This is a genomic window from Paenibacillus sp. J2R1T-4, from assembly GCF_059692235.1.
Map to the genome: position 1 here is coordinate 575,320 of NZ_JCAUBA010000001.1, position 57,671 is coordinate 632,990.

56 protein-coding genes (1 of these 56 running past the window's edge) are annotated in these 57,671 nt (G+C 47.7%); 7 read left to right on the forward strand and 49 right to left on the reverse strand.

From position 1 onward, the window contains the following. The 6 genes from AC58QD_RS02830 to AC58QD_RS02855 form a co-directional block, all read right to left on the reverse strand. Window positions 1-206, reverse strand: partial view of a cyclic-phosphate processing receiver domain-containing protein gene (locus AC58QD_RS02830; protein ID WP_497329769.1) — the 5' portion only. It extends 166 nt beyond the left edge of the window; only the first 206 of its 372 coding nucleotides appear in the window; the start codon lies at window positions 204-206; its stop codon lies off the left edge, out of view. 33 nt (window positions 207-239) lie between these two features. Next, window positions 240-1,088: a deoxyribonuclease IV gene (locus AC58QD_RS02835; RefSeq protein ID WP_497329771.1), complete on the reverse strand. Its 849-nt coding sequence runs from the start codon at window positions 1,086-1,088 to the stop codon at window positions 240-242. 10 nt (window positions 1,089-1,098) lie between these two features. Continuing rightward, window positions 1,099-1,908 (reverse strand): Fpg/Nei family DNA glycosylase, encoded by an 810-nt coding sequence (locus AC58QD_RS02840; RefSeq protein ID WP_497329773.1) that lies wholly within the window; start codon window positions 1,906-1,908, stop codon window positions 1,099-1,101. Between the two features lie 78 nt (window positions 1,909-1,986). After that, the gene (locus AC58QD_RS02845; protein ID WP_497329775.1) at window positions 1,987-2,784 is read right to left on the reverse strand and encodes a TIGR01457 family HAD-type hydrolase; all 798 of its coding nucleotides are present in this window, start codon (window positions 2,782-2,784) and stop codon (window positions 1,987-1,989) included. A gap of 52 nt (window positions 2,785-2,836) precedes the next feature. Next, window positions 2,837-4,315, reverse strand: a complete 1,479-nt coding sequence (locus AC58QD_RS02850) for a ribonuclease H-like domain-containing protein (RefSeq protein ID WP_497329777.1) — start codon at window positions 4,313-4,315, stop codon at window positions 2,837-2,839. Between the two features lie 8 nt (window positions 4,316-4,323). Next, on the reverse strand, window positions 4,324-6,606 hold the full coding sequence (locus AC58QD_RS02855) for a DEAD/DEAH box helicase (protein ID WP_497329779.1): 2,283 nt from the start codon (window positions 6,604-6,606) through the stop codon (window positions 4,324-4,326). 304 nt (window positions 6,607-6,910) lie between these two features. On the opposite strand from AC58QD_RS02855, the gene AC58QD_RS02860 reads away from it, so the two are divergent. Continuing rightward, complete coding sequence (locus AC58QD_RS02860; protein ID WP_497329781.1) at window positions 6,911-7,507, forward strand: NADPH-dependent FMN reductase; 597 nt, start codon at window positions 6,911-6,913, stop codon at window positions 7,505-7,507. 179 nt (window positions 7,508-7,686) lie between these two features. Here AC58QD_RS02860 and AC58QD_RS02865 read toward each other — a convergent pair whose 3' ends face one another. After that, the gene (locus AC58QD_RS02865) at window positions 7,687-7,890 is read right to left on the reverse strand and encodes a hypothetical protein (RefSeq protein ID WP_497329783.1); all 204 of its coding nucleotides are present in this window, start codon (window positions 7,888-7,890) and stop codon (window positions 7,687-7,689) included. A gap of 227 nt (window positions 7,891-8,117) precedes the next feature. Between AC58QD_RS02865 and sufU the strand changes: the two genes are divergently transcribed. Continuing rightward, on the forward strand, window positions 8,118-8,558 hold the full coding sequence (gene sufU / locus AC58QD_RS02870) for a Fe-S cluster assembly sulfur transfer protein SufU (RefSeq protein WP_497329785.1): 441 nt from the start codon (window positions 8,118-8,120) through the stop codon (window positions 8,556-8,558). A gap of 85 nt (window positions 8,559-8,643) precedes the next feature. Here the strand turns inward: sufU and AC58QD_RS02875 are convergent, their stop codons facing one another. From AC58QD_RS02875 to AC58QD_RS02895, 5 genes are all read right to left on the reverse strand, one after another. Continuing rightward, on the reverse strand, window positions 8,644-9,606 hold the full coding sequence (locus AC58QD_RS02875; protein WP_497329787.1) for a metal-dependent hydrolase: 963 nt from the start codon (window positions 9,604-9,606) through the stop codon (window positions 8,644-8,646). 25 nt (window positions 9,607-9,631) lie between these two features. Next, a complete protein-coding gene (locus AC58QD_RS02880; RefSeq protein ID WP_497329789.1) occupies window positions 9,632-10,453 on the reverse strand; it encodes a lysophospholipid acyltransferase family protein in 822 nt (273 codons plus the stop codon). Window positions 10,454-10,607: 154 nt separating this feature from the next. After that, window positions 10,608-11,408, reverse strand: coding sequence for a GNAT family N-acetyltransferase (locus tag AC58QD_RS02885; RefSeq protein ID WP_497329791.1), 801 nt, complete (start codon window positions 11,406-11,408; stop codon window positions 10,608-10,610). Window positions 11,409-11,591: 183 nt separating this feature from the next. After that, window positions 11,592-12,287: an LrgB family protein gene (locus AC58QD_RS02890; protein ID WP_497329793.1), complete on the reverse strand. Its 696-nt coding sequence runs from the start codon at window positions 12,285-12,287 to the stop codon at window positions 11,592-11,594. Beyond that, window positions 12,262-12,636, reverse strand: coding sequence for a CidA/LrgA family protein (locus AC58QD_RS02895; protein WP_497329795.1), 375 nt, complete (start codon window positions 12,634-12,636; stop codon window positions 12,262-12,264). The genes AC58QD_RS02890 and AC58QD_RS02895 overlap by 26 nt, the downstream gene beginning before the upstream one ends. 167 nt (window positions 12,637-12,803) lie before the next feature. On the opposite strand from AC58QD_RS02895, the gene AC58QD_RS02900 reads away from it, so the two are divergent. Beyond that, window positions 12,804-13,118, forward strand: a complete 315-nt coding sequence (locus AC58QD_RS02900; protein ID WP_497329797.1) for a heavy metal-binding domain-containing protein — start codon at window positions 12,804-12,806, stop codon at window positions 13,116-13,118. A 99-nt stretch (window positions 13,119-13,217) separates the two neighbouring features. Here the strand turns inward: AC58QD_RS02900 and murC are convergent, their stop codons facing one another. The 4 genes from murC to metH form a co-directional block, all read right to left on the reverse strand. Continuing rightward, on the reverse strand, window positions 13,218-14,528 hold the full coding sequence (murC, locus tag AC58QD_RS02905) for a UDP-N-acetylmuramate--L-alanine ligase (RefSeq protein WP_497329799.1): 1,311 nt from the start codon (window positions 14,526-14,528) through the stop codon (window positions 13,218-13,220). Between the two features lie 111 nt (window positions 14,529-14,639). Continuing rightward, a complete protein-coding gene (locus tag AC58QD_RS02910; RefSeq protein ID WP_497329801.1) occupies window positions 14,640-15,572 on the reverse strand; it encodes a DNA-3-methyladenine glycosylase 2 in 933 nt (310 codons plus the stop codon). A gap of 30 nt (window positions 15,573-15,602) precedes the next feature. Next, window positions 15,603-16,538, reverse strand: coding sequence for a ribonuclease Z (gene rnz, locus AC58QD_RS02915; protein ID WP_497329803.1), 936 nt, complete (start codon window positions 16,536-16,538; stop codon window positions 15,603-15,605). 41 nt (window positions 16,539-16,579) lie between these two features. Then, window positions 16,580-20,026 carry a methionine synthase gene (gene metH, locus AC58QD_RS02920; protein WP_497329805.1) on the reverse strand — a complete coding sequence of 1,149 codons (3,447 nt, stop codon included), beginning with the start codon at window positions 20,024-20,026 and terminating at the stop codon, window positions 16,580-16,582. A gap of 253 nt (window positions 20,027-20,279) precedes the next feature. On the opposite strand from metH, the gene AC58QD_RS02925 reads away from it, so the two are divergent. After that, window positions 20,280-20,822 (forward strand): acireductone dioxygenase, encoded by a 543-nt coding sequence (locus AC58QD_RS02925; RefSeq protein ID WP_497329807.1) that lies wholly within the window; start codon window positions 20,280-20,282, stop codon window positions 20,820-20,822. A 69-nt stretch (window positions 20,823-20,891) separates the two neighbouring features. On the opposite strand, the gene AC58QD_RS02930 is transcribed toward AC58QD_RS02925, so the two are convergent. The 5 genes from AC58QD_RS02930 to AC58QD_RS02950 form a co-directional block, all read right to left on the reverse strand. Then, a complete protein-coding gene (locus AC58QD_RS02930) occupies window positions 20,892-21,680 on the reverse strand; it encodes an HAD family hydrolase (RefSeq protein WP_497329809.1) in 789 nt (262 codons plus the stop codon). 30 nt (window positions 21,681-21,710) lie between these two features. Next, a complete protein-coding gene (locus AC58QD_RS02935) occupies window positions 21,711-22,244 on the reverse strand; it encodes a hypothetical protein (RefSeq protein ID WP_497329811.1) in 534 nt (177 codons plus the stop codon). Window positions 22,245-22,265: 21 nt separating this feature from the next. Beyond that, window positions 22,266-22,472, reverse strand: coding sequence for a DUF896 domain-containing protein (locus AC58QD_RS02940; protein ID WP_497329813.1), 207 nt, complete (start codon window positions 22,470-22,472; stop codon window positions 22,266-22,268). A gap of 199 nt (window positions 22,473-22,671) precedes the next feature. Beyond that, window positions 22,672-22,974, reverse strand: a complete 303-nt coding sequence (locus AC58QD_RS02945) for a LysM peptidoglycan-binding domain-containing protein (RefSeq protein ID WP_497329815.1) — start codon at window positions 22,972-22,974, stop codon at window positions 22,672-22,674. A gap of 285 nt (window positions 22,975-23,259) precedes the next feature. Next, complete coding sequence (locus tag AC58QD_RS02950) at window positions 23,260-23,472, reverse strand: hypothetical protein (RefSeq protein ID WP_497329817.1); 213 nt, start codon at window positions 23,470-23,472, stop codon at window positions 23,260-23,262. Window positions 23,473-23,660: 188 nt separating this feature from the next. On the opposite strand from AC58QD_RS02950, the gene AC58QD_RS02955 reads away from it, so the two are divergent. Further along, window positions 23,661-24,356 (forward strand): SOS response-associated peptidase, encoded by a 696-nt coding sequence (locus tag AC58QD_RS02955; protein ID WP_497329819.1) that lies wholly within the window; start codon window positions 23,661-23,663, stop codon window positions 24,354-24,356. Between the two features lie 98 nt (window positions 24,357-24,454). Here the strand turns inward: AC58QD_RS02955 and AC58QD_RS02960 are convergent, their stop codons facing one another. From AC58QD_RS02960 to AC58QD_RS02980, 5 genes are all read right to left on the reverse strand, one after another. Beyond that, window positions 24,455-24,742 carry a stage VI sporulation protein F gene (locus AC58QD_RS02960; RefSeq protein WP_497329821.1) on the reverse strand — a complete coding sequence of 96 codons (288 nt, stop codon included), beginning with the start codon at window positions 24,740-24,742 and terminating at the stop codon, window positions 24,455-24,457. Between the two features lie 97 nt (window positions 24,743-24,839). Then, complete coding sequence (recG, locus tag AC58QD_RS02965) at window positions 24,840-26,888, reverse strand: ATP-dependent DNA helicase RecG (RefSeq protein WP_497330072.1); 2,049 nt, start codon at window positions 26,886-26,888, stop codon at window positions 24,840-24,842. Between the two features lie 20 nt (window positions 26,889-26,908). Beyond that, a complete protein-coding gene (locus AC58QD_RS02970) occupies window positions 26,909-27,769 on the reverse strand; it encodes a DegV family protein (protein WP_497329823.1) in 861 nt (286 codons plus the stop codon). Window positions 27,770-27,825: 56 nt separating this feature from the next. Further along, window positions 27,826-29,655 carry a DAK2 domain-containing protein gene (locus AC58QD_RS02975; protein ID WP_497329825.1) on the reverse strand — a complete coding sequence of 610 codons (1,830 nt, stop codon included), beginning with the start codon at window positions 29,653-29,655 and terminating at the stop codon, window positions 27,826-27,828. Window positions 29,656-29,670: 15 nt separating this feature from the next. Then, window positions 29,671-30,030, reverse strand: coding sequence for an Asp23/Gls24 family envelope stress response protein (locus AC58QD_RS02980; protein WP_497329827.1), 360 nt, complete (start codon window positions 30,028-30,030; stop codon window positions 29,671-29,673). Window positions 30,031-30,208: 178 nt separating this feature from the next. On the opposite strand from AC58QD_RS02980, the gene rpmB reads away from it, so the two are divergent. Beyond that, window positions 30,209-30,397 (forward strand): 50S ribosomal protein L28, encoded by a 189-nt coding sequence (gene rpmB / locus AC58QD_RS02985; RefSeq protein WP_477541947.1) that lies wholly within the window; start codon window positions 30,209-30,211, stop codon window positions 30,395-30,397. 156 nt (window positions 30,398-30,553) lie between these two features. On the opposite strand, the gene spoVM is transcribed toward rpmB, so the two are convergent. From spoVM to AC58QD_RS03080, 19 genes are all read right to left on the reverse strand, one after another. Then, complete coding sequence (spoVM, locus tag AC58QD_RS02990; protein ID WP_127584398.1) at window positions 30,554-30,634, reverse strand: stage V sporulation protein SpoVM; 81 nt, start codon at window positions 30,632-30,634, stop codon at window positions 30,554-30,556. A 213-nt stretch (window positions 30,635-30,847) separates the two neighbouring features. Then, on the reverse strand, window positions 30,848-31,123 hold the full coding sequence (locus AC58QD_RS02995; protein ID WP_497329829.1) for a hypothetical protein: 276 nt from the start codon (window positions 31,121-31,123) through the stop codon (window positions 30,848-30,850). Beyond that, complete coding sequence (gene rpe, locus AC58QD_RS03000; protein ID WP_497329831.1) at window positions 31,120-31,788, reverse strand: ribulose-phosphate 3-epimerase; 669 nt, start codon at window positions 31,786-31,788, stop codon at window positions 31,120-31,122. Before rpe ends, AC58QD_RS02995 begins: the two co-directional genes overlap by 4 nt. A 3-nt stretch (window positions 31,789-31,791) precedes the next feature. Next, a complete protein-coding gene (gene rsgA, locus AC58QD_RS03005; protein ID WP_497329833.1) occupies window positions 31,792-32,703 on the reverse strand; it encodes a ribosome small subunit-dependent GTPase A in 912 nt (303 codons plus the stop codon). After that, complete coding sequence (gene pknB, locus AC58QD_RS03010; RefSeq protein WP_497329835.1) at window positions 32,703-34,781, reverse strand: Stk1 family PASTA domain-containing Ser/Thr kinase; 2,079 nt, start codon at window positions 34,779-34,781, stop codon at window positions 32,703-32,705. Before pknB ends, rsgA begins: the two co-directional genes overlap by 1 nt. Continuing rightward, window positions 34,778-35,575, reverse strand: a complete 798-nt coding sequence (locus AC58QD_RS03015) for a Stp1/IreP family PP2C-type Ser/Thr phosphatase (protein WP_497330074.1) — start codon at window positions 35,573-35,575, stop codon at window positions 34,778-34,780. Before AC58QD_RS03015 ends, pknB begins: the two co-directional genes overlap by 4 nt. A 5-nt stretch (window positions 35,576-35,580) precedes the next feature. After that, window positions 35,581-36,687, reverse strand: a complete 1,107-nt coding sequence (gene rlmN / locus AC58QD_RS03020; protein ID WP_497329837.1) for a dual-specificity RNA methyltransferase RlmN — start codon at window positions 36,685-36,687, stop codon at window positions 35,581-35,583. A gap of 88 nt (window positions 36,688-36,775) precedes the next feature. Then, window positions 36,776-38,257 (reverse strand): 16S rRNA (cytosine(967)-C(5))-methyltransferase RsmB, encoded by a 1,482-nt coding sequence (rsmB, locus tag AC58QD_RS03025; RefSeq protein ID WP_497329839.1) that lies wholly within the window; start codon window positions 38,255-38,257, stop codon window positions 36,776-36,778. Continuing rightward, window positions 38,254-39,249: a methionyl-tRNA formyltransferase gene (fmt, locus tag AC58QD_RS03030; RefSeq protein WP_497329841.1), complete on the reverse strand. Its 996-nt coding sequence runs from the start codon at window positions 39,247-39,249 to the stop codon at window positions 38,254-38,256. Before fmt ends, rsmB begins: the two co-directional genes overlap by 4 nt. 5 nt (window positions 39,250-39,254) lie before the next feature. After that, the gene (gene def, locus AC58QD_RS03035; protein ID WP_497329843.1) at window positions 39,255-39,740 is read right to left on the reverse strand and encodes a peptide deformylase; all 486 of its coding nucleotides are present in this window, start codon (window positions 39,738-39,740) and stop codon (window positions 39,255-39,257) included. Between the two features lie 26 nt (window positions 39,741-39,766). Next, on the reverse strand, window positions 39,767-42,313 hold the full coding sequence (priA, locus tag AC58QD_RS03040) for a primosomal protein N' (RefSeq protein WP_497329845.1): 2,547 nt from the start codon (window positions 42,311-42,313) through the stop codon (window positions 39,767-39,769). Beyond that, on the reverse strand, window positions 42,313-43,542 hold the full coding sequence (gene coaBC, locus AC58QD_RS03045; protein WP_497329847.1) for a bifunctional phosphopantothenoylcysteine decarboxylase/phosphopantothenate--cysteine ligase CoaBC: 1,230 nt from the start codon (window positions 43,540-43,542) through the stop codon (window positions 42,313-42,315). Before coaBC ends, priA begins: the two co-directional genes overlap by 1 nt. Window positions 43,543-43,602: 60 nt before the next feature. After that, the gene (gene rpoZ / locus AC58QD_RS03050) at window positions 43,603-43,836 is read right to left on the reverse strand and encodes a DNA-directed RNA polymerase subunit omega (RefSeq protein WP_497329849.1); all 234 of its coding nucleotides are present in this window, start codon (window positions 43,834-43,836) and stop codon (window positions 43,603-43,605) included. Between the two features lie 2 nt (window positions 43,837-43,838). Next, window positions 43,839-44,483, reverse strand: a complete 645-nt coding sequence (gmk, locus tag AC58QD_RS03055) for a guanylate kinase (protein WP_497329851.1) — start codon at window positions 44,481-44,483, stop codon at window positions 43,839-43,841. Further along, the gene (remA, locus tag AC58QD_RS03060) at window positions 44,464-44,727 is read right to left on the reverse strand and encodes an extracellular matrix/biofilm regulator RemA (RefSeq protein ID WP_110840413.1); all 264 of its coding nucleotides are present in this window, start codon (window positions 44,725-44,727) and stop codon (window positions 44,464-44,466) included. The genes gmk and remA overlap by 20 nt, the downstream gene beginning before the upstream one ends. Before the next feature lie 138 nt (window positions 44,728-44,865). Next, a complete protein-coding gene (locus AC58QD_RS03065) occupies window positions 44,866-45,771 on the reverse strand; it encodes a YicC/YloC family endoribonuclease (protein ID WP_497329854.1) in 906 nt (301 codons plus the stop codon). 91 nt (window positions 45,772-45,862) lie between these two features. After that, a complete protein-coding gene (locus tag AC58QD_RS03070; RefSeq protein ID WP_497329856.1) occupies window positions 45,863-47,788 on the reverse strand; it encodes a bifunctional homocysteine S-methyltransferase/methylenetetrahydrofolate reductase in 1,926 nt (641 codons plus the stop codon). Between the two features lie 33 nt (window positions 47,789-47,821). Beyond that, window positions 47,822-48,658 carry a diaminopimelate epimerase gene (gene dapF / locus AC58QD_RS03075; protein ID WP_497329858.1) on the reverse strand — a complete coding sequence of 279 codons (837 nt, stop codon included), beginning with the start codon at window positions 48,656-48,658 and terminating at the stop codon, window positions 47,822-47,824. A gap of 211 nt (window positions 48,659-48,869) precedes the next feature. Further along, on the reverse strand, window positions 48,870-51,653 hold the full coding sequence (locus tag AC58QD_RS03080; RefSeq protein ID WP_497329860.1) for a calcium-translocating P-type ATPase, SERCA-type: 2,784 nt from the start codon (window positions 51,651-51,653) through the stop codon (window positions 48,870-48,872). Between the two features lie 183 nt (window positions 51,654-51,836). Between AC58QD_RS03080 and AC58QD_RS03085 the strand changes: the two genes are divergently transcribed. Further along, entirely contained in the window at window positions 51,837-53,630 is a 1,794-nt protein-coding gene (locus AC58QD_RS03085; protein ID WP_497329862.1) for an Rqc2 family fibronectin-binding protein, read from the forward strand. A gap of 78 nt (window positions 53,631-53,708) precedes the next feature. On the opposite strand, the gene AC58QD_RS03090 is transcribed toward AC58QD_RS03085, so the two are convergent. The 4 genes from AC58QD_RS03090 to AC58QD_RS03105 all read right to left on the reverse strand — a co-directional run bounded on the left by AC58QD_RS03090 (window position 53,709) and on the right by AC58QD_RS03105 (window position 57,533). Beyond that, window positions 53,709-54,710 carry a Gfo/Idh/MocA family protein gene (locus AC58QD_RS03090; RefSeq protein WP_497329864.1) on the reverse strand — a complete coding sequence of 334 codons (1,002 nt, stop codon included), beginning with the start codon at window positions 54,708-54,710 and terminating at the stop codon, window positions 53,709-53,711. 24 nt (window positions 54,711-54,734) lie between these two features. Further along, window positions 54,735-55,646: a UTP--glucose-1-phosphate uridylyltransferase GalU gene (galU, locus tag AC58QD_RS03095; RefSeq protein ID WP_497329866.1), complete on the reverse strand. Its 912-nt coding sequence runs from the start codon at window positions 55,644-55,646 to the stop codon at window positions 54,735-54,737. Between the two features lie 78 nt (window positions 55,647-55,724). After that, window positions 55,725-56,567, reverse strand: a complete 843-nt coding sequence (locus tag AC58QD_RS03100; protein WP_497329868.1) for a PHP domain-containing protein — start codon at window positions 56,565-56,567, stop codon at window positions 55,725-55,727. A 54-nt stretch (window positions 56,568-56,621) separates the two neighbouring features. Further along, complete coding sequence (locus tag AC58QD_RS03105) at window positions 56,622-57,533, reverse strand: selenium metabolism-associated LysR family transcriptional regulator (protein WP_497329870.1); 912 nt, start codon at window positions 57,531-57,533, stop codon at window positions 56,622-56,624. Between the last annotated feature and the right edge of the window lie 138 nt (window positions 57,534-57,671).

Here is a 57,671-nt window from a genome sequence, read left to right on the forward strand (position 1 = left end):
AGATTCATCGCAATAAACTTGGCCACATCCAGACCGTTAGGAGCATTCCATCCCAGCTCATAATCGAGAGTAAGAATTTGCACATCAAATTCCAGCAATAGGGCTTTGCATTCCTCAGCGCTTCTTGCCAGGACAAATCCAACCGGGCAAGGCCTGAGATCATCCAGATAAATATTTATCGATTGCTTCTTGATTGACGATTCCATCGTTCTCCCCCTATCCATGCGCCCATCGCTTCCTTATCTTTTTCCCGCTTCCCCTGTAGTCCACTCCCTCAATAATTGCAACTCACGTTCATGTGACAATGACGCTGAAGATGGAGTCTCGAGCACAATCGGCAAGTTCTGCACAACAGGTGATGACAAAAACTGCTTCAGTGCTGCCGCTCCGATCTCTCCTTGCCCTATATTCGCATGGCGATCACGATAAGATCGGGTTGGATAAACAGAGTCATTCAGATGAACCGCTCGGAGATGATTCCAATATTGTGTATCCTTCCCCTTCGCGACCACCTCTTTCCAATTATGACCGTCCCACATCCCGCTTGCAAACAAATGACATGTATCCAGACAAAATCCAATTTTGTGCGGGGATGAAGTAAGGCTGCGAATCTGAGTCAATTCATCCATCGTCATCCCCATTCTAGCATGCTCGCCTGCCTGGTTCTCGAGTAAAATGAGTGTGTTTCCATTCCACAGACGAAGCACTTCATTCAGCGTGTGGACGATCCGAATATAACCTTGTAACGGGTCCGGCCCTTTATGAACTCCAAAGTGAACCACTAATCCAACCGATCCGCATGCTTCTGTTATCTCAAGATCGTTAAGCAAGGAGCGAATAACAATCTCTTGTTTCTCGTCCCCTTCAGCGGCAAGATTGGTCGGGTAAGGAGTATGGGCAATGGAAAGAACATCATGCTGCCGACACCACACCATACACGCTTCTGCATCACGCCGGTCAAATGATTTTACAGTCAGACTTCTTGGATTTTTGGGGAAATACTGGAACGATTGACCCCCTATGCGCATAGCCGTCTTGGCTGCTTCCAAATAACCGCCGCGAATACTGACATGACTGCCAAAATACATTTTGCACCACCTAAGTCTGACATTGAGTACAGTAAAACACCTTGCGTGAAGACAGTTCTTCCTGTACTAGCGCCTGCCCACAGCGCGAGCAAGGCTCTCCACCTCGATCGTATACTCTGCAGTTATCGTTATACCCTCCCGTAAGCGTATCTCCCACGAACAGAGGATCTTCCATATAACCCCCGAGCTTCATCGCATCCCTTAATATGTATTGCATCCCGTGAAATAATCTAACCATCTCTTCTGAAGATAAATCACTTATTCGACGAAACGGCAAAATGCCAGCTTGAAAACAGAACTCGTCCGAGTAACAGTTTCCGATGCCGGCTAACACTTTTTGATCCACTAATGTAGGCTTTAGTATTCCTCTCTTACTCTTCAAAAGACAAACAAACTGTGCTTCCTCCATCCCAGGTGCTAATGGTTCAGGACCAAGGGACGAGAGTCGGTCGCGAAGCTCTGCTTCATGCAACAGGTGTAAATATCCGAGGCGCAGTCCGATAAAATAAAGGTGCTGGTCCCCAAAGGATAGTGCAACTTGAGCAGTCCTGTCCGGCTTCTGTGCCTCCGTGCCGAAGAACATCCAGCCTCCAAGCATCAGATGGAGAAGCAGCGTATCCCCGGAGTCAAGATGAAACAGCAAATGTTTGGCTCTCCTGCTAATCGATATTACGATGCGATCACGCACCAACTCCGTGAATTCGGCTGCGGAAACGTTAAGAGACTTCTCTCTCTGAACCGTTACCTCGTTTATTCTCCGACCAATAAGCTCTCTGCTCAGTAAATATTTGTAAGTCTCCATCTCAGGAAGTTCTGGCATAACAAGACATTACCTCCGATCTAATCCTCGTATGGGTCGTTACTTGTATGTCCGCTTCCATAGAGGTTTAAACGGTTCTCAGTCGATTCTCTGTTCGATGGTATGGATTAATTCCATCAAATGCGATGCGATTAGGTCTGGAACGATTCCATATTGTTGAATAAGTCCCTCGACGTTATCTGGAGTAGCCAGACCGGTTAGAACAAGCGCTGTTCGGAGTCCGGCAGCGTGACCAGCACCGATATCCGTAAGCAAATTATCCCCTACAACCCATACTTCATCAGCCTGAGGGAGTCTTTTAAGCGCATATTGAACAATTAAATGACTAGGCTTCCCGATGATTACAGGTTCAACCCCCGATGCCATCTGGATGGATGCTGATAGAGAACCCGCTCCAGGCAGTAAGGTATCGTCATACGGCAGCACTTGATCCGGGTTGGTTAACAAATATGCTGCTCCCGCGCGAATGTAAGCTGCGGCCTTGTTCAGCTTCTCATAGCTGAAGTTGCGATCGAGGCCTTGAACTACAAAATCAGGCTGCTCCGCTACAAGTTGGAGACCTGCTTCCATCAAAGCTATGCGCAAGCCTTCCTCGCCAACTGCAAATACGCGAGCTCCTTGTCCTCCGAGCTCCGCTACATATTGCGCCGCTGCTTGAGAAGAAGTAACGATTTCTTCCTCTTTAGCGTTAATTCCCATTTGCTGCAAATGATCCGCTACAGCCAAAGGGGTCCTGGTTGAGTTGTTCGTTACATATAAAAACGGAATGTTCGATTGCTTGAGGTGCTCAATAAATTCCTTGGCATAAGGAATTTCGCGACTCCCAGCGTACATCGTCCCATCCAGATCAATCAAAAATCCGCGTCGTTTCGTCAAAGTATATTCCCCTCTAGTTATTCCGTCTAATCATTCTCATAATCCATTGCTATCATAACAAAGATTCCATTGCATAGGAGGGTGACTTCCCTTTCACTCTCCGTTTTCTTCGAAAAGTGTTGTCTTCAGAACTAAACTTGGAGCTCACGGAAGACTGTATTGCAAGTGATCGATTAGCATTGGGGGAGTTTGTTTCGCTTCTGACTAACTTCTTCCTAAGCCGTGCAATCCGAAGTTGTATTTGCTCTAATTCTGCCCTGTGCTTCTGGTCATTCCGAGTGAGCGCCATGCGATTGCGAAGGCGATTCTGAGCATGCTCGGCCATTCGTAGCGCTTCGGTGATATTCTTCTCACGATGCTCATAATACATGGCAAGCTCCAGACAAGACTCAATAGAGGATAACCCGCTCCTGCCCTGCTGATGTAACGCCAAGTGACGCCAGATCGGCACAGCTAATTCGTAGCTATGGCGGCGTTTGTAGAATGCAGCACATAATGCTGCATGCTCCGAGTCCATAACCGCTGGTCTTCTTATGAGCATACCAATGGCTTCGTCAGCACGATGCTCTTCCCCTATTTTGTCCATCCATATTGCGAATCGGTAGAGCTCTTCATCGTCCAGCTCCTCCAGTGGGATAATCCCTTCTAACAGCTTAGAGAAATGTACCGATAATGCTGCCAGTGTAAGAACATCCTTCTCGTTATGCTCGAATACTCCAGACAACACAGTCGGGTTCCCTTCAGCCAAATACAGAAAATAGAGTTCTGGCGCCAATGAGCCAGGAACGTCGTCGATTCGGGAGAGGCCAAGCCGTGCTTTCTCTACCATACTTAATCGGCAAGACGGAAGAGAACGGCGCCATAAGCTGCGTGATGGATAAAGCAAGTCAAAGTGCTGAGGTTCATCCCCAGAAGGACGTAAGCGATTCATCACAAAACGATTCTTAATGATTGGCCAGTCGAAACTTTTGCCATTATAAGTGACCATCTGATTCCGGGTCTCCATCAGATTCTGCAAATACACAAGCATGGCGAGCTCCTCAGCAGGATTGCGGATAAATAACTGTTGAACAACAAATTCATTCGCTTCGTAATACCCGATCCCAATCATAAAAGCAACATTACCTGCACCGAGACCAAGCCCAGTTGTTTCAGTATCCAGAAATAATAACTGCTCCGATTCAAGAACGGCTTCCGTCTCAGTCCCGTTTGATTTGCTAGAACCAGTTCCATTCATCGATCGGAAGAAGCTCATTTGACCGCTCAGCTCCCCAACTCGATGTAATCCATGAGCATACTCTTGTGTGAAGCGCCTTTCTCGAATTAGAAACGATCCGTGTGTATTGAGCATCACGTGCACACCAAGCTTGACCCAGCCTGGATGTAAATCTGGTTGCGAAGGTGATGAATGATCAACAGTAGAGCTTGGAATATCAGTTATTATCGAACCATTCGCATCGGCATTTGTCTCCTCTGAACTGGAGGAACCGCTTCGTTTCAATCGGGACAATCTTTCCTTAATTCCGCTCATACTACTGATCACACCTCCTTCATTCGGTTCAACAGTTCAATCGCCATCTGCTTTCCGGTCAATCCAACCTCTTCAATTGGCCCTACACAGGCAGGGCAACCGCTAATACATCCACAGCCTGCAATCAGATCCTCAGAACGGCTCAGCAGCTCCTCGTGCAAGTCATACAGCCTCTCGCTTAACCCAACACCGCCAGGATAACGGTCATAGAGGAATACAGTAGGCTTTCTATCGTGCACAGCTTTCACCTGAGGCACTACACGAATATCCTGCGGGTCACACATCAAATACAGCGGTGCCAGATGAACGAGAACATTAGAGAGCCCGAGCAAAGCGAATTGAAGATCGTTGGTCGTCATCCCTTTTGTCGCTTCTTCCTCTAGTGTGAACCAGTATGCGTTCGTATGCAGCTCCTCTTCTGGCAAGTGAATCGGCCCTGAACCAATATTCTCATGGGTTCGGAGTCTAAGCTTCTTGAATATGGTTGCTTTTGCATTAATCGTTACTTCCCCGTATTGAATGGATACCCCGTCACCCGACTTATCCCTATGCGTCTGTAATACTTTCAGTTGCACAGCAAGGTTCGCGTCTGTGAAATAGTCTACATTGACTTCACGGACATAAGCTTTCTTCTCCTCATAATCCAGCTTCTCTACTTGATATTGAACCCCTTCATGTAAATAAATCGCTTCCTCATGAATAAGTGTAGGCGCTCCGAACCGGTCCACTTCGCCTAATACTCTGCTGCCATTGGTCTTATCGATAATAATGAAATTCTCCTGCGCAGCCGAACGAAGTGAGATGTCATGAGCGGGAAACGATTGCTCCATCCAATACCACCTGCCTTGAACCTTATGCAGGATCTTCTCTTCAGCGAGAAACTCCAGAATATCTTCCAGCGGCTCCTCACCGAAACGCTCTCCGGCTTCAAAAGGCAATTCATATGACGCACATTTGACATGATCCATGAGGATAATGAGGTTGTCGGGTAAAATTAGTGCGCGCTCGGGAGAACGCTCGAAGAAATACTGCGGGTTCTGGATCACATATTGATCCAATGGATTGCTGCTTGCCACAAGAAACGTAATCGAGCTTTCCTGTCGTCTCCCTGCCCGTCCAGATTGCTGCCATGTGCTGGCTATAGAGCCAGGATATCCATTTAGTACACAAGCCTGCAGTTGGCCAATATCAATGCCGAGCTCAAGCGCATTTGTACTTACAACACCGCGAATTTCTCCATTACGAAGTCCCCGCTCAATCTCTCTGCGAAGATTGGGTAAATAACCTCCTCGGTATCCTCGTATCGACTTCGTTCCCAGTTCATGCTTTACAAGATCCTGCAGATACGTTAACAATAGCTCCACCCGAACACGGCTTCGGGCAAATACTATGGTCTGAATATCGTTCTTGAGTAAGGTTCCTGCAATTTTCTTCGTCTCCAGAACACTGCTCTTGCGAATCCCGAGCTGTTGATTAACAACCGGTGGATTATAGAACACGAAATGTTTCTCTCCGGCCGGCGCCCCATTCCGATCTATAAGCGCGACGCGCTCGCCTATCAATGCCTCTGCATGCTCCTGTGGGTTATCAATCGTAGCAGATGCGCAGATGAATTGTGGGTTAGAGCCGTAAAAACGGCATATTCTCTTTAATCGTCGAATGACATTAGCGACATGGCTTCCGAACACTCCCCGATAACTATGTACTTCATCAATTACGATATATTTCAAGTTCTCGAACAGCTTCACCCATTTGGTGTGATGAGGCAATATAGCAGAATGCAGCATATCGGGATTCGTCACTACAATATGCCCTGCATTGCGAATGGCCTGTCGAACAGTGGGGGGTGTGTCCCCGTCATAGGTATGGGATTTAATGTCGACTCCCATGGCGTTAACCATCTCGTGGAGCTCGGCTACCTGGTCCTGAGCGAGCGCCTTCGTCGGGAACATATAGAGCGCCCTCGAGCTGTCATCCTCCAATATACGCTGCAGCACTGGCAAATTGTAACATAGCGTCTTGCCTGAAGCCGTCGGGGTAACCGTTACAACATGCCTGCCCTTATCGGCTTCCTCGAAGGTCATAGCTTGATGTGTATATAATCGAGAGATTCCCCGTTCTTTCAAGGCTTGTTGAATGGCATAGTGAACGCGATCCGGAAAATCGGCATAAGCAGCTTCACGTGGAGGAATGGTGCGCCAGTGAGTTACTTGATTCATCAGCTCCGGGGTTCGTTTAATTAAATCGATCATCTCGTCCATCGTGGATATTTTTCCTGTTATGCGGTTCACCCAAATCTTCTCCCTGCCCAAAAATCCATTTAGAAATTATGATCTTATTGTACAGAATATATGTTCGTATGACAACCGACTTTATATAGATTAATAAACTTTGCATTTTAATTATTATATAATTAGTTGTAATCAAGGAATTAATAGTAAGTTAATAATGTATTGTAATTAAATATTAAATAGTGTATTGTATATCTCATACCATTCAAAATAAGTCAGAAGGGAAGTTATTAAAATGGCAGCTGTTTAGGGATGAGTATTCGTTACTAATGATGATAAAACATAATTTTCTAGGCGGTGCATCATGGGGATTTTGGACAAACTATTTGGTAGATCAACTAATCAGGAGGAACAAACAATGACAAAGCTAAATATCGGAATTATATTAGGAAGCACACGTCAAGGACGTGTAAGTCCACAAGTAGGACAATGGGTAAAAGAAATTGCTGACAAACGCGGAGATGCAAATTATGAAATCGTAGATATTGCGGACTTCAAATTACCATTCTTAGGAGAAGGTACCGGTCAAGAACCAGGATTAAAAGCTTGGCCTGAAAAGCTTGCCAGCTTGGATGCTTTTGTGTTCATTGTTCAAGAATACAATCACAGCATTACTGGAGCACTAAAAAACGCACTTGATTCAGCGCGCGAGGAATGGAACAATAAGTCAGCTGGTATCGTAAGTTATGGTTCAACAGGCGGGGCTCGTGCAGCAGAGCATTTGCGTGGAATACTAGGAGAGTTGCTAGTTGCGGACGTTCGTGTGCATCCTACTTTGTCCTTATTTACAGATTTTGAAAACTATAGTGTTTTCAAACCGGCTGAGATGCATATTGAAAATGTTAATGCTATGCTTAATCAAGTGGTTGCTTGGAGCGGAGCATTAAAAACTTTGCGATAAGATCGATTAACACTCTTATAGCATGACTGGTTTCAATTAACTACAAATTAACCTGTCTCCAGGACATGTCCACCCTCTTGAGCAAGAGAGTGGCCAGTCAGATCGGAGACAGGTTATTTTGTCGTTTCCTGCGCTTTCCCGGGAAAGTATTGGTCTTGCGAAGGATGCGCAGGAGCTCGCTACACATCAGGTGCGTCATCATAATCGTATCGAATTCCGTCCTCATATACATATGGATGCTGGCCCTCTTGGTATTCTCTTTCAGATGCTGACAATTGCTGAAGAACTTTTTGAACATCGCTTGTCGACTTTGCAGTAGATGAGAGAGCATCCAAGCCCCAATTCTCATTCGTATTCGCCATATAGGATTGTCCGTTGTCCATGGAAAAGATCCTCCTTAAACATTGACCTAGTGTGTGTCGAACCACTGTACTTGATAAGCATTGAAGCGTTGAAAATAGCAGCATGATTGGTTTAATTTACCCCGTTTCATTCGTTCTATTCTTAATCGCTGTAGCTTTATTGAGTTGTCAGTTCCAATCAATTCCGTATTATAGTACAATAAAAGAACATGCTAAACGTAATACTCCTATTCTTTGGTCAGAGGTGAATGATTGTGCTTGAGAACTTATACAAACAAATTGTTATGGACCATTATAAAAAACCACATAACAAAGGCAAGCTGACGGATGAAGGCTCGCTGCAGCTCCCATATAAAAACCCGACATGCGGCGATGTTATGGTTTTATACATGAACATTGACGAGAACAACAAGATTAAGGACATTAAATTCGAGGGCGAAGGCTGCTCGATCAGTATGGCTTCCTGTTCCATGATGACCGATTTGGTTAAAGGCAGGACGGTGGAAGAAGCTAAGCATACGATCGCTTTGTTCAATAACATGATCAAGAAAGGCGAGCTTCCGGAAGACGAAGAAGAGCTTGGTGATGCGCTGTCTTTGTCAGGTGTCCATAAGCTGCGTGCACGCCATAACTGTTCCCTGCTTGGATGGAATGGGCTAGAGAAAGCACTTCAGCGAAATGAACAATAACAGACATCCTTAGCAATTGTTAACTAGTATGATAACTCCCAAATCTCAGAGTACATTCAGAGATTCGGGAGTTTTTGTATTTCTTCTATACGTAAGGAGGGTCCCAATATTTTTTATTCCAACCTACTCGATCACTCGTTACTTTCAGATTACGGTCAAGACTTACATCCGCCCCAAAAGGCATGTTCTGTTTGTGCCAAAACCGTACATCTCTCCATTGTACTTCGTACCCATCTTCTCGTTCCCGGAAGCTTACATGGATGTTTTGGGCAAATTTCAGGAATGCCCTTACTCCATCCGTACCTTTTGAAGCTTCAATGACAAAATGACTTTGATTTTTTTCATAAACGGCTTCTAATCGTACCTTCCTGTAATCCACACTACCCGTATAGTAACTATTTTCCGCATCCAGAATGAACTGCCACTTAAACCAGTTCAAACTCGGTACAAGCTTGCAAATCCCTTTTAAACACAGCTCTTGCCGGATGCGGCTGATAACCTGCCTGTGATGCCAATATCGAACCGAAATATATAAGAAGGTGAGTAGATATATCGTACTGAACAAGCTAGCCGCTGGCAGATTCGTTAACAGCCACATCCCTACTCCTGTCACATGAAGAATTCCAAGAAAAGGGTCAAACAAAGCTAAGGTGTCCAAATGTTTCCATTTTGAGGAAAAAGGACGTAAACATTGAACCCCATAGGCATTAAACAAATCAAGAAACACATGAAAAATAACAGCTAACATCGTCCATAAATACAGATGCAGCAAGTGATGTGTCTCTCCGAAAGCAAAAGCTAGTGGAGCAGCTATAACAATAGGCCAAAAAAACATTGCCGGAATCGAATGTGTTATTCCCCGGTGGAGTCGAATATAGGCGGAATAGCTTTTCAACCTTGTTAACGTATCAAAATCGGGTGCGTGTGATCCTATTAAAGTTCCAACCAAAACGGCATAAAATAAACTGGGATGATTAGCTACAACCGGATCAATGAATGCCAAACCAGCAAGAGTTGTACCGAAAAGCAAATGGCTTCCTGTGTCCATACTTAAACCTCCAACATGTTGATATTCACTTTAAATTAAGCACTCCTTGCAGACCGACCCATCGTTCCTCAACCTGAAACCAATAAAACCAATCACTGGGCTGTTCCCTTATTACCTGCTCCATCCAACAATTAAGGCTTTCTGTTGCTTCACGAAGCTCATTGATTGCAAACCGATCCCGGAGATTAATCGATCGTTGGAATTGAATACTATGGGTAAACTGTTTGACTCGATGACTCACCATGGGAATGATTGGCACATCTAATTGGAGAGCAAGCATTGCTGCACCGCGAGGTGAACATGTATTCCTTCCGAAAAATGTTGCTTCTGGAAAGGAAGATCTATAAAAATCTCCCATTAAAAACACTATACCGCCACTTTGTAAGTGTCTCTTCAACTTGCGAATCATTTCCAGAGGAGGCGTCTGATCGTAATCCAATCCCTTGCACCCAATCGCTGCAAACCTCTCGTATATTGGCCGCAGTTCCGCGCTACTAGCCGTCGCTACTGCTAAACAATCGTAATGCTTACATAAATACCAGTAGTAGATGAAAAAATTACCGACATGCGGTGCAAAGACAATAGCACCTTTTCCATTTGCAACGGAACCTTTTAAGTTATTTTCGCCTGATATCGTAACAAAAGGATTCCATTCGTTCTTCTGCTGATTAAGTCTATCGGAGAGGAATAATAGCTCGAATAAAGTGAGAACCAGATTTCGAGAGTATTCATTTACAAGAAGACGAACTTCGTTCCTTGTAAATGGCCCAAGTAATAGTTGTATATTATGTTCAATTGTACGGTGTAACTTTTTTTGACTCTTGAATACTAACGATGCTGTAAACACACAAAATCCGTAAGAGACCCACAATGGCAGCTTTGCGACGAAGTACCGCACAATCCGAAATAATAAGCTTCTCCCGCTCGTCCAGCGACCAATCCATTCGTACATTTCTATTTAGCCAGCTCCTCTTCCTCATTAGCCTTATTGACATTGGAGTCTAAACAGGCATGAAATGCCGCTTATATCGCTTCGTTACCTTACTGCGTTCAAGAATAATCAAAAAATCCACGGTTTTAAAAAAAGGATCGTAGGCAGGCGCACCCCCAATTTCTGCCCCGAGCCGTTGATAACCTTTTATTAACGGGGGGAGCCCTCGAAACACCTTCTTCTCATTCGGTAAATCATCCAGCAGCTCTAGTCCCTCTATACAGTGAGATTCTAATGGTTTGACTTCGAAACGGTCTGTAATCACTCCCTTATTTCTCAGCAGAGTATATATTTCATTCAACTGCTGAAGATCAGATACATGAATACTTGCACAGCCTATCATGTAGTCATAATGATATTGATCAATATAAAGAGCGATTCCTTCCCACAGAAGCTCAATTACTTTGCCGTTTCGGTATGCTGGCGCTACACAGCTGCGCCCGAGCTCCAAGGTTTGACTGGTTATGGTACAAAGACCAGACAAATCAAACTCAGACTCTGAGTAAAAACCTATTCCTTCATCGGCCCGCTTTCCTGGAAGCAGTCGATAGGTTCCAACGACTCGCCCGGTTCCAACCTCTTGCACTATTAAATGGTCACAGAACGGATCGTAACGGTCTTGTTCCAAGCGAAGGGGATTCATCAAGAACCTGTTGTCCTCCTCTTCTACAAACACCTCATAACGTAATCGCATAGCCTTATATACTTCTTCCTCACATTCAGCTAACTTCACTATGAATTCCGCCGCCCCGACCTGTATCAATTCCTCTGTTTGACTCATGAACACCACGCCCTTCATCTCTAGTGTCATGCACTTCCTTCTTGCTGTCTTCAGTGTAACCGCCGAACGTTAAGTTGATATTTTCTTGTTGTAATGATTTTGTTGTGTTTTAACACATTGATCGCAGCAAAAAAAGACCAAGCCATATTGAAACGGCAAGGTCCTGGTTGTTTTTTATTCCAAACTAAGCTTCAATTCCATAATTCGTTCCTATTAAGGCTGCAGCCAATAATAAATAGGTATCGCGGCAAATGTAGAGATCAACCCAGCCGCTCCCATAGCGAATCCCCCTGCACTTCCCTGCAATTCTGACTCCCGAATAATTCTCGAGGTTCCGATCCCATGCGATGCCGTGCCCATAGCTGTTCCGATGGCTAAGTCGTCCTTTATCCCCGTATACCGGAGAAATAAGGGCCCAAACATGCTTCCGATCAATCCTGTTAAGACGGTCAATACGGCAGCAAGATCCGGGATTCCTCCCAACACACGAGCAATCTCGAGCGAGATGGGCGAAGTAACGGATTTGGGCAAAATCGTCATTAGCAGCTCTCGGTCTCCGCCAGCAAGCCATACAAATAATGCACTGGAAGCCATCCCGCACAAAGAGCCTGCTATTATTCCAACTAGCACACCCTTCAACCTTCTCATGATTACACTGGAATATTTATATAAGGGTACGCCGAGCGCCACCGTAGCAGGGCCGAGCAGAAAAACCAGGTAATCTCCGCCAACCCGATAGGAGTCATACGATATTCCGCTTAGTCCTAGGACAAGGAACAATAGGCAGCAGCACACGAACAGAGCATGCAGCCTCGCCCACTTCGATTGTAAATATAAGGCCAACGCATAGGCAATTATGGTAACGGTCACGCCGAATAAAGGACTAGCTCCCCAATGTATTGGATTCATGCTGCTGTTCCTCCTTCTTCGACCGGCTTCCAAGCTGTGTAACCCAGCCAGCTACCCATAATGTAACTAATGTACTGAAGATGAGACTAAGCAACACTGGCATGCCATTCTGGATAATGACAGGAATAAAGGCCATGGTACCCACAATAATCGGTGCAAAAAATAATGTCATATGCTTCAACATAAACTGAGCGCTCTCTTCGACCCATTCCAGCTTCACCCATTTACAGAACAGTGCTGTAGTGAAAAGAGCAAGTCCTATAACATTCCCCGGAAGCGGGATGCCGGATAGCTGCTGAATGATGGTCCCAATCCAATGAAAGCCGAACAAAATGGCCAGACCTTTCACTTCCTAATTCCCCCTATTGTTAGCTGCGCCGTTTTTACCGAATCCCGTCAATATAAAGTCATTCTTCGATTCCATTCTACCTTGCAACTTTTTTCTTTTTTTTCCGTACAAAAAAGGGTATCCTAGTACAGTGTCCTTACATTTTCCCATTACAAGGAGGAATTTCCATGATTATGAGTACCACGCCTACAATCGAAGGCAGACAAATTGTTGAATATGTATCAATTGTTACTGGTGAAGCCATTATGGGAGCAAACATTGTTCGCGATCTTTTTGCTTCTATTACAGATATCGTCGGTGGACGCTCTGGCGCATACGAAAGCAAGCTGAAGGAAGCGCGTGAAGTAGCATTCGACGAGTTGCGTTCCACGGCATCACGTCTCGGAGCAAATGCTATTGTCGGAGTCGACATCGACTATGAAGTGATCCGTGACGGGATGTTAATGGTAGCGGTCAGCGGCACAGCTGTCAAAATTCAATAAGCTTGTTAGCCAATTCAAGCAAAAACGGAAGTCATCGGCTCACACTAGAGCTAGACTTCCGTTTTTGCATTAGGCAGCACTAACCCGGGGAGAGACAAATTAACGAATCGACATCGATTCTTCGTATTTGTCTTGATATTTGTGCACATCACCGGCACCCATGAACAGGAGTACACAATCCGAGTAATCACGCAATACATCCATATCGTTCTCAGAAATCAGCTTGGAGGAAGGTATACGCTCCATCAGATGATCAATTGAGATATTACCTGTATTTTCTCTAGCTGAACCGAAAATGCCGCATAAATATACTTCATCGGATTCCGACAAGGAGTGGGCGAAGTCGTCCATGAACTTTTCCAATCGGGAATACGTATGGGGCTGGAAGACTGAAACTACTTTGCGATCCGGATACTTGCTTCTCACTGCATCAAGAGTGGCTCGAATTTCGGTTGGGTGGTGGGCATAATCATCAATTAAGACATTGCCTGCCACGTGTTTCTCTGAAAATCTCCGTTTGACCCCGCCAAAGGTAGCCATTTCAGCACGAACCAAATCTAAATTGAAATCCTCCAACACACAAATGCCGATGACAGCCAGTGCATTGAGAATATTATGTTTGCCATGACCCGGGATCGTAAATCTGCCTAGCGAGCTATCATATAGAACGGCTTGAAACGATACCCCTTGCTCATCTACACGCAAATCAACAGCCCGAAGAGCATTCTGTTCCTTGAAACCATAATGAAGGATGGGTACTTTGGTACGCAGCAAACGTACATTCTCATCATCACCAAATGCGACTATATGCTTGCGAACCTGATCTGCCATAGATTGAAAGGCCGAAGTGACATCTTCAATATCGCGGAAATAGTCTGGGTGATCGAAATCAATATTCGTAATAATCGCATAGTCCGGTGAGTACGCAAGAAAATGCCTTCTATACTCACAGCTCTCAAAAATGAAATGTGTACTATCAGGCACTCCTGCTCCAGTTCCATCCCCTATCAGGAACGAGGTAGGCTGAATCGCCTTGCAGACGTGAGCCATCATCCCGGTTGTGGTCGTTTTTCCATGCGCCCCGGTTACCGCTACACTAGTGAATTTGTGAATCCACTCGCCCAGAAAGCTGTGGTACCGATAATAAGGAACTGCTAGCTCCAAGCTGGCCGCCACTTCCGGATGATCGTCCTTGAACGCATTAGAAGCGATGACAATACGATCCGGCGATGCTGTAATATGGTTCTCATCGAAAGGCAGAATGCGAATGTTCTTCTTCTCCAACGGAGCCTGTGTAAAAAAGTAAGTGTCTACGTCCGACCCTTGAACGTCATGGCCCATATCATGCAGCACTTGCGCTAATGCGCTCATACCGGCCCCTTTGATCCCAATCATGTGAAACTTGGACATGAGGATCCCTCCAGACTTCATTAAGTATGTTGAATGTGTGGTTCTAACGGATAGCAAGCTTTGATCTCAGTATATGAAAATAATTCGAACTGTGCATCAGCCTATTGACCATTATCCGTAAAGGCCTTTCTCATTCAAGCTTTCCCATAAATAGTAAGTGATATAGCTCGACCACGGAGACCAATTAGCTCCGATGGCGCGAACCTCTGCTTCTGTTGGTTGATGGTCCAACTTGTATAGGTTGCGCAGTGCATTACGCAGCCCGATATCAGCCGCTGGCAACAGATCAGGACGTCCCAAGCCGAACATCAGGAAGCACTCAACAGTCCACCGACCTATACCTCTTAGTGGGATCAGCCGTTCCATCAACTCTTCATTCGTAAGCTCTTCTAGCTCGGATGCTTCGACAATCAATGAGCCCTGAGCGACTTCTTGAGCGAAGCCAATAACGTATTCAGCTTTACGCTCACTGAACTGCAGCGCTCTTAGTTGTTCGATCTTCAGATTAGCAACCTGATCCGGAGAAGGAAATACCGGGTACGATTGCTCCCGACCTTGAATGAGGAAGGGTTCTGATGCCGTTTCGATCAACCGTCGTGTGAGCGTAGCGGCAAAGGATAGATTGAGCTGTTGGCCAATGATCGTTTTTACCATACACTCGAATGGATCGGATTCCAGGATGAAGCGAAAGCCGTTATATTTGTCAGCTAACACTTTCAAGCCATCATCTTGCTCCAGTTTATCATACAATCCGTCTAGGTCTGCATCCAATGATAACATCCTACGCAGATGGCGGGATACAAGCATAAGCTCCTCATCACTGCCAATGCCGGCAATATCAGCTACCAGCAGCGGTTGCAGCGTGCTTCCTTCCGAGCGAATACTTACACCATATACACGGTTCTTAACACGTATAGTCCGTACGAGAGAGCCGTTATCGTGCCTGTATAGCTCATGGCCGACTCCTTGCAATCGGCTGATCATTCGGGCGAAGTCATAAGGCGGTTTAGGCTCTAGACGAATCTGATGTTGGAATGTATACAAGAACGATTCCTCCTGACTGAAAGGATTGTGCTATTCCTGCTCAGCAGGTGATGGGACAGGATAACAGGACTGATCGAAGGCAAGCTCGGTACGCGGGAATATACTCCTCGCCTCCTCGAGCAGAGACTGACCTCCATCACTCGAATACCTCGAGCTAATATGAGTCAGAATCAGCGAACTCACGTTCGCCTCCGCCGCCACGCCCGCAGCACCAGCTGCTGTCGTGTGGTAGTACAACTGCGCCAGCTCGCCCAGCTCGCTTGCAAAAGTCGCCTCGTGCACGAGCACATCGGCGCCGCGGGCCAGCTCCACAGCGGCTGCACAGCGCCGCGTGTCGCCCATCACTACGACGGTGCGGCCGAGAATCGGCGCCCCGACATAGTCCGCACCGCACAGCGTGCGGCCGTCTGGAAGCGCGACGTCTTCGCCGCGCTTCAGCTTGCCGTACAGCGGTCCGGCAGGGACGCCGAGCGTCCTGAGCTTCGCCTCGTCCAGACGGCCTGGACGATCGCTCTCGCGGACGCGGTACCCAAAGCTTGCGATGCGGTGTTCCACCTCCGCCGCGCGCACCTCGAATTGATCGTCGGCGAAGACGATCCCTTCGGCAATCTCCACCACCTTAAGCTCATACGTAAGGTGGGTTTGACTTATGGCGAGCGCATAGTCAATGAATTGCTTCAAGCCCGAGGGCCCGAACAAGGTAAGGGGAGTGTCTCCCCCTTGATTAGACCGGCTGGAGAGCAAACCCGGTAAGCCATAGATATGATCTCCATGCAAATGCGTAATGAAAATATATTCAAGCTTACTGAGCTTGAGCGACGAACGCATAATCTGATGCTGGGTGCCTTCTCCGCAGTCGAACAGCCAGAATGTCCCCCGCTCCTCATAGAGACGAAGCGCGATCGACGTTACATTCCGTTCTTTGGATGGCATACCCGCGCCCGTTCCGAGAAAGTAAAGGTCCATAGCGGTACAGTCCTTTTCAAATGGCCTGAGTTTCCTGAGTTTTAAGCTTTATCAACATTGAAATAACGAGCTTCCGGATGGGCAAACACCATTGCGGTTACCGATGCTTCCGGTTCCATCATGAAGCCCTCCGTCAGCTCAACCCCAATATCCTCGGGCTGCATCAAGCGGAAAAGGGGTTCCTGATCTTCCAGGTTCGGACAAGCCGGATAACCGAAGGATACGCGGATGCCCTGATATCTGGCTCCCCAACGCTGCTGCATGGTTAGTTCAGGAGAATCCGGATATCCCCATACATCGCGCATCATGTGATGGACTCGTTCAGCGAAGCCTTCCGCCATCTCAAGCGCTAACGCCTGCAGAGCGTGTGACCTCAAATAATCGCCCTTATCCTTCCACTCGTTCGCCAAATCGCGCACTCCTTGTCCTGCGGTTACAACAAGGAAGCCTACGTAATCCATTTCCCCGCTATCTACCGAGCGTAAGAAATCGGCCAAGCAAAGGAACGGCTCTACGTCTTGACGCGGGAAGCTGAAGCGGTGAAGCACTTGAGTCTTATCTTTCGGATCGTAAATCACAATGTCATTCCCATCAGATTGCGCCGGAAAGAAGCGGTACATGCCTTGAGCCCGTAATGTGCCTGTGTTCTTGGCTTGTAGGAACAGCTCCTCAATAACTTCTCGCAGATGCACAGCCTTCGGATCCTTGGCTGCAAGCAATTGATCTACCTTGCCTTTCAATCCTAGATGATGGCCAATAAGCGTCTGCAAGTTCACATAAGGGAAAATATGATCAATCGGATAATCACGGAGCACATGACGCTCCAGATCAGGCGGCAAATACACCGGAAGATCGCGCGCTACGGCAGAACGTGTGGCGCGAGTGAGTACCGGGGCTGCTTCGTTCTTCTTGGCGCCGGCTTCCATTACATCGGATTGGATTGCTTCCCTTAATTCCTGAATCATCTTCTGCCGGATATCAACATCGCTAATTTTATTGGCGATATCCAGGCCATCCATTGCATCCTTGGCGTACACAACCAAACCGTCATATTCCGGGGCGATCCGCGTCCTTGTAAATTTGCGAGTAAGAGCAGCGCCTCCAACAAGAATCGGAACATCGATCCCAGCTGACTTCAAATCCTGGGCGGTTATGACCATTTGCTGAGCAGATTTAACTAGCAAGCCCGAGAGACCAATTGCATCAGGCTTCTCCCTGCGATAGGCTTCGATTAGCTGCTCAGGCGGAACCTTAATTCCTAGATTAATAATCTGGTAGCCGTTGTTGGACAGAATGATCTCAACCAGGTTTTTCCCGATATCATGCACATCGCCTTTGACAGTTGCAAGCAGGATTTTCCCTTTAACCGCACTCTCGTTACGCTCCATGAATTGTTCCAGATAGGCTACAGACGCCTTCATTACTTCCGCGCTCTGCAGCACTTCCGCGACAATGAGCTCGTTTCCGTTGAATAATCGTCCTACCTCTTCCATCCCGCGCATAAGCGGTCCGTTAATGACCTCAAGCGGGGAATAAGTTTGCAGGGCGATTTCCAAGTCAGGGATCAAGCCTTCCTTCGTTCCTTCCACTACATAAGAACCAAGACGTTCTTCCAGCGTCAGGTTGCTTATTTTTTCTTTCTTATCTACCTTCTTCTCACGGAAAAAGGCAACAAAATCAGCGAGAGTCTGATCATTCGTATTAAAAATCAAATCTTCTGCAAGTCTTTTCTCCTCATCCGGGATAGAGGCGTAACGCTCCAGCTTCTCCGTATTCACGATGGCGAAGTCCAAGCCAGCCTTTGTACAATGGTACAAATAAACAGAGTTCAGCACTTCCCGTCCAGCAGGTGGTAAACCGAAGGAAATGTTGCTTAGTCCCAGAATTGTCTTCGCTTTGGGGAACACTTCCTTGATCAAGCGAATCCCTTCAATCGTTTCAACAGAGGAACCAATATATTGTGGATCCCCAGAGCCGATTGGGAACATATTCGGATCGAATATAATATCTTCCGGATTGAGACCGTATTTGTCCACCAATAAGTTATAAGACCGTGTGGCAACTTCCAGCTTCGCTTCCCGTGATACCGCTTGTCCCCGCTCATCAATCAAGATCACAACTACCGCAGCTCCATACCGATGGATAAGAGGAAGAATGGCTTGGAACTTCACTTCCCCATCCTCAAGATTAATGGAGTTAATAATCGCTTTCCCTTGGGAATGCTTGAGTCCAAGCTCAATGATATGATCATAAGTGGAATCGATCATTAGCGGAACTTTCACTTTCTTAACGACCAACTGGAGGAAATTCTCCATCGCATAATACTCGTCGATCTCTGTATCCTGCAAGTTGATATCAACGATATAAGCACCGTTCTTCACCTGGGCTCTTGCGATCTCAGATGCTTCCTCGAACTTCCCTTCCATGATGAGCCGCTTGAATTTACGTGAACCGGAAATGTTAGTACGCTCCCCGACCATATAAGGGCGATTCTCGGGCTCAATATACACCGTCTCAATACCTGATACTGCAGCGGGATGGTCACCTGTCTGAGGACGGGGCTTATAGGCTTTCATTGTCTCGGCCATTGCACGAATATGCTCTGGAGTCGTTCCGCAGCATCCGCCTGCAATATTGATCCACCCTTGATCGGCAAACCCGCCCAGCTTCATGGCTAGCGAAGTAGGTGATTCATGGTATTGTCCATTCTCATCCGGTAAGCCCGCATTCGGATAACAACTAACCGCAGTCTTGGCAATCACAGATAAAGATCGGATATGATCCTTCATGAATTCGGGTCCTGTAGCACAGTTAAGACCGATAGAGATCGGCTTCAGGTGCTCCAATGAAATATAGAACGATTCAATACTTTGACCTGCCAGTGTAGTTCCCATTGGTTCAATCGTTCCGGAGATCATTATGGGCAGCTCACGACCCAGTGTCTCAAAAGCTTTGCGGATTCCAATACTGCCTGCCTTTACATTCAACGTATCCTGGGATGTCTCTAGAAGCAGAGCATCGACTTCGCACTCCATCAAGGCAACCGCTTGTTCGTAATAGCTGTCTACCAGCTGCTCGAACGTAACACCGCCTGTTACGGACAATGTCTTCGTTGTGGGTCCCATTGCCCCGGCGACATAACGCGGCCATTCTGGTGTGGAGAATTTCCGGGCTGCATCTACAGCCAGCTTGGCAGCAGCCAGATTAAGCTCCCTTGCGCGCTCAGGAATATCATATTCAGCCAATACAACACTCGTAGATCCGAATGTATTCGTCTCGAGTATGTCTGCACCCGCTTCCAGATACTCCTCATGGATACGTGCAATAACATCCGGACGTGTCACGCATAACAGCTCGTTACACCCGTCGAATTCGGCTCCTCCGAAATCGTCCTCTGACAGATCCGCCTGTTGAATCATCGTACCCATGGCACCGTCAAGAATCATAATTTTATTTTTCAATTGTTCGGCTAGTGCTAGTTTTTCCATTCGAACCTCTCCTTTTTAGCTTTATCTGTATATGTCCTATTACATTTCTAAACAAGTTCATAACGTAAACAAGTCTCATAGTAATTTAACCTTTAGTGTACCAGAATCGGGCAATTTCGGAAAGTTACATAATATACACTTTTCTTATCGGAAATGAAGGTATTATTTATACCGTTCCATCGACATCCACGTGTAGATCGTCTATAATATTTGTTAATGATTATTTATACTAAACCGATTGTGAGGGATTGCAATGGCTGAGATACGCATCCGCAATACGAATGAACGTATACAGAATGAACAACAAGTAAGAGAATTTCTTGAGAATCAAGAAGTATTATACGAGCACTGGGATCCTTCCAAGCTCCCTGCGCATCTTCAAGAGCAATTCATTCTGTCCGATGAAGACAAGGCAGAGATACTGAAAACGTTCGATACAGAAATTCGCGATCTAGCCGGGCGCAGAGGTTACTTGACCTGGGACATTATCGCCCTGTCAGAAGCGACTCCTAATCTGCCTGAGCTCCTTAAGAAATTCGAGCAAGTTCATACGCATACCGAAGATGAAGTTCGCGCTATTACAGCTGGGCGAGGAATATTCATCATTAAAGGCACAGACGATGTCGGCTACTTCGATGTTGAGCTCGGTGCCGGCGATGTTATATCCGTTCCTGAGCACAAGCCTCATTTCTTCACCCTGATGGATAACAAGCAAATTGTCGCGGTCCGGTTATTTATTGAGACTGAGGGCTGGATCGCCCATCCGTTTGCAGACCCTTCCTTCCAAAAAGCGTAAGGATCGCTACTTTCGCACAAAACCCGCTAATCTCTTGGGAGATGGCGGGTTTTATTGGTTCTCTCTTCATCAGGTATTCAAGATCTTGTACAATTGTTCCAAATCATTGATCTCATAGAAAGGCACAATTTCATCGGATCGCTTAACGCCATGACGATTGACCCACACCGATTTCATCCCGATCCTGTTCGCACCCAATATATCTGTTGTCAGCTTGTCTCCAACCATTACACCCTCTTCAGGTGATATCTCGAGCAATTCCAGCGCATGATGGAATATTTTTACCGCAGGCTTCCCTTGTCCGAACGTGCCGGAGATGATGATATGATCGAAATAGGATATCAGTTGGGAAACACCGTCTAACTTCTCCTGCTGCAGATCGGGGGAACCATTGGTAAGCAAAAGCAGTTTGTAATTGCCTTTGAGCGCATCCAATACTCGAAATGTTTCGTCATACACGATCGGCCTGGCTCTGCGTTCGGCTGGAAACATCTCGGCCAGTTGCTTTCCAAGCTCGGAATCGTCCACATTCAAGGCTTTCAGTCCGCGTGTCCATGCTTCTGTGCGATAGCCTGGGGCAAGCTGCTGCAGCTTGCGGAACTCTTCTTGCACACCTTCGGTAAAGTTCGCCCACAACCCTTCGAACGGGTTAATGCCAATTTTCTTCGTGAAAGCAAATGTATCGAAAGATTCGTAAAGCGCTCTCGCTTCCTTGCGAACCGCATCCTCCAGTGCATCAGGATCAAGCCCCGTTACGCGCCCAGCATATTCGCAGGTAGCGCGGAATGCTTCCTTCACACTGCGATCATCCCATAACAGAGTATCATCCAAATCGAACAGTACCGCTCTTATCGCCATGTTTCTCCGCTTCCCCTTTTATCTCTTAATCTAACCCGCTTTGTCCACCGACAAGCCATCTTCTTCATAACGAACTTGATTTTGCTGGGCAAAAGTTTTCAACCGGGCAGCCATCACCGGTATATTGTATAAGTTCTGGAACTTAGTGAATATCCAACGTTTGTTTTTTGCTTTTAAGTTAATGGTTACACTTCCTGGTTGTACTACAATCGATTCGATCTCGTCCGCCTGTAAGTACCGTTCGACGCCCAACTTCTTGGTTGCTACTTGCTTCTTCCCTACCTTCAGATAAGGCTTACGCAAATAATAGATGAAGCCTAATACCAAATAGGCTGCAATCGTCCCCCATAGCAGGGTGTCTGCTTCGTAGAAGGCGATTGAAATTGTAGCAAAAAAGGCAGATACCGCAACGAACAAGGCAGGCAGAAACCAACTGCGTCCATAAATGGCATCCATTTCTTCACCTGTTGTTGCGGAAGTGATCGTCTTCTTCCCTTCCTTCAATCGCTTCTGATTGACTAACTTCTTGTTCTTCTTTACCATACGTGCCCATTGGCGGGACATGCTGACTCCTCCTCTATTCGATCACTCACCTGAATCTGGACGTTTCTTTCCGTCAGGTTCATCTACAAACTCAATATTGTCTAGTTGCGCCCTTAATGATGTGCGAAAGGCTTCAATATACTTTTTGCGAAGCTCGTTACGCTCCTCGATCTCTTCGTCTGTCAATCCTGTCGAATTCGCCTTATGGGCCAGTTCGTTTATACGTGCGATCATTTGTTCGGTAATCATAATCATTATCTCCTTTGAGCCTGTCTTTATATAAGATTATGCATCTTTGGGTCCTTCTTAATTTGACATTAATCGGTTCCCCTTGTCAAGCGAATGCGATTTCTCTGAATTGTATTATACTTTGATTTAATTGGTGCGTACATAATAAATACAAAAGAAGGATGGCAGACTGCCATCCTTCTCCAATATATAGTTCATATTAAGGAAGTACTAATACATCTCCGGCTTGTAAAGCGCTTGAGCTTAGTTGATTAGTACGCTTGAGCTTCTGGATATAGGCGCGAATGTCTTGACCCTTAGGTGCATGCAGCTCTGCAATAGACCACAATGTGTCACCTTCAAGAACTATAATCTTGTGCTTGGAAGATGGATCGTTAACGGATTGAACGGAAGAGGTTGGGACTAGTTGTGAGGAGGCGGCGGAATGTAAGGATGCTGCTTGAACCTCATCAGTCCCTGAGACCGCATGAACGATAATTCCCGTCAAGAAGCTTACTAACATTGCAGCGCAGATTATTAATAAGCGGATTACTTTGATTGATCGGAACGATGACGAAGTCTTAGAAAAGTTGTTATATCTTGAAGTTGAGTGGTTTCGTGCAGATAAAGAATCTCTAGCAGAAACTGAACTGTTATTAGTTGTTGAACAATTGGGTACATATATCATCTCAAATCACTCCCGAACATTTGTTCTTATCTGAGATAATAATATCACGACCAGATACTAGCGTCAACACTTTTTTCGAACGTTTGTTCTCGTGTATTAATTCGCTTGCCGGAATCGATATTAACCAATCTGCTTTGCCTTTCCATTGACAGTCCGAACGGCCAGAATACCGTCCATCCTCAAGCTTCTTGGTTGTTTGCGCTGCAAACAGAATACCTCAAGCATCTTATCGCTGCACTTCCGGATCATGACATGTCGTTGTGTAATGCGCTTCTCACGATCCATATAGATGAGCTCCGCTACTGTTCCTACATACTGCTCTAGATTCAGCATAGTCATTCCTCCACTTTGACCAAGTTAAGAACATTTGTTCTATTTCGTTAGTATATCCAATATACCGAACATATATTCTCATTTCAATAGGGCGATTATGGAAGGTTGACCTTACAGTCATTAAAGTCTAGATTATGAATAGAAGCGTTATTAAGACTTGGTAAAAAGGCATAAAGGAGTAATGTCAGATGTGCGGACGATTTACAATAACGGTTACGCTTGAAGAACTTGTTGTCAGATTCACGATGAACCGGACTTCATTTCCTTTCCATCGCCCCAAATATAACGTAGCTCCTGGTCAAATGATAACGGCTGTTATCCATGACGGGCAAGCCAATCGGATCGGTGAGTTGAAATGGGGACTTGTCCCCTCATGGACTAAGGATGAGAAGATCGGCAGCGGCATTATCAATGCGCGAGCGGAGACATTAATCCAGAAGCCTTCGTATCGAATCCCACTGGAGCGTAAGCGCTGTATTATTCCTGCGGACAGCTTCTATGAATGGAGGAAGAATTCGACGGGCAGAGGAAAGCAGCCTATGCGGATCTTGCTAAAAAGCGGCGGTCTGTTCGGCATGGCTGCATTATATGACACATGGCTAACGCCTGATGGAGGTAAGCTGAGCACATGTGCGATTATTACGACGGAGTCCAATGCTCTGATCGCCCCGATTCATGAACGTATGCCTGTCATCCTTCGACCGGAGGACGAGGACACATGGCTGGATCGGAATAATCACGATTCCCGGAAGCTCCTCACCTTATTAAAACCTTATCCAGCGGACGAAATGAAAGCCTACCGTGTATCTGCAAGTGTCGGTAATGTGAATAATGATTCTGTCGAATGTGTGGAAGAAGTGGAGGATGAGCAGCATTTATTATAAGTAATAATACTAAAAAACCTTGCCAGGACGCTCAAAAAGCGCACACCAGCAAGGTCAACAACTCAACATATGAACATGGCGAACATTCGTTCGATCATTTATCGAAACATTCCCCATAGCTTAATTAAATGGAACGTATTATTTGGATCAATCTTCGTATCAATGACGAAACTCACCACTTGCTCCGATTTTTTAGTAGTTAGCGATTCATTCAATACCTTAGATAGCTGAGCAACCAACTGTCTGACTCTGACCTTATCCTGTAAATCGTACTTGGTGACCCCGTCAAGAATCGCCCTTACACGCTCTTTCACTTGCGGGTTTTTCAACTTCAGCTTGACTCGCTCTACTAGTTCCCGTTCAATGCCATACTTTTGATAGCTCATGCTTCCACCTCCGGAAAACGATCATTTTCCATTGTATGCGGCATTCGCCCATTTCGTGTCATCAAAAGTCCTTCAGTCTAATTCTTCTCGTTGCTCGTTAATCCAATGTCTCCCCTTCTAACACTTGCTCGCGGCGCAAAAACTCTCTTAACGTCAAATATGCAGCGCTTGTCCAGAAGTCTTCTCTCGCTACAAGCTTAGCCGTGTCGTCTCTGGCCAATTCCATCGTTTCGAAATCACTCATCAGATCCGCTACACGAAACTCTGGCATTCCGCTCTGCTTTGTCCCGAAGAAATCACCCGGACCTCTTAGCTCCAAATCACGCCGAGCAATCTCGAAGCCGTCATTAGTCTCCGTCATCACACGCATTCGTTCCTTCGCCGTCTCGTTCTTAGGGTCAGCGATGAGCACACAGTAAGACTGATGTTCTCCTCGGCCAACCCGTCCCCGCAGCTGATGCAGCTGCGACAAGCCGAATCGAACAGCATCATAAATCACCATAAGCGTAGCATTCGGAACATCGACCCCAACCTCGATAACGGTGGTAGCCACCAGCACCTGCACCTTATTCTCACCGAAGTCTCTCATCACATCGTCTTTCTCCGCGGTCGTTAATCGTCCATGCAGCAACCCGACACTGAATTTAGGGAATGCTTGCCGCATCTGTGCATGTACATCGAGCGCATTTTGCACATCAAGCTTGTCCGATTCTTCGATTAGCGGGCAAATGACATATACTTGACGTTCTTGCTCCACTTCCTTGCGAATGAACCCGAGCACACGTTCAAGCATCTCGTGACCAACCGCGTAAGTTTTGATCGACTTCCGTCCCTTGGGCAACTCACGTAGTGTGGACACATCCAAGTCCCCGAATGCAGTGATAGCGAGTGTACGAGGGATCGGGGTAGCTGTCATGGTCAGAACGTCCGGATTTAACCCTTTACGCCTAAGTATACTGCGCTGATTGACCCCAAATCTGTGCTGCTCATCGGTAACGACTAGGCCTAAGCTTCGGAACATTACGTCCTCTTGAATTAGCGCATGTGTACCGACGACAACATCAATTATTCCCATATGTAGTGAAGCGATCACTTCTCGCCTCTGACGATCCGTTAAGCTCCCGGTTAGCAATCCGACTTGCAATCCATATGGAGAGAACAAACGTTCCAATGATCGATTGTGCTGCTCTGCGAGGATTTCCGTAGGCACCATTAACGCACCTTGCCCGCCAGCCTTTACAACTGCGAACAGCGCTGCTGCGGCAACAACCGTCTTCCCAGCGCCAACATCACCTTGTAAGAGCCGGTTCATGGCATAAGGCTGTTTCAGGTCGTGTAAAATTTCTGCAATGACATTTTTTTGCGATTCGGTTAAGGTGAAGGGCAGCCCTCTTACGAACTGTCTTACATCTTCATTATCAAATTGATGTGCCACTCCGTCCGTTCGTTTTCGTTGGATGGCGCGAAAAGCATGCATCTTCAGCTGAAAAAAGAACAGCTCTTCATAAACCATCCGCCGCCTCGCCTCTTGTCCCGCTTCTATTTCTTCAGGATGATGCAGAGCGTGAACAGCTAATCGTCGAGCCATGAAGCCATAAGAGTTGACGATCTCTTGAGGCAATACTTCAGGAATCATCGTTTCATACTGCGTTAGCGCCTGTCCAATCACCTTGCGCATCCACGCCTGGGTTAACGCGCCACCCACGGAATAGACAGGTTGCAGAGTGCCAGACCTCGCAGTGGCAGCACCAGGAAATTCTGACTCTGACACGGTTAGCTGTTTGCGTCCTTGATCCCATTTGCCGGTTAACACAATAGCTTGCCCTGCTATGAGCTTCTCCTTCAGAAAAGGACGATTAAACCAGACTGCCGTCACGATTTGAGACCCGCATAATACTCGAATCGAGAGCCTCGATTTACTGCGTCCATAACGTTGAAGGACCGGTTCGCTATACAGACTTCCTTCTACCGTTACCTTTTCCCCGTCACTAACGTCTGCCAACTCACGGATGCGATAATCCTCATATCGGAACGGAAAATACTCGATCAGTTGCCCGACCGAGTTAATTCCGAACGCTGCCAGCTCTTTGGCCTTGGGCTGGCTAATTCCTCGCACCTGCGTGAGCGGCAGCACATTCAAATCCATTCCGAATGTGCTCTGTCTGTTCATTCTGCTCGAGTTACGAACACGGCCAACGCACCGGGACCGGTATGAGTTCCTACTACGGGGCCAATCGTCGTGAAATTCGTATGAATAATATTCAACTGTCCTTGGAGCTGCTCGGCGAATTCTTGCGCCGATTCGGATGCTTTCGCTTGAGCGACAGTTGCCACTATCTCCGAGTCTCCGAACTCTTCTTTTAATAATTCAATAATGCGAGCAATAGCCTTCTTCTGACCGCGCACTTTATCTACTGGTGCTACTTGACCTTCTCCATCAATTGTCAAGATCGGTTTAATGTTAAGCAATGAGCCAAGCACAGCCGACGCTTTGCCGATTCGACCACCCTTTTGCAAGTATTCCAACGTATCGACCAGAAAATAAATCTTAGTCCCAGCACGCAGCTTTTGAACAAGTTCCACGATCTCCGTCTTGCTCTTGCCTTCCTGAGCAGCCTTAGCCGCTGCAACAACAAGCATCCCGATCCCATACGAAGCCGACTTGGAATCAATAACTGTCACATCAAGCTGCTCGTCCAATAATGACTTCGCGAGTACTGCCGATTGATAAGTTCCGCTCATAGCGGCTGACAGTGTAATGGCAATGACTGCCTCATCTGAAGCAGCTGCTTCATCAGCGCCCTTATAGGCCTCTAAGAAATCCACCGGTGAAGGTTGGGAGGTTGTTGGCAGCTTAGAGGCGGCAGCTAGCTTCTCGTAGAACTGCTCTGCCTGGATCGTTACAGCATCATAATACGTCTCTGTTTCGAAATGAACCTTAAGCGGCACCATCTCGATGCCGTACTCCTTACGGACCGACTCAGGAATATCTGCCGTACTGTCGGTTAAGATCCGAATGTTAGCCATCTGCAGTTCCCCCATTCGAATTCATCTTCATGGATTCATATCCATTTCTGTCCCTGTTACTCCACAGCAAATATATAATAATAAAGCGGTTGTCCGCCATGATGTACTTCTACCTCGGCATTCGGATATTCCTGTCCTAGCCAGTCCACAAGTTCATTCGTCGTATCTGTCTCTGCGTCTTCGCCAGCCAGGATGGTGATGATCTCCCCGCCCTCGGATGCCATAGAATCCAGAAGTGCCTGGCATGTTTGCCCTAGGTTCGGTGTCGAAGTTACAATTTTGTTATTGTGAATGCCTAAGTAGTCCCCTTGCTTAATATCCAACCCGTCGATCTGGGAATCACGCACAGCATATGTCACTTGTCCGGATTGCACGCCCGCAATCGCTTTGAGCATAGCATCTGTATTCTTCCCGGTATCTGCTTGATCCTGAAAAGCAAGCAATGCAGACATTCCTTGCGGAATCGTCTTAGAAGGGATTACGATGACTTCCTTGTCAACCAGATCCTTCGCTTGCTGAGCAGCCATTATAATATTCGAATTGTTCGGGAGGACGAACACGGTTCGCGCCGAAACTTGCTGTACGGCGTTAACGATATCTTCCGTGCTAGGATTCATCGTCTGTCCGCCTGAAAGAACAACATCTGCCCCGAGGCTTTCGAGAATCGCAGCGATTCCTCCACCCATAGATACAGCAACGAAGCCAAAAGGAACATCGGAGCTGCTTGAGGCAGAATCATCTGTGTTTGCAATCAAAGCTGTTGCCTGTGAAGCTTGCAGAGCTCCTCCAGTGGAAGTCCCTGAACGGTAAGAGTCTTGTCCATGTCGCGATGCTTCTTTCACATCTGCATCTTCCACAAGCAGATGCGTATGCTGCTCACGCATGTTCTCAATCTTTATTTTAATCAGATCTCCATAACGTTGAGCTAGCGTTAGCACATCACCAGGCAATTCAGCATGCAGATGCACCTTGACCAGATCATCATCCGCTACAACAAGCACAGAATCTCCATGCTTTTCTAACTCAGTACGGAATCCTAGTTCATCAAAAACCCATTCCGCAGACTTGCCTTCCACGAGTTGAATCATAAATTCGGTGCAATAGCCGAACTCAATGTCCTCTGTAGATAACTGCGCTTGTGCGCTGCGGGGCATATGAACAGCTTTATTGTGCAGAGTCGAAGCAGGCTTCTGGATCGATTCAGCAGCAGTGTTATTGTTGGTACCAGGGGTATAGATAGAAGTGGAAGGCTGTAAGCTTCCTTTTCCCTGTAAAGAGGCTACGAACCCTTCATATATGCATACAAGACCTTGTCCACCTGCATCTACTACTCCAACTTGCTTCAATACAGGAAGCTGATCCGGCGTCTTGGCTAGTGCTTCCTTCGCTTTGGACAAAACTTCAATCATCAATCCTAACACATCGATATTGCGCCTTGCGATTACCGCAGCATGCTTGGCTGCTTCCTTAGCCACCGTAAGAATCGTTCCCTCAACGGGCTTAACGACTGCCTTATAGGCCGTATCCACCCCGTTCTGAAGACCCGCTGCCAATTGCGCAGCATTGATCTCTCCTTGGTCAGCAATCGACTTCGCCAAGCCTCGGAACAATTGGGATAAGATTACTCCAGAATTCCCGCGGGCACCCATAAGAAGACCCTTCGAGAGCGCCTCGGCGGATTTACCGATATGAGATGAAGTTTTTTTCTTAAGTTCCTCCACTCCTGAAGTCAAGGTCAAATTCATGTTAGTACCGGTATCTCCGTCCGGGACAGGAAACACATTTAACGCATTGACCATGCTTACATTCGCGTTTAAATTCTCTGCCCCGAGGATTACCATCTGGGTGAAATCAGACCCGTTAATCAAATTAAAGCGCTTACTCAAGAAAAATTCCCCTTCCTATTGCGATACTCGGACACCCTGAACAATTATATTTACGAAATCGACGCGTAGTCCGACTACTTCATTCATAACGTATTTGACCTTCGACTGCACATTATGCGCAACTTCCGAAATCTTGGTCCCATAACTGACCACAATATGAAGGTCGATATGTACGTGCTCTTGCTCGGTGCGCACTTCAACACCGCGGCTCAAATTCTCACGCCCCAGAAGTTCGGCAATACCGTCCTTCAGTTGTTTGCGTGAAGCCATGCCAACAAGACCATAACAATCCAGAGCCGCTGAACCAGCTAACACGGCAATCACATCATTCGAAATGTGCACATTCCCCAAGTCACTCTTGATTTGCATCGGCATGACCATCCTTCCTTACGATGTTAGCTATTTTCATTTTACTATAATCGACCTAAGAAATAAATGCAACTGATGCATCTCTTTTCATTGACTATCTGAAAGCGGTTATGCTATTATATTAAAGTATGTTTTCGGAATATTATCAGCAGTACTTGAAGTTACGGTTAGGAGGTGTTTTAATATGTCCCGCAAATGCTTTATTACAGGAAAAGGCCCTCACCAAGGCAACAACGTTTCCCATGCTAACAACAAAACCAAGCGCACTTGGGGAGTGAACGTACAAAAGGTACGCATCCTCGTGGACGGTAAACCGAAGCGCGTGTATGTGAGCACTCGTGCTCTAAAGTCCGGCAAACTCGTTCGCGTGTAATTATGCTAACAGTTTCACCGTACCATGCATAGACAAAAAGCACCTTCCTTGGAGGTGCTTTTTTTGCGCTTTAATCCCTTGCTCACCACGGAGCGCGGAACTCTTTTTTAAGTATGCTGGTTATCAATTGGACGGCAACACAATCCTATGTTGGAGTTAGTTTTTGCTGAAGGAACCTAGAATGGCTTTCACGAAACCGCCCAAAAATTTCGGTAGCTTGATCGTATAAAATTTCACCTCTACCCCTCCTTAAGCATTTACGAAGTATTTTCACCTCATAAGCAAAATCTTACCCTTCCATCGAAACGCACTTCGTAAACATCATTTATTCCATCCTATTCAGGATGACGGGCAAATGTGCCTGCCCACAAAATAAAAATAACTACATAGCTTAGGGGCTTGTAGTTATTAGTATGCCTTATAATGCGCAAACATGTCTTCACGGACCATCTATTCCATTTCGAGGCCAGGAGGCTCCAGGTTAATGATCGGGATTTTACCTACAATTACATAGACAACGGTCAAAATGAAATAAAATAAGATAGCCACAACAACGAAGTTAATTCGCATCCATTTGGACTCGTAGGTTTTGAAAAAATAAATACCGATAAACAACGCACCCAAAGAGTAAATATATCGGAAAATAGAAAAGTCACTCCAAGAGAAGATTAACAAAAGATGGCCGGCCAAGAAACTCCATAGCAGCAGCCATAATGTTTTGATCATGATTGATTCGACTCCTCTTTGCCCCGTATTCTCATCATTGCTTCTTTGCGATCCGTTGTTCCGAATACCGCATTGCCGGCCACCAGCACGTTCGCACCAGCTTGGGTCGCCTCACGCGCCGTCTCCGCATTGATACCGCCGTCAACCTCTAAATACACATGCGACAGACCGCGTTCCTCGAGAATAGTACGTAACGCCGCAATTTTGCGTGTCATCGACGGGATGTACTTCTGACCGCCGAATCCCGGATTAACCGTCATTAGTAAAACTAATTCTACATCATGGAGGATATAGTCGAGCGCAGATAGAGGTGTAGCGGGGTTAAGCACGACGCCAGCCTTCACCCCTTGTGCATGAATATGCTGAATCGTCCGGTGCAAATGAGGGCATGTCTCTGCGTGAACGGAAATATAATCCGCTCCGGCTTGTGCGAACGCTTCGATATAGGCATCTGGGTTCGAGATCATTAAATGGACATCCAGCGGAAGCTTCGTGTGGGGCCGAATGGCTTGAACCACAAGGGGCCCAAGTGTAATATTCGGCACAAAATGTCCATCCATGACGTCCACGTGAAGCCAATCTGCCCCACCTTGCTCAACATCGCGAATCTCATCCCCAAGACGGGAGAAATCTGCGGATAGTATCGATGGAGCCAAGTACACCATAGTTTAGTACCTCCGTTTCCTCTCCTTCATTTCAATCAGAAATGAGCTGTAATGCTGATAACGGCTAGCTGCTATATTACCCTTCTCCAGGGCATCCAGCACCATGCAGCCAGGCTCCTGTTGATGCAGGCAGCCTCGGAATTTACAGCCCCCGCTAATCCTGCGCATCTCAGGGAAACATGCAGACAGCTCCTCCGGTTCAAGCTGCAAGAAATCGAGTTGGCTGAATCCAGGCGTGTCCGCAACGAACCCGCCGCCGGCTAGCGGGAACAATTCCACATGACGGGTCGTATGCTTCCCTCTGCCGAGCTTCATACTGATCGCGTCCGTCTCCAGCTTCAAGCCCGGAACGACTACATTGAGTAAAGAGGACTTGCCTACGCCCGATTGCCCTGAGAATACACTGATGCGTCCCGACAAGACGGTCCGGACCGCGTCCAGGCCTTCTCCAGTTATAGAGCTTGTAATAATAACTTGATAGCCGATTTTCTCATATAATTGTTTGGCCTGCTCCAGGTTCATATCTGTAGTAACAATCGTCTCCTCCAATTGAGCAAGCAGATCAAGCTTCGTCAAACAAATAACCGTCTCAAGACCGGCACGTTCGGTATGAACAAGAAACTTATCCAGCAGCTGCAGATTCAAACTCGGCTCTATTGTCGAGAACAGCAGTACTGCCATATTCACATTCGCTATGGGGGGACGGATAAGCTCGGTAGATCGAGGCAAGATCTCATCGACCATGCCCTCCCCATTCTCAGTCCGCTCATACAGAACACGATCCCCTACTAGCGGGGAAATACCTTTTTTCTTGAAAATACCTCTCGCTCTACACTGAACAGACTCCGAATTAGCCTCTTCCGGCTGAACATAATAATAACCGCTTAATGCCTTGACTATTAATCCTTCTGGCATTAACTTCGGCCCCCTGTACCACTTGGTGTAGGGCTAGGTGAAGGCGTTTTGGATCCGGATGGAGTTGCGCTTGGTTTGGGTGTTCCGGATGGAGTTGGTGTTGGCGTTACCGACCCCGTCGGAGCGGGACTTCCAGTTCCACCTGTTACCGGCTTGTAAGGTACGGTCTCCATATCAATTCGATTGCCATCTACGAAATATTGGATAGTACCGTCTTTTTCAGGTGACAGCACGAGGTTAACATCAAATGACTGAGCATCCGTTATTTTACGAGAACCCCAATCAATATTGTCGCCGCGAGCATCACTGAACACGATCTTGACTGTGCTTTCCTTGCCTTTGACTGCTGGAGAGATTGTCCTCGACTTCGTTACTTCCTTCGCCTCAGGTGGATATCCACTACTGACGAAAATTTTGATCTCTTGGCCCTTGCTTACCAAATCCTTGTTCTTGAACGGGAATTGGTCAAACACCTTGCCTTTGGGCTGCTTATAAGTGGGCGCTTTCTCTACAATCGGCTTGAGATCTAATGTCGTAGCTTTCGAGGTTGCTTCAATCTCCGTCAAACCAGACAAGTCTTCCATCACGAACTGTTCACGGCCTTTACTGATCGTTAGTTTGATCTGAACCGTCTTCGGATCGAATTCTTCATTCACTGCAGGAAGTTGTTTAATAATGGTGCCAGGCTCCTCCGCCCCGAATATTTCTTCAGGCGTTACCTGGGTTGGATTAATGCCTAGACGAACAAGCTCGGTCTTCAATATATCGTTGTATTTCTCGCCCTCCCATTTGGGCATTTTCAGTTTCTCTGCACCCAGGCTTACATATAGGACGACTTCGTTTTTAACCTTTACGCGCATAGGAGGCGGATTTTGTGAGATTACTATATCCTTGGCTACATCTTTATTGACTTCCTGAACGATCTTTGTCTTCAAATCCAGGTCATGAAGTTTTTTCTCCGCGTCAACGACGTTCATCGACACTACGTTGGGAATATCTACTTCAGGTACGGTGATCATAGCCTTCACCGCGCCAACTGCATACCATAAACCTAATAGCACAAGTAAAATGACGATTCCCCAAATGGTCGGTTTGATCCACCGCTTTTTACGCTTAGATGTTTCACCATCGCCGCTTTCGGATGAACCGCTTGAACGGTCACTCCGTTTATACATGTCTCCTTTGATGGCAGGCAATACACGAGTCTTCTCGTCATCATCCTCATCGCCGGCAAAGATGATCTTGGGTTCGTTACGGCGCTCAGGCAGCAAGCAGGTCTCCAGATCCTTAAGCATTTCTTTGGCAGACTGGTAGCGTTCGTCCTGATTTTTGCGCATCGACTTCAGAATCATGTTCTCCACACTTTGCGGAATAAGCGGATTCACCTTGCGGGGATCCTCTACATTTTCCTGCAAATGCTTCAATGCGACACTAATCGGACTTTCGCCTGAGAAAGGAAGCTTGGCTGTCAACATCTGATACAATACGATCCCGAGAGAATAAATATCTGATTTGGCCCCGGTCGACGTACCTTTTGCATGTTCAGGCGAGAAATAGTGCACAGAACCAACCACCGAGCCGGTCTGTGTGAGCTGAGAAGAGTCCGCGGCACGGGCAATACCGAAATCTGTAACTTTAACCCGTCCGTTCTTCCCCATTAATATATTATGAGGTTTAATATCCCTATGGATGATTTGGTTATGATGGGCATGGTCTAACGCATCGCAAATTTGACTAGCAATCCGAATCGCATCTTCCACCTGCATAGGTGCTTTTTCAATAATGACATCATTGAGTGTCTTACCTTCAACGTACTCCATCACGATATAATGGATTTCATCCTCTTGGCCCACATCATAGATACTGACCACATTAGGATGCGACAGGGACGCGGCAGCTTGCGCCTCACGGCGAAAACGGCGTATGAACTCTTCATCGTGCACGTATTGCTGGCGAAGCACCTTGACCGCAACTTTCCGATTCAACAGGATATCATGGCCTTTGTATACCAATGCCATGCCGCCTCCGCCAATCCGCTCTAAGATCTCATAGCGTCCTCCCAACACGTGACCGATCATTCATCAACCCCCCTGTCTTTCGTGGATTTGTTCAGTTCTTTATTCTCAAGCAATACAACGGTTATGTTATCGTCTCCGCCTGCGTCTAAGGCAAGTCGGACGAGTTCGTCTGCTTTCCATTCCAAATCCTTATCTTGACCTAACACTTGCTCCATAACAGAATCCTTTACAAGTCCGCTCAACCCGTCACTGCATAACATCAATATATCCCCCTGTTGCCAGGAGAGCTGCATCACATCGACTTCTGCCTGTTTCTCTGTACCCAAAGCACGAGTAAGCACATTACGACGGGGATGGGTGCCCGCCTCTGCAGGAGTAATCTGTCCTGTTCTAATTAACTCATTTACAAGAGAATGATCTTCTGTCACTTGATGCAGCGCGCTAACTCCCTTGGCTTTGTCCTTAAGGCTTGCTTTCCATAAATATGCTCGGCTGTCGCCAATATGACCAATAGCCATATCCTTGCTAGAGGCCAGTGTAGCTACTACAGTCGTTCCCATTCCATAGAATCGCTGCTGATTCGAGGCAAACTCAAAGACCGTCTCATTGGCATGAACGATCGCTCTTCGAATCGCTTGCGGCCGAGTTGCTTCGTCCCATACGTTATGTAGACTAAGCAAGTGCGATTGAATCAAATCAACCGCCATCTTGCTAGCAATTTCTCCTGCTTGGTGTCCTCCCATACCGTCAGCCACAATGGCGAGGGTGAAGCCGTTTAAACCGTTATGGACGGCTGCACGATCTTCATTAATTAAACGGACCTTCCCAATCTCCGTTCGATAGGCCGTTAGCATAGTTCTCACTTCACCCCTGACTCCAAATGCTTCGCGCGCAGCTGACCGCATGCGGCCGCTATGTCGCTTCCATGCTCCCTGCGTATTGTAGCAGGAATTTTGTGTTTCTCAAGAATACGTTGAAACCCGAATATATCGTTGCGATCCGTACGTTTGAAATCCCGCTCCAATACAAAGTTGACCGGAATCAGGTTGACGTGACATAACGGAAGCATTTCTTTCAGCACAGTTCCAAGCTCTTCCGCGTGTTCGGGCTTATCGTTGACATCCCCCATTAGCGCGTATTCAAAGGTAATCCGACGGCCTGTCTTATTTAAGTAATACTTACAAGCATCGACCAAGTCTTGAAACGGGTATCTGCGGTTAACCGGCATCAGCTTAGAGCGAAGTTCATCATTAGGCGCATGGATGGAGATCGCCAGATTAATCTGCGTTCCTGCATCCGCAAAGCGGTAAATGTTCGGAACAATTCCACTCGTAGAAACGGTTATATGCCGTTGGCCGATGTTCAGACCTTTCTCGTGTATCATAATGCCCAGAAATTTCATCATCGCGTCATAATTCTCGAACGGCTCGCCAATTCCCATTATTACGATACTGCTGACCCGTTCGCCTTTAGCATCGAGCGTCTGCTGCGCCTTCACAACTTGGGCCACGATTTCACCAGCGGACAAGTTACGCTTTAGTCCACCGAGGGTCGATGCACAGAACGTACAACCGATCCGACAACCAACTTGTGTTGTTACACATACGCTGTTGCCGTAATTATGTTTCATCACGACCGTCTCAATCGCATTCTTGTCTTGAAGCTCAAACAAGAATTTGACGGTTCCGTCCTTGGACTCCTGCTTCGCGATTTCTGTCATCGAGACGAATTCGAACTGACGGGCAAGCTTATCACGCAAGTCGCGGGACAAGTTAGACATCTCTTCGAATGTCGTTACACGCTTTACATACAGCCAGTCGAATATTTGTCCTGCACGAAAAACCGGTTCGCCGTTGTCCTTCACCCAAGCTTGCCAATCTTCAAGGGTGTAGTCATACACAAACGGTTTCTCCGGTATATGGGGAGCAAGCGGTTTTAATGGCTTCAATCTTTGTTCTTCACTCATCTAATCACTACCCGTAGTTAGTTTCTATTCTTGTACAAAATCGCTGAATATCTTTCTTAGTTTATCATAGTTTACGGAATAGCTAAAGTTAATCGGCTTTGCGGCGCATCCTTGCTATGAAGAACCCGTCTGAACCGTAATCACATGGCAAAATAGTTATCATCCCAAGACTGCTGCCCGGGAGATGAGAAAGGGCTTCAGGCATAGCATCTAATACAAAATCAGGATGCGTCTGAAGGAAGTGATTCACTGTCTGCTCGTTCTCTTCTGACATAAGGGTGCAAGTACTGTACACCATTACACCGCCGTGAGCTACGAGTTGGCTGGCACTTTCAAGAAGCTCATTCTGTAATATGGAGACCGAATGTACCTCTTCTTGTTGCTTGCTCCATTTCAGATCAGGCTTACGCCGAAGCACGCCAAGACCAGAGCAAGGAGCGTCCAGCAATACATAATCGAAGGAGGCTTGCGCGAATCGCTGCGGCAGCTCCCGCGCGTCTGCGGTAAGTGTCTCAATGCAGTGCAGACCGAGTCGCTGAGCTTGTTCTTCTATTAGCAATCGTTTATGCTCGTGTGCATCAACTGCGATGATTTGTCCGCGGTCCTGCATGCGTTCAGCCATATGAGCGGTCTTGCCGCCAGGTGCCGCACAGCAATCCAACACCCGCATGCCTGGACCAGGATTAACAGCCTCAGCAACGAGCATCGAGCTCTCATCTTGTATGGATACAAGTCCCTCCTTGTACAAGGATGTAAAGGCTATGTTGCCGACATTCTCTGCAATGATCCCAGCAGGTGCCAGTTTGGAGGGACGAACTGAGATCCCTTCATCCGATAATTGTTGTAACAATTGATCGCGGTTGCTTCGTTGCCTATTAACCCGGATGCTGACATTCGGTGCTTCGTTATTAGCTGCACAAATGCGTTCCGCGATCTCTTCGCCGAAGCGGGTTATCCAAGCAGACACCATCCACTGCGGATGCGAATGAGTCAACGCAATCCGTTCAACTGGGGGAAGTCCAGCAGGTATAACCAGCTCGTTCCGGTGGCGAAGGACATTGCGAAGCACACCGTTCACCATGCCAGAAATCCCGCTATGCCCTTTGCGCTTAGCCAAATTAACTGCCTCGTTCACAACGGCATGTTCCGGAATCCGATCCAAATAAAGGATTTGATACAAACTCATTCTCAGCAAGCTGCGCACCCAAGGCTCAAGCTTTTGCACACCTTTGGCCACGAATCTGGACAACAAATAATCAAGTGTATTCTGACGCTGGATCGTACCGTATACGAGCTCGGTCACAAGTGAAGTATCTGCTCTTTCTAACGGGTGCTTCAGCAAGGTTTGATTCAACAGCAAGTTGCTGTAAGCCTGCTCCTGCTCAACCCGGGTAAGAATCTCCATTGCGAGCTCGCGAGCGGTCTTAGGTCTGGTAGAATTATTATTACTTGGTTTACCCGTATTGCCCGATTTTGCTTGTGTTCCCTGCTTAGCGGAGTTTGCGGCCGTCCCCGGATTATTCAAACGTTTCGTTGAGTTAGTCTTGCTTGAGTCCGTCGTACGATTCATTCCTTGTTCCCTTCTGATGAAGCTGCGGCCGATTCCGCACCTAGTATAGTTCCTGCCGGAATCATCAAGCCTCGGCGCAACTCGGCTACTTCCATCGCTTTCTTGCCAGCCGGTTGAACTCTTGTAAGCCATATCGTGCCAGATCCCGTCTGAACCTCAATGCCCGCGTCCGTCATCTGGAGCACCGTACCAGGCTGATTGTGATTCAAGCTGGCTTTTACCCCGCTTGACTCATTCGAATCAGGCTTTTGACATGTCCATACTTTGAATATTTGGCCCTCATAAGTCGTAAAAGCACCCGGATCAGGATTCAAGCCGCGAATATGGTTGAACAGCTCAAGAGAGGTTCGCTCCCATTGAATCCGTTCATCCTCGCGGCTGATGTTCGATGCATAAGTAGCTTCCTCGTTCTTTTGGGGTACAGCTTGCAGGTCACCTGCTAACAGAGCAGGAAGTGTACGCTTAAGCAGATCCGCGCCTGCGTAGCTAAGCTTCTCAAACATCGAGCCTGTCGTATCGTCATCACCAATCGGCACTTCAACACGGCTAATCATATCGCCGGTATCGAGTCCTGCCGCCATGTACATAATCGTAACCCCGGTAACAGACTCACCCTTCATAATGGCATGGTGAATGGGTGCTCCTCCGCGGTATTTGGGAAGCAAGGACGCATGGACATTTATACAACCGTGCTGCGGAAGCGCAAGCACGGCTTTGGATAATAGCTGCCCATATGCGGCTGTGACAATAAGATCCGGCTGCAGAGCGGCAAGCTCTTGGACGCTGGCAGGGTCTCTCAGCTTTGCAGGCTGCAGGACAGGAATTCCATGAATAAGGGCTTCTGCTTTGACCGGCGTAGGCGCAAGCTCACGTTTGCGTCCCTTAGGACGATCGGGCTGCGTAACAACGCCAACCACATTATATCCTTCACGTAATAATGTCTGAAGAGAAGGAACAGCGAATTCAGGCGTCCCCATGAACACTATGTTCATCCGCCTCACTCCTCGTCATTTCCTTTGCGATCCGCACTGCTGTATACGCTTTGCGCAAGATCCGTGAATAAAACCCCGTTCAAATGATCCAGTTCATGTTGGAACGCTCTAGCCAGAAGCTCCGACCCCGTGTACTCGATTGGCTCCCCATTGCGATCCTGCCCTCTCACCGTAACAGTAAGAGAACGGTTCACATCACCAGTAAGTCCCGGGATACTTAGGCAACCTTCCGGACCGAATTGCTCGCCTTCTTTATGAACAAGCTCCGGATTGACCATCTCGATCAGACCGTTATCATCGCCAACGTCAATCACGATTACACGCTTAAGGATGCCGATTTGGGGTGCAGCCAAACCTACTCCTTCTGCGTCATACATAGTATCTGCCATATCATCTAATAATTTATGCAGGTTGGAATTGAATTTCGTTACTTGAATGGCTTTTTCTCTTAATACCGGATCCGGTTCTTTTACAATGATACGTATGGCCATTTCAACACTCCCTTTCACTCTTTCATTTACATCAATACTTGAGGATTTACGTCCACACTAATAAGCAGCTTCTGTTGACGGACTTGCTCTTCAAAAGCATTCGCCGCTTCACTAATCATGCCTGACGCATCTAGATCTCCCCGATATTTTACCATGCATTGAAATCGATATCTATCCTTGATTCGAGCAATTGGTGAAGCAATCGGACCCAATAGCTCGAACTCATACCCTTTTTTGCCATTGTGAGGATTGCGGCTCCATCTTTCTCGTAATGCAGCCGCAAAAGACTCCCCAACACGAACCAATAACGGAACTTGTTCATGCGAAAATGTAATAAGGATCAAATTATAAAAAGGCGGGTACCCGCGTTCGCGCCGAGCATTCAGCTCTTCTCGGAGAAATGAACCATAATCATGATGGCTGGCATGCTGGATGCTGTAGTGCTCAGGAGTATAAGTCTGAATGAACACTTCACCAGGCAAATGATGCCTCCCTGCGCGTCCCGCCACTTGGGTTAGCAGCTGGAACGTTTTCTCCGCGGCACGGAAATCTGGCAAATTAAGCACCGTGTCCGCAGCGATAACGCCAACTAACGTTACATCTGGAAAATCAAGCCCTTTGGCAACCATCTGAGTTCCTAACAGCACATCAGCCTGCTTATTGCGGAACCGAGTCAGCAGCTTCTCGTGGGACCCTTTCTCCGACGTTGTATCCACGTCCATCCGAATCACTCGGATACCTGGAAACAGCTTGCCAAGCTCCTCTTCCACCCGCTGTGTTCCTGTGCCAAAGTAACGAATATGCTCGCTCTCGCAGCTCGGACAAGTGCTTGGCTCAGGCTCACTAAGCCCGCAGTAATGGCAACGCATCGTCCGGGATACTTGATGGTAGGTCATAGCAATATCGCAATGAGGGCATTGCACCACGAACCCACATGATCTGCACATGACGAAGGTAGAGTAACCTCTCCGATTCAACAGAAGGACAATCTGTTCTTTCTTGTGTAACCGTTCTTCGATCGCTTTATACAAGGGTCGGCTGAACATAGAACGATTGCCGCCGCGGAGCTCTTCGCGAAGATCGACGATATGAACCTCCGGCAGCGGGCGACCTTCCACACGGGCATCCATGCGAAGCAGCTCAAAAGGGGGTTTGTCCCTAGCAAGCGCTTCTCCTTGGAAGGATTCACTTGCATATAAAGTCCTATAATAGCTTTCAAGAGAAGGGGTAGCTGAACCAAGAACGACAGCAGCACCGTGACTAACCGCTCTTGCAATTGCAACATCACGCGCATGATATTTGGGACTCTCTTCTTGCTTATAAGAGGATTCGTGCTCTTCATCTATGATAATTAATCCGATATGAGTAAATGGCGCAAAAACGGCGGATCGCGCTCCAATCGCCACCTTCACCTGCTTCAAGCCGATCTTTCGCCATTCGTCGTAACGCTCGCCTGTGGATAATCTGCTGTGTAATACAGCTACCAAATCTCCGAATCTCCCCTTGAATCGTTCCACCATCTGAGGGGTCAACGATATCTCGGGGACTAGCACAATCGCTTCCCGTCCTTGATCCAGACACTGTTGAATCGATTGTAAATACACTTCTGTCTTTCCGCTTCCCGTTACGCCATGCAGCAGAAACACCTTATGCTCCTGATTAGATAACGTCTCTGAGAGGGGCACAAACGCTTGACGCTGGATATCCGTTAAGGGCAAAGGCTCGGTCGGCACGAAGTGGCGACCCGCATACGGATCGCGGAATACTTCCACCTCCTGTATGTCGAGCCAACCTTTGTCCGCCAAGCTCTTTACCGTACCGGCGCTAATCCCAAGCTGTGACAACAGTTCAGAAAGCCTGACAGGTTCAGGATGATCCATAAAATACTTGAGTACATCCTGCTGCCGCTTCGCTCCGGAGCTAAGCCCAGCTACAGCTTGCTCGAGTGAATCTCGGTCTACCAAAGAATGAACCGTTAACGCCTTTTTGGTCCCCATCTGATCTTTGACCGTCTGGACCTCGCTGAGCTTACCTTCCATCAAAAGCTGCTTAAGTAACTTACTCTGCTCCGGAAACCGCTGCAGAAGAGATTCTGTCTTAACTTGACCTTTGCTGCGAATGTATGTAAGCAGCTCTTCCTCCAGAGGGTCTGTCAAAGCGAGAGACAAGGTGCCATCGGCCAACGATTCGCTGCTCACCTCTGATGAGGCTGGATCCGATGTTGCTGTTATCACCTTCTCATATTTGGCTTTCAGCGCCCTCGGAATCATAGCTTGCAGCGCTGTTACTTCATGACAAATGTAAGCACGGCTCATCCACCCGGCTAGCTCCACCAATTCTTCAGTAAGCGGTGGGACCAGATCCATAACCTCTTGAATGGCCTTAATTTTATTCGGAGGCGTATCGGTATAATCGGATAACCCGACAACGAAGCCTTGGACATTCCTTGGGCCAAACGGAACACCTACTCGACTGCCAATCTGCACCCAATCCATTAATTCCACGGGTATGACATAGTCGTAAGGTCTGCTTGTCTGTTTTGTAGGCACATCAACAATGACATGTGCGTACATCAGCGATCACTCCCAGAAGTAAGCTGTGATTCACGAGCTGCTAATCTGGCAGCGGCCAGCTCTAATAACTCGCGTGCAACCTCACGCTTGCCCATGAGCGGAAGCGAACGAACAAGTCCAGCTTCATCGTATAACTTTACTAGATTCGTGTCTGTGCCAAAGCCCGCGCCTGCAACCGTTACATCATTTAATACGAGCAAGTCGCTTTTCTTGCGGCGCACCTTATCCATTGCATAATGCTCACCGTCATTGGTCTCTGCAGCAAAACCGATGATGAACTGCTTCTTTTTGTTCTCACCCAGCCACTGCAGAATATCAGGATTTTTCACCAAAGTCAGCGTCAAGGAATCTTCCTTTTTCTTAATCTTTCTGTCGGCCGCTTCAACTGGACGGTAATCTGCTACTGCTGCTGCTTTCACAATAATATCCATATCCTCGAAACGGGACTGTACAGCCTCCAACATGTCTAATGTAGAAATGACGTCTACTACCTCTACACCTGCAGGCGGCTCTACAGACGTTTTGGCGCGTACTAATGTAACCCGGGCTCCCATGTCTCTTGCCGCCTCCGCAATAGCGAAGCCCATCTTACCTGACGAGTCGTTCGAAATATAACGGACCGGATCGATCCGCTCAAGCGTTCCGCCAGCGGTTACTAGCACTCTGCGGCCTGCCAAATCTCGTCTGGGATGTAACATCCGTTCTATAACGGTCATCATCTCTTCAGGTTCTGGCAACCGGCCTTTTCCGACATAGCCGCAAGCTAACTGCCCTTCACCGGGTTCGACGAAGAATACACCGCGTTCCCGCAGTATCTCCATATTGGCCTGAACGGCAGGATGCGCATACATATGCACATTCATAGCGGGAGCGACAAGAACTGGAGCAGTGGTAGCGAGCAGCGTCGTGCTTAGCATATCATCCGCTAGTCCATGTGCCATCTTAGCAAGCATATTCGCCGTTGCAGGAGCCACAACGATCAGGTCAGCGGAGTCGGCCAGATTAATATGGGAAACTACAGATGCATCCTTCTCATCGAACGTATCTACAATAACATCATGCCGTGACAAAGTCTGAAACGTGAGAGGGGCAACGAATTTCGTAGCGGATTCCGTCATAATGACACGCACGTCTGCTCCCGTCTGGGCAAGCTTGCTGCATAAAGCAGCAGCCTTGAAACAGGCGATCCCCCCCGTAACCCCCAGTACAACCGTCTTCCCTTTCCACATATCGTTTCCCCCTAGAAAAAAATAACAACCTTTGATCAAGGTTGTCGAATGTTGAGCCATTTACCTGCTTTTGCGGTTCCTATCTTCTTCTTTAGGATTCTTTACGGCTTCCACATGAACCCAGTCCCCATAAATTTCTTCCAGCGCCACTCCAACTTGTTTGAAAGCCTTAGGATCTTTCAAATCGGACTTCGCACCGTCGCGAAGCACTCTAGCGCGCTTAGAGGCAGCAACAACCAGAGAATATTTACTGTCTACCTTGTTAATAAGTAAATCTATTGAAGGATATAACATGGTCAATACACCTCTTCCATCCATTTTTGAATACGCGGCAGTACCCGTTCCCGTTTGCAATGCTCGGCGATAAGGATTGACTGTATGCGTTGGCAGGCCAACTCTACTTGGTCATTAACAACCGCATAATCATACTGCTCCATTAACCGAATCTCGTCAACCGCTATCGTCATTCGGTTGCGGATGGAGTCTTCCGTCTCTGTCCCTCTGTTCACAATTCGGCTCTGAAGTTCTGTAAGGGATGGCGGCGTCAGGAATATGAATACCCCTTCGGCAAATTTCTCCTTCACCTTAAGTGCGCCCTGAACTTCGATTTCAAGTATAATATCTTTGCCCTCGTTAAGGGTCTGCTCCACAAAGCTTCGAGGTGTGCCATAATAATTCCCTACATACTCGGCCCATTCCAGCAAATCATCCCGCTCGATCATGGAACGGAATTGTTCTTTGGATTTAAAGAAATAATTCACTCCGTCAACTTCACCGACTCTAGGCGTTCTTGTAGTCGCTGAAACGGAATAAACGAGTTCAGGTGCTTGTTTGCGCAGCAGCGAGCAAACCGTACCCTTCCCTACGCCGGATGGGCCAGACAGGACAATAAGCAGGCCTCTGTCCGTACCGGGTCGTGCGCTATTCGTCATGATCGTCATCCTTGTTGTTCGTCAATCTATGAGCTACCGTCTCCGGTTGTACAGCTGACAAGATCACGTGATCACTATCCGTAATAATTACAGCTCGTGTCCGTCTTCCATATGTGGCATCAATCAGCATATGCCGATCGCGAGCTTCTTGGATAATTCTCTTGATCGGTGCTGACTCGGGACTGACAATCGAGATGATTCGATTAGCGGAGACGATGTTTCCGAACCCGATATTGATTAATTTAATGGCCATTATTGCCCTCCTACATCATTTGAAAACTGCTTAATAGTCGATGGCAGACGAATATAGCCTTGCACTATTCTTGCCTTTTCCGCGACCTCTCATACTTTTCTAGCCTGCAGGGCATGTAGCATCGAAATGTTGAACGAATCATTCAATATTCTGCACCTGCTCGCGCATCTTCTCCAGCTCCGCCTTCATCTCGACTACTTGATTGACAATGTCGATCCGATTGGCCTTGGAGCCTATCGTGTTGACTTCCCGATTCATCTCCTGAATGTAGAAATCAAGCTTCCGTCCGATTGGCTCGTCCGTCAAAAGCAGCAATCTGCATTGGGAAAAATGACTGATCAGCCGTGTCAGTTCCTCCTGAATATCCGAGCGTTCTGCAAGCAACGAAACTTCCATTGCGATTCGATTCTCATCCTGCAGGCCGCTATGGCTGCTGCGTTCATCCAGCAAATCCGCTAAACGCTGCTTCAGCTTCTGGCGATATTCCTCGGCAACAGCAGGGGCTGCGATCAGTACGATGCTATGCATCCGCTCCAAGGCATCAAGACGCTCGCCTATATCCTGAGCCAAGTGAACGCCTTCCGCAAGCCGCATCGACACAAGTCGATCCGTTGCCTCACGGACGGTGTTCATTAACGCATGCTCAAGCTGTTCCTTGTTATCTGCACTGCGCTGCTCTCGCAGCACAATCAGATCAGGCAACCGAAGCAAATCTTGCAGTGTCAGCGCTTCGGATTGCGGTAATTGGAGTCTGGTTCTAATCTGTTCCGCTGCGTCACGATAGCCTTCAACAAGCGCCCAGTCCACATCAACGTCTCTGCCGACCGCTCGGATCCGTTCAAATGTAAGGGTCACATCTACACGTCCGCGTTTGATGAAGGGCTGGATCGCACGCTTGACTCCGTCTTCCCAAGCCAGCCATTCACGCGGCATTCGCACTGCAATCTCGCTATACCTGTGATTGACCGATCTCAGCTCCACCTGTATACGAAAGTCACTTGCAGCACCTTCAGCTTGACCAAAGCCCGTCATACTGCGAATCATAGGGATCACATCCATTACCCTATTTTAATTGATTTTACAAGTGGGTACAAGTGGAATTGTTAAGAGCCTGTATCGTCAGCTTAGCCATGTATTAGAACTGCTCCATGCCAGCAGGATGCCCGACTTTGTCCCATATATAGTTCGTTAAGTCCACACACATGCCATAGAAATGCATGGGTGTCATCAGGTAAATCCCGTTAAAGAGCGGCAGAGCCGTATCCAGCAGTTCCTTCATAATGACTACACCCATGGCTCGTCCTTCTGCTCCGCTTAACCCCGCCATCCGCTGCCTTACTTCATCAGACAGCAGAATACCTGGCACCTCGTTGTGTAAGAACTCAGCATTATTGCCGCTTACGAGCGGCATAAACCCAAGGAAAATCGGCACGGACAAATGTTTGGTGGACTCGTGGATTCGTTCAACCAGCCTGGCATCATATACCGGCTGCGTCATGATATAATCCGCGCCTGCTTCAATCTTCTTCTCCAACCGTTGAACCGCTTTATCCAAATGTTTGACATTCGGGTTAAAGGCTGCCCCCACAAGAAACTTGGACTTCTGCTTAAGCGGCTTGCCGGAGAAGGCCATGCCTTCATTCAATTGCTTGATCATTCGGATCATCTCGAATGAAGTCATGTCGTACACAGAGCTCGCTCCAGGCAAATCACCGAATTTGGACGGATCACCTGTTATTACGAGTACATGATCGATGTCTAACGCATGTAACCCCATCAGATGGGATTGCGTTCCGATCGAATTGCGATCCCGGCATGCAATGTGCAGAAGCGGACGCATGCCGAGCCGTTCCTTCACTAGGAAGCCCATCGACAGGTTGCTCATCCGGGTTATGGCGAGTGCGTTGTCGGCCATGGTGATGGAATCCACACCCGCCTTCTTCAGCGCTTCTGCGCCTTCCATGAACCGCGTGATGTCCAGATCACGCGGTGTATCCCATTCGACGATGACCGTGTGGCGCTGACGCGCCAATTCGACCAACGTCGGCATATCTGCGGCTGGCGCTGCTGGCGCGTCAGCTGCCTGTGCCGTCGAGCCCGCTTCCTTGCGGGGCTCGCTCACAGTCAGCGGCCCGCTCGGCGCCGCTGAGGCACTTGGCGCCGCTGCAGGGACGGCGCCCTGCTGCGGCGCATAGCCGCTCAGCGCGGCTGCGATCGCCGCGATGTGCTCGGGCGTCGTGCCGCAGCAGCCGCCCACAATGCGAGCGCCGAGCGCCGCGAACTTCAGCGCGTGCTCCGCGAAGTATTCCGGTGTCGAGCCGTACACGTATCGACCGTCCACATAGCTCGGCAAGCCGGCATTAGGGAATACCGAGAGCGGTATATTCAGCTCTTGAGGGAGCTTCTCCATGGAACGGAGAATTCCGTTCGGGCCGCTGTGACAGTTGAATCCGACAACGTCGGCTCCAGCATCCCTCAAGCGCAAGAAGGCTTCTGCATACGCTACGCCGTCTCGAGTGCCTCCGCTGCCTTCAGCAGCGAACTGGCAAATGATTGGCAGCGACGCTCCGCCTAGCCTCCTGGCAGCCAGCAGCGCAAGCTCCAGCTCCTCGAATTCATAGAAGGTCTCCATGAGGATGCCGTCAACACCCGCGTCGATTAACGCTGCAAGCTGCTCTTCGAAATCCGACACGAGCACTGAGGTCTGGATCGCCCGGCGGCCGCCTCCGCGAATGGAGCCTAATGCACCTACCACGTAGGCGTCTGCGCCAACAGCACTTCGCGCAATGGCAACACCGGCGCGGTTAATCGCGGCCACCTCTTGCTCAAGCCCGAAATGGGCCAGCTTCTCACGATTCGCTGCGAACGTATTCGTCTCAATTACCCGCGCCCCCGCATCATAATAGCGGCGGTGAACATCGCCAATCGCATCGGGATTTAACAAATTAAATTCCTCTGACGAAGCGCCAACCGTGAAGCCAAGTTGATATAAATAAGTGCCCATTGCCCCGTCTCCAGTTAAGATCTGACCAGCAAGAGCATTCCTAAAGTCTTTTTTCATTTCTATCTCCACCATTCTATCAGGGAACTGGGCTTATAACTCGATACGGCCGTCAAATACAATCGCAGCAGCACCTGTCATAAACACCTGATTGCTCTCCTCGTCCCATTCTACTAATAAATCTCCGCCTTCAAGCGACACCGTAGCCGTCCGCTCCGTGAGTCCGTTCAGCACAGATGCTACTAATGTTGCACAAGCGCCAGAACCGCAAGCCAGCGTCACTCCAGTCCCGCGTTCCCAGACACGCATCTCTACGTGTTCCCTGGAGCGAACAGTTACGAACTCTACATTGACACGTTTGGGAAATAACTCGTGTACTTCAAGCGGCGGTCCCCATTTACGCAGATCAAAGGCAGCAGCATTCTCCACATAAATCACACAATGAGGATTCCCCATAGATACAGCGGTAAACTCGAACTGCGCCCCTTCTGTCTCAATCAATTGATTCACCACAGTGTCGGAATCAAGGGTAGTCGGAATACGTCTGCTCTCGAGAATCGGCTCGCCCATATTAACCCGAACCGTAACGGCCCGTCCAGCATGAGCCTGGATTTGAACGGGCTGGATGCCAACTCCGATCGTCTCAATCGTAAGCGCAAGCTTAGTCGTAAGACCGCGGTCGTACACATATTTGGCAACACAGCGGATGGCGTTCCCGCATTGCTCTGCTTCCGACCCGTCTGCATTAATAATACGCATGAGAAAATCTGCGCGTTCCGTAGGAAGAATATATACCATACCATCGGCGCCTATGCCGAAATGGCGGTCACACATAGTAATGGCTAGCTGAGAAGCATCGTCCGGAAGTCGGCTCTGATCGGCAATCACGATGAAATCGTTGCCCAGACCATGCATTTTGGTGAAATTCATAGCGATCGCTCCTTAAAGTAAAATAAATGTACTTCAAATGAAAATGCTTTTAGACATCTTAACAATTAGCATTTATTATATGGCAAATCGCTTCACGTGCATAGTTCTTTTCATTATATGAACGAAAAGCCCGGTCGTCTCTGCAAGCTGCTGCTGCAGCTTTAGAAAACTACCGGACTTTCCGAGACAATCTCCCTGTCGATATCTTCCCTTAGCGGGTAATCGGTTTGGAGCTGTACTTCATAGGAGGACGCTTGGATTTCTTGCTTGTGGTGAGCACACTGCCAAGACCCATTAAGAAAGTAGGAATACCAGCAAATATCAGTACGATTAGCCAATCCATCGTCCCAAGCGGCACCGTTTTGAAGATAGGCTGCAGCGCTTCTATGTACAACACGCCCAGCATAAGGACAAGCGACGATATGACGGCTAACACCAGGTATTTATTCTGTAGAGGATTGCGATGGAAAATCGATCTTGAGCTGCGGCAATCAAATACGTGTATGAGCTGAGCCATAACTAGAGTAGCAAACGCAACGGTCTGAGCGTGCACCAAGTTGGTTGCACTGCTTGGATTATCTCTTAAAGCAATCCAGAAGGCAGCTAATGTGCAAACCCCGATCAGAATTCCGCGGCTAATAATTTTCCAGCCCAGTCTGCGAGCAAATATGTTCTCCTTAGAACCGCGCGGTTTGTGCTGCATCAGATCCTTCTCCGCTTGATCGACCCCAAGTGCCATGGCAGGCAACCCGTCTGTAACCAGATTGACCCAAAGAATCTGAATGGGAATGAGCGGCAGCGGCAATCCGGCCATCATAGCAAGGAACATCGTCAAGATCTCGCCTACATTCGATGCGAGCAAATAACGGATAAACTTGCGAATATTCTCGTAGATACCGCGGCCTTCTTCAATCGCCGCAACAATAGTGGCAAAGTTATCATCACTAAGCACAAGCGCGGAGGCTTCCTTGGTCACATCAGTTCCGCTAATGCCCATTGCAATACCGATATCAGCGGCTTTTATGGCTGGCGCATCATTCACGCCATCCCCTGTCATGGCGACGACATGACCTTGGCGCTGCAGCGCTTTGACTATACGCAGCTTATGCTCTGGTGATACGCGCGCATACACATAGATGGAAGGAGACGCGGCTTCCAATTCTTCATCACTCATAGCCGCAAGCTGCTGTCCGTTCACGACTTGACCATTAGCTGGCAGCATGCCGAGCTGTTTGGCAATCGCTTCCGCAGTAGACTGATGATCCCCTGTTATCATAACCGTCTTTATCCCCGCACGACGACATGTCGCTATAGAGTCACGAACTTCTTTACGAGGAGGATCTATCATCCCGGTCAGCCCTACGAAGACAAGCCCACTCTCCAGCTCACTAACGGAATCGTCCCGGTCTGCAGCTTTTAATTCCTTATAAGCCAGACCCAGTACGCGCAACGCTGAACGCGCCATTCCTTCATTCGCTGCCAATACCTTTTGCTTCAAAGAGGGCGTGAATGGAATGACTTTGCCATCCCAGAGAATATAGGCGCATTTGTCTGCAATTACGTCTGGAGCGCCCTTCGTATAAATTAAACGGCCCCCTTGGTGTTGAACGAGCACAGACATCCTCTTGCGCTCGGAATCAAACGGAATTTCTCCCACCCGATTGTACAGCCCGTCTAGCGAACCTCGAGTGATCCCTCCTTTTGCACCGAGCACGACGAGAGCTCCTTCAGTCGGATCGCCTTGTATGCTCCAGACTGGTTTTATCGCTTCTTTCGCTGACTTCTTCTTCGTTGACTCAGGCACTTCCTCTACAAGCGCAGCATTGTTGCATAGAACCCCGATCTGCAGCATGCGACGCAGCATCAGATTGTTACGCAAATCAATTGGAGCCCCGGAGGTTATAATATTTCCATTAGGCTCATAACCTTCTCCGGTCACTTCCATCACATCGCCGCCTAGCCAAACATGGGTAACGGTCATTTTATTCTGAGTCAGCGTGCCTGTTTTGTCTGAGCAGATTACAGAGGCGCAGCCTAATGTCTCCACCGAGGGAAGCTTCCTTACGATTGCTTTTCGTTTGATCATGCGCTGAACACCGAGTGCCAGGGCAATCGTAACGATCGCAGGCAACCCTTCGGGAATGGCGGCAACCGCCAAGCTCACTCCTGCGAGGAACATACCGTAAGCGGGCTGACCATGCATAATTCCAGCGACAACTACCATGATAGTCAAGCCGATTGCCACGGCAATCAAAATTTTACCTAGCTGCTCCAATCGATGCTGCAATGGGGTCTCCATCGTCTCCGTATTCTGGATCAAATCAGCGATTTTCCCCATCTCTGTAGCCATTCCGGTTCTGACGATAATACCGTGTGCAGTCCCGCGCGTTACCATTGTGCCCATGAAGCCAATGTTCTTTTGATCACCAAGCGGAATATCGTCACCAGCCAATGCATCCGTCATTTTACTGACTGGAACTGACTCCCCGGTAAGAGCAGATTCCTCTACATACAAAGCGTTTGCTTCAAGAAATCGCACATCTGCCGGGATACGGTCGCCGCTTTCTAATACAATGATATCACCAGGTACTAGTTCCCTCGCAGGGATCTGCTGCACTTTTCCTTCACGAAGTACCTTTGCAGACGGGGCGGACAACTCCTTCAAAGCTCTTAGCGATCGTTCCGCACGGAACTCCTGAATAAAGCCAAGGACTCCGTTCATCACGATTATGGCTACGATGGTAATAGCATCCAAGTACTCACCAAGCAGCCCGGATACGAGCGTTGCTGCCATCAGCACCAGAACCATGAAATCCTTGAACTGGTTCAGGAACAGGGTAATATGCGAGACACCTTTCTTCTCTGATAATTCATTGTATCCGTCTTGGACAAGGCGATCCCGGACCCCGTCCTGCGACAGCCCTTGTGAAATGTTCACTTGTTGTGCTGCTGCCGTTTCTTCCGGATTTAATTGATACCATGGCTTCTGACTCATTCCGGTTCCCTCTTTTCGAAGAAAATCTGTACAACCCTAAATGTATTCAGACAAGCCAGGAAATATGAGAAAACGGTTAAACAAATGTGTGCCCTTACCCTTTGCGCTTTTTTGTGGCATGATAGAAAAGCATCAAAATGAACTGTACGCCGCTAGCGGCTGCACCCAGGAGGTTAGTTCACTATGTCATTAGACGGTCTCGTCACCCGTGCCATTGCACAAGAAATTGGAATCTGCACTGGTGGACGTATTCATAAAATTCATCAACCATCGGAACACGATATTGTGATGCAGATCCGCGCCCAAGGTAATACTTACAAACTGCTGCTGTCCGCCAATCCTACATATCCGCGTGTACACTTTACAGGCGAATCGTTCGTTAACCCCGTAGAAGCGCCAATGTTCTGCATGCTGTTACGCAAACATTGCGAAGGATCCGTCATCGAATCGATTACCCAAATCGGGATGGAACGAATGCTGAAGATCGATGTGCGCCAGCGGGATGAGATCGGGGACGTCAGCTTAAGAACAATTATCGTTGAGATTATGGGCCGCCACAGCAATATTATTGTGATGGATCCTGCCTCAGGCAGCATTCTTGACGGCATTCATCATGTCACTCCGGCCATTAGCTCCTATCGAATTGTAATGCCAGGAACCAGCTATGTCATGCCTCCAGAGCAAGGCAAAATAGACCCGTTACAGACGGATTATGATACTTTCATAGAAACGTTAACTCCGCCCGATCCGGAACCTGCTGATGATGAACCGTCCACTTCACAGCCCGATAAGCTGCAGCAGCTCCTCGTAGCGAAGTTCAGCGGAATCAGCCCTTTGGTTGCAAGAGAAATCGAACATCGAAGCGGGTATATGTCAGGCATTGCAGGAAATGAAGTAGATAAGGATATCGTCTGGAGCCAATTCAACCGAATTATGAACGATGTGCAAGAACAACGCGGCACTCCTAACATCGTGACAAACCCCTCAACTGGCAAATCATTTTTTTCCGTTGTGGAGCTTACCCATCTGCAGGGAGAATCAACCCGTTATGCTTCGATGAGCGAGTGCTTGGAGGCCTATTACGGAGATAAGGCGGAGCGCGATACCGTCAAGCAACGGACAGCAGACATGACCCGTTTCCTGATTAACGAGAAGAACAAGAATATCAAGAAACTAGAGAAGCTTCATGACACCGTGGAAGAAGCCAAAGATGCCGATAAATATCGGATAAAAGGCGAGCTGCTGACTTCATCCATCCATCTGGCAAGCAAGGGAATGAAGGATATCGAAGTGATCAATTATTACGATGAGGAACAGCTCCCGATCCGGATTGAGCTTGATCCCCTTCTAACGCCTTCCGAGAATGCTCAGCGTCTATTCCGTAAATACTCGAAGGCCAAGAACAGCCTGGCTATCGTCAATGAGCAAATCAAGAGCACGCAGGATGAAATCATTTATTTGAATACATTACTGCAGCAATTAGACCACGCAGGTGTAATGGATATCAGTGAAATTCGCGAAGAACTAGTTCAACAAGGCTATATCAGGGATCGCAGCAAAAAAACGAACAAGAAGAAAAAAACAGTGGACAAACCGCTCCTCACCAGCTACACATCCAGCGAAGGCTTCACCTTGTATGTGGGTAAAAACAATAATCAGAATGAATATCTAACGAACCGATTAGCCGGGCCGAATGACACTTGGCTACATACCAAGGATATTCCCGGCTCCCATGTGGTCATAAGGGGTACAGGCTTCGGTGATCAGACACTCCGCGAAGCTGCCCATCTTGCGGCCTTCTACAGCCAAGCAAAGTCCTCCAGTCAAGTACCTGTTGACTATACGTTAATTCGCCATGTCAGGAAGCCTAACGGGGCCAAGCCTGGATTCGTCATCTATGAACAGCAGAAAACGCTGTTCATTACACCTGATGAACATCTGATTAAGCAGATGCCCGTCGCTGTCAAGCAAGGCTAGCTGCATTTCTATGAAAATGAAAAGGCCGCTCACAAGCAGTATTTACTCTGCTGAGAGCGGCCTTCCTATTGGATGAATTTAATGAGTAAGCTCTTCTATTCTTACAGCGGTTTTACGTTCAATGGATAAATAAGCGGCTTCCATCAACATCGTAAGCTCCAAAGCCAGTTGGATATTATCTGTTGCTTCTGTGCCGTTCAATATATGACTGACCCACTGATGATACGCTGTTGGATTATCTTCAGGAATGGACCGCTCGCTCCATGTCTTGGAAGCTTCTTCTCCAAGCTTGGAGCTGCGAAGCACTAGCTTCTTATCTGCGTCGCTGTAACTCAAGGAACCTTCCGTTCCCTGAACCTCTATAGTGAAGGGCGCGAACGAGGTGACGAATCCGGCTTCTACAATTGCCATTCCACCTTGTTCGTTCTGCAGTACGGCAACAGCATTATCCTCTACTTCTTTGCCGGATACGTAACCGAAATGTGCTGTAACCTGACTTGGCATACCTAGGAACAGTCGCGCCAAGTACATCGGATGACAGCCCAGATCAATCAACGCTCCTCCTCCGCATTGTTCAAGAGAGAAGAAATGCTCAGGCAGCCAGCCTGCAGTCGAACCGTTATGCGCCAATCTGGTGCGGACAAACGACACCTGACCCAGCAAGCCTTGCTCTAATACTTCCTGAATGGCTAACGTATACCCATGATACACACGCGGCAGGGAAACCGTCAGCTTCACACCATTGCTGCGGACGGCATCCACAATAGCTTGCACTTCTTTTGTCGTTGGAGCAATCACCTTCTCGGTGAAAATATGTTTGCCGGCATTGGCCGCCTTGATCATCACTTCATGGTGGATGTTGGTCGGTGCATCGACGATAACTGCATCAATGTCCGATTGCTGCAAAAGCTCGTCAAGTGACTCGTACCAACGAAGTCCTCTTTGATCGGCTTCACGGCGTCCACGCTCAGGAAGTTCGTCCCATATTGCAACAATTTCTGTATCCGGGTGATCGGTCGCTTGTTTCGCGTAATCTTTCGCGTGCACGTGCCAAAAGCTCAGCATTGCTACTCTAATCATTGTAGGTTGCTCCCCATTCATTAGTTATTTGTCTCCGTAACGAGTTCCGCTTGTGATCTCCCATTGTCTAACAAGATTGCTCAGATACTGCTGAACTTGAGGCTTCAGGTCATCCCGCTGCAGCGCAAATTCAATCGTCGCTTCAATATACCCGAACTTATCTCCGACATCATAGCGCTTGCCCTTAAGGTTATAGGCAATCATAGACTTGCGCTCATTCAATATCCGCAGTCCGTCTGTAAGTTGGATTTCACCGCCGCGACCAGGCTGCAATTTCTCCAATATCTCGAAAATGTCTGGATCGAGGACATATCGCCCGATTACCGCTTGATTAGAAGGCGCTTCACGCGGGTCTGGTTTTTCCACTAAATCCGAGATAAAGGAGAATCCGCGGCTTTCATGAGTCGACTCTGGAGATACAATGCCATATTTTCCGACTTCCTCCCAAGGAACCTGCATCGATGCAATTACAGAGCGTTCATGCTCTCCGTACAAATCCATCATTTGCTTCAAGCAAGGCGGCTCTGAGGTAATAATATCGTCTCCAAGCAGGACTGCGAATGGTTCATTGCCAATAAACTTCCGTGCGCATAATACCGCATGACCTAGACCAAGCGGCTCCTTTTGACGTATGTAGTGGATGTCCACCATATTCGATATGTCCTGCACGAGATTCAACAGCTCGGTATTCCCTTTTACTTCCAGAATGGACTCCAGCTCAACAGACTTGTCAAAGTGATCCTCGATTGCCCGCTTGTTGCGCCCTGTAACAATAATAATATCTTCGATTCCTGAAGCAATTGCTTCCTCCACTATATATTGGATCGCAGGCTTGTCCACAATCGGGAGCATTTCTTTGGGCTGTGCTTTGGTCGCAGGCAAAAAACGCGTACCTAAACCTGCCGCTGGAATAATTGCTTTTCTAATCGGTCTCATTAACTATTTCCTCCTCCAACCCTTTCAAAAAAAGGCTGTTTATGTAAGTGTTGCTTTTAGCCCCGTATATATATTCGCTTACGATTTGCATTTTCCTATCAGGTGGTCAAGCACTTCTGAACTTATTCGTTTAGAACCAATGGGAGCGTGGAATTCATGTCCATTCCGCGAGCCATGAAAATCCGATCCAGCGGTAACAATACAATTAAGCTTCCGAGCCATTGCCAGGTACTTAGCCTCTTCTTCGGGTGAATGATCAGAGTGGTAGACTTCGATCCCGTCTGCACCGTATTGAACAATACGTTCAACGAGTTGGTCGTCTCCGTACAACCCAGGGTGAGCAATTACGGCAGCACCGCCAGCCGCTTTGATCCAATCAATGGCGTCAAACGGCGTAATTCGCGGTGGATTGACGTAGGCTGCTCCACTTTTACCTAAGTAGCGGTCGAACGCTTCAGAGATGGATTTCACATACCCCTTGTTCATCAGCACCTCGGCAATATGCGGTCTGCCAATCGTCTCATCGCCTTTTTCACTTTTTCCAGCGAGGTTCATTACTTCTTCCATACTTATCGTTAAGCCTAATTCATTCAACCGTTCGACCATCATATCGTTCCGATGCTCGCGGGTATTTCTTAATTGCTGCAGTCTCGCTAATAATTGATCATTATGGACATCGATGTAGTAACCCAAGATATGAATATCATGACCGTCCTCAATCGTGCTGATCTCTACACCGGGCACTACGGTAATCCCGAGCTCTTGACCAACCCGAACCGCTTCAGCCACACCGGACACCGTATCATGATCTGTAATCGCGATTCCATACAGACCGGCAGCTTTGGCCATTTTTACATTGTCAGCAGGCGGATGGGTACCATCCGAAGCGGTTGTATGCATATGCAGATCAACTTCATTCATCCTTACTCCACCCCTAATCGAACAAATTCATCTCAATCCTCGTCCACGAACTAACTATAACCAGGCTTGCAAGTCCCGCTCTCTTAGAAAGGTCAGAAAAGTGACAGCCGATATAGGCAAAAGTGTAGCTTTTAAATATATAGAATAAAAGTGACGGGTAAACGTAACCCCTTCAATCGATTTAATTTGAAAAAGTCCCAGGGCAACTTCGTGCTTAACAGATGACGGAGATAAAACAGTAATGCCAAGCCCGGCTTCAACGGCCGATTTGATGGCTCCCGTACTGCCCAGCTCCATGATGATTTTGAACTGATTCGAAGAGATCCCGATCTTCTGGAGTTCATCCTCCATCACTTGACGCGTCCCCGATCCTTGCTCGCGCAGAATAAGCGGGTATTCAATCAAGTCCTGCGGCTGCACAACCTCTTTATCAGCTAAAGGATGCCCAGATGGAACGATCAGTTTAAGCTCATCATTCAGAACAACCTCTGTCCGAACATCTGGATGATTCACAGGTGCTTCGACCAACCCGAAGTTCAATTGGTGACCCAGGATTTCTTCTAGAATCTGAGTTGTATTCATGACCTTCATACTAACGGAAATGTTCGGATATTCCCTGCTGAAGGGACCTAATAAACGAGGGAGCACATACTCTCCAATCGTCAAGCTGGCACCTAATTGTAATCGGCCTTCCACCATGTGCGTGAATTTGGACATGGCTATATCTGTTTCTTTAATTAACTCAATGCTGCGTTTGGCGAAAGGGAGCAAGGTACGGCCTGCTTCAGTGATCTCTATCCGCTTGGTCGAGCGTTGGAACAGCTTAGTGCCAAAGTAGTCCTCCAAGCCCTGTACTTGCATCGTCACTGCAGGTTGTGTCATATGCAGCGCTTGTGCGGCCATAGAAAAGCTTCCTTTTTCGGCAACCGTATAGAAAATGTGCAATTGGTGAAAGTTAAGCGCCACTCATTAGGCCTCCCGCATTGTAAGGTATACAAACTTAATCTATCTTAACGCGAAGCTCTTTGCAATGTTCTAACCTAAAATACCCCACAAAGTGACGTGGAGCCTCCGTAGAATATTCCGATTACTTTGCGGGGACCC

What these genes read in the sequence shown, in the direction of transcription:
- AC58QD_RS02835 (WP_497329771.1), bottom strand. Translation starts at nt 1,088, where the DNA reads ATGTATTTTGGCAGTCATGTCAGTATTCGCGGCGGTTATTTGGAAGCA.
- AC58QD_RS02840 (WP_497329773.1), bottom strand. Translation starts at nt 1,908, where the DNA reads ATGCCAGAACTTCCTGAGATGGAGACTTACAAATATTTACTGAGCAGA.
- AC58QD_RS02850 (WP_497329777.1), bottom strand. Translation starts at nt 4,315, where the DNA reads ATGAGCGGAATTAAGGAAAGATTGTCCCGATTGAAACGAAGCGGTTCC.
- AC58QD_RS02860 (WP_497329781.1), top strand. Translation starts at nt 6,911, where the DNA reads ATGGGGATTTTGGACAAACTATTTGGTAGATCAACTAATCAGGAGGAA.
- AC58QD_RS02865 (WP_497329783.1), bottom strand. Translation starts at nt 7,890, where the DNA reads ATGGACAACGGACAATCCTATATGGCGAATACGAATGAGAATTGGGGC.
- sufU (WP_497329785.1), top strand. Translation starts at nt 8,118, where the DNA reads ATGATTGTGCTTGAGAACTTATACAAACAAATTGTTATGGACCATTAT.
- AC58QD_RS02875 (WP_497329787.1), bottom strand. Translation starts at nt 9,606, where the DNA reads ATGGACACAGGAAGCCATTTGCTTTTCGGTACAACTCTTGCTGGTTTG.
- AC58QD_RS02885 (WP_497329791.1), bottom strand. Translation starts at nt 11,408, where the DNA reads ATGACACTAGAGATGAAGGGCGTGGTGTTCATGAGTCAAACAGAGGAA.
- AC58QD_RS02890 (WP_497329793.1), bottom strand. Translation starts at nt 12,287, where the DNA reads ATGAATCCAATACATTGGGGAGCTAGTCCTTTATTCGGCGTGACCGTT.
- AC58QD_RS02900 (WP_497329797.1), top strand. Translation starts at nt 12,804, where the DNA reads ATGATTATGAGTACCACGCCTACAATCGAAGGCAGACAAATTGTTGAA.
- murC (WP_497329799.1), bottom strand. Translation starts at nt 14,528, where the DNA reads ATGTCCAAGTTTCACATGATTGGGATCAAAGGGGCCGGTATGAGCGCA.
- rnz (WP_497329803.1), bottom strand. Translation starts at nt 16,538, where the DNA reads ATGGACCTTTACTTTCTCGGAACGGGCGCGGGTATGCCATCCAAAGAA.
- metH (WP_497329805.1), bottom strand. Translation starts at nt 20,026, where the DNA reads ATGGAAAAACTAGCACTAGCCGAACAATTGAAAAATAAAATTATGATT.
- AC58QD_RS02925 (WP_497329807.1), top strand. Translation starts at nt 20,280, where the DNA reads ATGGCTGAGATACGCATCCGCAATACGAATGAACGTATACAGAATGAA.
- AC58QD_RS02930 (WP_497329809.1), bottom strand. Translation starts at nt 21,680, where the DNA reads ATGGCGATAAGAGCGGTACTGTTCGATTTGGATGATACTCTGTTATGG.
- AC58QD_RS02935 (WP_497329811.1), bottom strand. Translation starts at nt 22,244, where the DNA reads ATGTCCCGCCAATGGGCACGTATGGTAAAGAAGAACAAGAAGTTAGTC.
- AC58QD_RS02940 (WP_497329813.1), bottom strand. Translation starts at nt 22,472, where the DNA reads ATGATTACCGAACAAATGATCGCACGTATAAACGAACTGGCCCATAAG.
- AC58QD_RS02945 (WP_497329815.1), bottom strand. Translation starts at nt 22,974, where the DNA reads ATGTTAGTAAGCTTCTTGACGGGAATTATCGTTCATGCGGTCTCAGGG.
- AC58QD_RS02950 (WP_497329817.1), bottom strand. Translation starts at nt 23,472, where the DNA reads ATGCTGAATCTAGAGCAGTATGTAGGAACAGTAGCGGAGCTCATCTAT.
- AC58QD_RS02955 (WP_497329819.1), top strand. Translation starts at nt 23,661, where the DNA reads ATGTGCGGACGATTTACAATAACGGTTACGCTTGAAGAACTTGTTGTC.
- AC58QD_RS02960 (WP_497329821.1), bottom strand. Translation starts at nt 24,742, where the DNA reads ATGAGCTATCAAAAGTATGGCATTGAACGGGAACTAGTAGAGCGAGTC.
- recG (WP_497330072.1), bottom strand. Translation starts at nt 26,888, where the DNA reads ATGGATTTGAATGTGCTGCCGCTCACGCAGGTGCGAGGAATTAGCCAG.
- AC58QD_RS02970 (WP_497329823.1), bottom strand. Translation starts at nt 27,769, where the DNA reads ATGGCTAACATTCGGATCTTAACCGACAGTACGGCAGATATTCCTGAG.
- AC58QD_RS02980 (WP_497329827.1), bottom strand. Translation starts at nt 30,030, where the DNA reads ATGCCGATGCAAATCAAGAGTGACTTGGGGAATGTGCACATTTCGAAT.
- rpmB (WP_477541947.1), top strand. Translation starts at nt 30,209, where the DNA reads ATGTCCCGCAAATGCTTTATTACAGGAAAAGGCCCTCACCAAGGCAAC.
- AC58QD_RS02995 (WP_497329829.1), bottom strand. Translation starts at nt 31,123, where the DNA reads ATGATCAAAACATTATGGCTGCTGCTATGGAGTTTCTTGGCCGGCCAT.
- rpe (WP_497329831.1), bottom strand. Translation starts at nt 31,788, where the DNA reads ATGGTGTACTTGGCTCCATCGATACTATCCGCAGATTTCTCCCGTCTT.
- rsgA (WP_497329833.1), bottom strand. Translation starts at nt 32,703, where the DNA reads ATGCCAGAAGGATTAATAGTCAAGGCATTAAGCGGTTATTATTATGTT.
- pknB (WP_497329835.1), bottom strand. Translation starts at nt 34,781, where the DNA reads ATGATCGGTCACGTGTTGGGAGGACGCTATGAGATCTTAGAGCGGATT.
- AC58QD_RS03015 (WP_497330074.1), bottom strand. Translation starts at nt 35,575, where the DNA reads ATGCTAACGGCCTATCGAACGGAGATTGGGAAGGTCCGTTTAATTAAT.
- rlmN (WP_497329837.1), bottom strand. Translation starts at nt 36,687, where the DNA reads ATGAGTGAAGAACAAAGATTGAAGCCATTAAAACCGCTTGCTCCCCAT.
- rsmB (WP_497329839.1), bottom strand. Translation starts at nt 38,257, where the DNA reads ATGAATCGTACGACGGACTCAAGCAAGACTAACTCAACGAAACGTTTG.
- fmt (WP_497329841.1), bottom strand. Translation starts at nt 39,249, where the DNA reads ATGAACATAGTGTTCATGGGGACGCCTGAATTCGCTGTTCCTTCTCTT.
- def (WP_497329843.1), bottom strand. Translation starts at nt 39,740, where the DNA reads ATGGCCATACGTATCATTGTAAAAGAACCGGATCCGGTATTAAGAGAA.
- priA (WP_497329845.1), bottom strand. Translation starts at nt 42,313, where the DNA reads ATGTACGCACATGTCATTGTTGATGTGCCTACAAAACAGACAAGCAGA.
- coaBC (WP_497329847.1), bottom strand. Translation starts at nt 43,542, where the DNA reads ATGTGGAAAGGGAAGACGGTTGTACTGGGGGTTACGGGGGGGATCGCC.
- rpoZ (WP_497329849.1), bottom strand. Translation starts at nt 43,836, where the DNA reads ATGTTATATCCTTCAATAGATTTACTTATTAACAAGGTAGACAGTAAA.
- gmk (WP_497329851.1), bottom strand. Translation starts at nt 44,483, where the DNA reads ATGACGATCATGACGAATAGCGCACGACCCGGTACGGACAGAGGCCTG.
- remA (WP_110840413.1), bottom strand. Translation starts at nt 44,727, where the DNA reads ATGGCCATTAAATTAATCAATATCGGGTTCGGAAACATCGTCTCCGCT.
- AC58QD_RS03065 (WP_497329854.1), bottom strand. Translation starts at nt 45,771, where the DNA reads ATGATTCGCAGTATGACGGGCTTTGGTCAAGCTGAAGGTGCTGCAAGT.
- AC58QD_RS03070 (WP_497329856.1), bottom strand. Translation starts at nt 47,788, where the DNA reads ATGAAAAAAGACTTTAGGAATGCTCTTGCTGGTCAGATCTTAACTGGA.
- dapF (WP_497329858.1), bottom strand. Translation starts at nt 48,658, where the DNA reads ATGAATTTCACCAAAATGCATGGTCTGGGCAACGATTTCATCGTGATT.
- AC58QD_RS03080 (WP_497329860.1), bottom strand. Translation starts at nt 51,653, where the DNA reads ATGAGTCAGAAGCCATGGTATCAATTAAATCCGGAAGAAACGGCAGCA.
- AC58QD_RS03085 (WP_497329862.1), top strand. Translation starts at nt 51,837, where the DNA reads ATGTCATTAGACGGTCTCGTCACCCGTGCCATTGCACAAGAAATTGGA.
- AC58QD_RS03090 (WP_497329864.1), bottom strand. Translation starts at nt 54,710, where the DNA reads ATGATTAGAGTAGCAATGCTGAGCTTTTGGCACGTGCACGCGAAAGAT.
- galU (WP_497329866.1), bottom strand. Translation starts at nt 55,646, where the DNA reads ATGAGACCGATTAGAAAAGCAATTATTCCAGCGGCAGGTTTAGGTACG.
- AC58QD_RS03100 (WP_497329868.1), bottom strand. Translation starts at nt 56,567, where the DNA reads ATGAATGAAGTTGATCTGCATATGCATACAACCGCTTCGGATGGTACC.